The sequence below is a fragment of the Synechococcus sp. OH20 genome, from assembly GCF_047502685.1.
Classification (GTDB): domain Bacteria; phylum Cyanobacteriota; class Cyanobacteriia; order Thermostichales; family Thermostichaceae; genus Thermostichus.
This window is the reverse complement of the sequence record NZ_JANSIQ010000021.1, coordinates 71,907-128,601: the sequence shown is the minus strand read 5'-3', so window position 1 is coordinate 128,601 and position 56,695 is coordinate 71,907. Positions and strand designations below refer to the sequence as shown.

53 protein-coding genes and 2 tRNA genes are annotated in these 56,695 nt (G+C 60.9%); 32 read left to right on the top strand and 23 right to left on the bottom strand.

Annotated elements, in window-relative coordinates; translation table 11 throughout:
* Positions 1-81 precede the first annotated feature (81 nt).
* On the top strand, positions 82-1,536 hold the full coding sequence (locus NW826_RS05210; protein ID WP_414367649.1) for a BCD family MFS transporter: 1,455 nt from the start codon (positions 82-84) through the stop codon (positions 1,534-1,536).
* Here NW826_RS05210 and NW826_RS05205 read toward each other — a convergent pair.
* The 3 genes from NW826_RS05205 to NW826_RS05195 form a co-directional block, all read right to left on the bottom strand.
* Entirely contained in the window at positions 1,533-1,886 is a 354-nt protein-coding gene (locus NW826_RS05205) for a DUF6464 family protein (RefSeq protein ID WP_414335851.1), read from the bottom strand. The two genes, NW826_RS05210 and NW826_RS05205, sit on opposite strands and share 4 nt — an antisense overlap.
* Positions 1,887-2,149: 263 nt before the next feature.
* Entirely contained in the window at positions 2,150-3,664 is a 1,515-nt protein-coding gene (locus tag NW826_RS05200) for a YcjF family protein (protein WP_414341538.1), read from the bottom strand.
* 262 nt (positions 3,665-3,926) lie between these two features.
* Entirely contained in the window at positions 3,927-4,094 is a 168-nt protein-coding gene (locus NW826_RS05195) for a hypothetical protein (RefSeq protein ID WP_414333977.1), read from the bottom strand.
* 121 nt (positions 4,095-4,215) lie between these two features.
* Here NW826_RS05195 and NW826_RS05190 point away from each other — a divergent pair, with 121 nt between their 5' ends.
* The gene (locus NW826_RS05190; RefSeq protein ID WP_414509608.1) at positions 4,216-6,060 is read left to right on the top strand and encodes a phospholipase D-like domain-containing protein; all 1,845 of its coding nucleotides are present in this window, start codon (positions 4,216-4,218) and stop codon (positions 6,058-6,060) included.
* Here NW826_RS05190 and NW826_RS05185 read toward each other — a convergent pair.
* The gene (locus NW826_RS05185) at positions 5,957-6,943 is read right to left on the bottom strand and encodes an acetyl-CoA carboxylase carboxyltransferase subunit alpha (protein ID WP_414337353.1); all 987 of its coding nucleotides are present in this window, start codon (positions 6,941-6,943) and stop codon (positions 5,957-5,959) included. The two genes, NW826_RS05190 and NW826_RS05185, sit on opposite strands and share 104 nt — an antisense overlap.
* A 171-nt stretch (positions 6,944-7,114) precedes the next feature.
* Between NW826_RS05185 and NW826_RS05180 the strand changes: the two genes are divergently transcribed.
* Positions 7,115-7,648 carry a hypothetical protein gene (locus NW826_RS05180; RefSeq protein WP_414509607.1) on the top strand — a complete coding sequence of 178 codons (534 nt, stop codon included), beginning with the start codon at positions 7,115-7,117 and terminating at the stop codon, positions 7,646-7,648.
* Here the strand turns inward: NW826_RS05180 and NW826_RS05175 are convergent.
* From NW826_RS05175 to NW826_RS05135, 9 genes are all read right to left on the bottom strand, one after another.
* Positions 7,624-8,106 carry a hypothetical protein gene (locus tag NW826_RS05175; protein ID WP_414509606.1) on the bottom strand — a complete coding sequence of 161 codons (483 nt, stop codon included), beginning with the start codon at positions 8,104-8,106 and terminating at the stop codon, positions 7,624-7,626. The two genes, NW826_RS05180 and NW826_RS05175, sit on opposite strands and share 25 nt — an antisense overlap.
* A gap of 3 nt (positions 8,107-8,109) precedes the next feature.
* Positions 8,110-10,863, bottom strand: a complete 2,754-nt coding sequence (locus NW826_RS05170) for a response regulator (protein WP_414509605.1) — start codon at positions 10,861-10,863, stop codon at positions 8,110-8,112.
* A 1-nt stretch (position 10,864) separates the two neighbouring features.
* Complete coding sequence (locus NW826_RS05165) at positions 10,865-13,102, bottom strand: methyl-accepting chemotaxis protein (RefSeq protein WP_414509604.1); 2,238 nt, start codon at positions 13,100-13,102, stop codon at positions 10,865-10,867.
* 40 nt (positions 13,103-13,142) lie between these two features.
* Complete coding sequence (locus NW826_RS05160) at positions 13,143-13,676, bottom strand: chemotaxis protein CheW (protein ID WP_414333988.1); 534 nt, start codon at positions 13,674-13,676, stop codon at positions 13,143-13,145.
* Positions 13,677-13,782: 106 nt separating this feature from the next.
* Positions 13,783-14,148: a response regulator gene (locus NW826_RS05155; RefSeq protein ID WP_414333990.1), complete on the bottom strand. Its 366-nt coding sequence runs from the start codon at positions 14,146-14,148 to the stop codon at positions 13,783-13,785.
* Positions 14,149-14,195: 47 nt separating this feature from the next.
* Positions 14,196-15,266 (bottom strand): response regulator, encoded by a 1,071-nt coding sequence (locus tag NW826_RS05150; RefSeq protein WP_414333991.1) that lies wholly within the window; start codon positions 15,264-15,266, stop codon positions 14,196-14,198.
* Between the two features lie 544 nt (positions 15,267-15,810).
* Entirely contained in the window at positions 15,811-16,290 is a 480-nt protein-coding gene (locus NW826_RS05145; RefSeq protein WP_414509603.1) for an NUDIX domain-containing protein, read from the bottom strand.
* 5 nt (positions 16,291-16,295) lie between these two features.
* Entirely contained in the window at positions 16,296-17,537 is a 1,242-nt protein-coding gene (locus NW826_RS05140; RefSeq protein ID WP_414509602.1) for a hypothetical protein, read from the bottom strand.
* An 81-nt stretch (positions 17,538-17,618) separates the two neighbouring features.
* Entirely contained in the window at positions 17,619-17,777 is a 159-nt protein-coding gene (locus NW826_RS05135) for a hypothetical protein (RefSeq protein ID WP_414509601.1), read from the bottom strand.
* A gap of 164 nt (positions 17,778-17,941) precedes the next feature.
* On the opposite strand from NW826_RS05135, the gene NW826_RS05130 reads away from it, so the two are divergent.
* Positions 17,942-19,279: a protein kinase domain-containing protein gene (locus tag NW826_RS05130; RefSeq protein ID WP_414509600.1), complete on the top strand. Its 1,338-nt coding sequence runs from the start codon at positions 17,942-17,944 to the stop codon at positions 19,277-19,279.
* Here the strand turns inward: NW826_RS05130 and NW826_RS05125 are convergent.
* Positions 19,251-19,583: a hypothetical protein gene (locus tag NW826_RS05125; protein ID WP_414349148.1), complete on the bottom strand. Its 333-nt coding sequence runs from the start codon at positions 19,581-19,583 to the stop codon at positions 19,251-19,253. The two genes, NW826_RS05130 and NW826_RS05125, sit on opposite strands and share 29 nt — an antisense overlap.
* A 365-nt stretch (positions 19,584-19,948) precedes the next feature.
* On the opposite strand from NW826_RS05125, the gene NW826_RS05120 reads away from it, so the two are divergent.
* Entirely contained in the window at positions 19,949-20,401 is a 453-nt protein-coding gene (locus NW826_RS05120; RefSeq protein WP_414337358.1) for a phosphomannose isomerase type II C-terminal cupin domain, read from the top strand.
* Positions 20,402-20,425: 24 nt separating this feature from the next.
* On the opposite strand, the gene NW826_RS05115 is transcribed toward NW826_RS05120, so the two are convergent.
* Together NW826_RS05115 and NW826_RS05110 are read right to left on the bottom strand one after the other, a co-directional pair.
* Positions 20,426-22,807 (bottom strand): M48 family metalloprotease, encoded by a 2,382-nt coding sequence (locus tag NW826_RS05115; protein WP_414509599.1) that lies wholly within the window; start codon positions 22,805-22,807, stop codon positions 20,426-20,428.
* 183 nt (positions 22,808-22,990) lie between these two features.
* Complete coding sequence (locus NW826_RS05110) at positions 22,991-23,437, bottom strand: Fur family transcriptional regulator (RefSeq protein WP_414334007.1); 447 nt, start codon at positions 23,435-23,437, stop codon at positions 22,991-22,993.
* Positions 23,438-23,747: 310 nt separating this feature from the next.
* Between NW826_RS05110 and NW826_RS05105 the strand changes: the two genes are divergently transcribed.
* Both NW826_RS05105 and NW826_RS05100 read left to right on the top strand, forming a co-directional pair.
* Positions 23,748-24,128: a hypothetical protein gene (locus NW826_RS05105; RefSeq protein ID WP_414334008.1), complete on the top strand. Its 381-nt coding sequence runs from the start codon at positions 23,748-23,750 to the stop codon at positions 24,126-24,128.
* A 46-nt stretch (positions 24,129-24,174) separates the two neighbouring features.
* Complete coding sequence (locus tag NW826_RS05100; protein ID WP_414334009.1) at positions 24,175-25,470, top strand: D-alanyl-D-alanine carboxypeptidase; 1,296 nt, start codon at positions 24,175-24,177, stop codon at positions 25,468-25,470.
* Between the two features lie 25 nt (positions 25,471-25,495).
* Here the strand turns inward: NW826_RS05100 and NW826_RS05095 are convergent.
* Positions 25,496-25,568 (bottom strand) — tRNA-Ile (locus tag NW826_RS05095).
* A 74-nt stretch (positions 25,569-25,642) separates the two neighbouring features.
* On the opposite strand from NW826_RS05095, the gene NW826_RS05090 reads away from it, so the two are divergent.
* From NW826_RS05090 to NW826_RS05025, 14 genes are all read left to right on the top strand, one after another.
* Positions 25,643-26,278, top strand: coding sequence for a TMEM165/GDT1 family protein (locus NW826_RS05090; protein ID WP_414334011.1), 636 nt, complete (start codon positions 25,643-25,645; stop codon positions 26,276-26,278).
* Positions 26,262-26,591 (top strand): TMEM165/GDT1 family protein, encoded by a 330-nt coding sequence (locus NW826_RS05085; protein WP_414334012.1) that lies wholly within the window; start codon positions 26,262-26,264, stop codon positions 26,589-26,591. Before NW826_RS05090 ends, NW826_RS05085 begins: the two co-directional genes overlap by 17 nt.
* 100 nt (positions 26,592-26,691) lie before the next feature.
* Positions 26,692-26,841: a hypothetical protein gene (locus NW826_RS05080; protein WP_414334013.1), complete on the top strand. Its 150-nt coding sequence runs from the start codon at positions 26,692-26,694 to the stop codon at positions 26,839-26,841.
* Between the two features lie 98 nt (positions 26,842-26,939).
* A complete protein-coding gene (pyrH, locus tag NW826_RS05075; RefSeq protein WP_414334014.1) occupies positions 26,940-27,698 on the top strand; it encodes a UMP kinase in 759 nt (252 codons plus the stop codon).
* 271 nt (positions 27,699-27,969) lie between these two features.
* Entirely contained in the window at positions 27,970-29,130 is a 1,161-nt protein-coding gene (gene mltG, locus NW826_RS05070; RefSeq protein ID WP_414509598.1) for an endolytic transglycosylase MltG, read from the top strand.
* 6 nt (positions 29,131-29,136) lie between these two features.
* Positions 29,137-29,625 carry a YqeG family HAD IIIA-type phosphatase gene (locus tag NW826_RS05065; protein WP_414334017.1) on the top strand — a complete coding sequence of 163 codons (489 nt, stop codon included), beginning with the start codon at positions 29,137-29,139 and terminating at the stop codon, positions 29,623-29,625.
* A gap of 339 nt (positions 29,626-29,964) precedes the next feature.
* A complete protein-coding gene (locus NW826_RS05060; RefSeq protein ID WP_414509597.1) occupies positions 29,965-30,612 on the top strand; it encodes a thermonuclease family protein in 648 nt (215 codons plus the stop codon).
* A gap of 279 nt (positions 30,613-30,891) precedes the next feature.
* The gene (locus NW826_RS05055; protein ID WP_414509596.1) at positions 30,892-31,842 is read left to right on the top strand and encodes a LysR substrate-binding domain-containing protein; all 951 of its coding nucleotides are present in this window, start codon (positions 30,892-30,894) and stop codon (positions 31,840-31,842) included.
* A 70-nt stretch (positions 31,843-31,912) separates the two neighbouring features.
* Positions 31,913-32,947, top strand: coding sequence for an alpha/beta fold hydrolase (locus NW826_RS05050; RefSeq protein ID WP_414426969.1), 1,035 nt, complete (start codon positions 31,913-31,915; stop codon positions 32,945-32,947).
* A gap of 74 nt (positions 32,948-33,021) precedes the next feature.
* Entirely contained in the window at positions 33,022-34,023 is a 1,002-nt protein-coding gene (locus NW826_RS05045) for a zinc-dependent alcohol dehydrogenase family protein (RefSeq protein WP_414367663.1), read from the top strand.
* A 2-nt stretch (positions 34,024-34,025) separates the two neighbouring features.
* Positions 34,026-34,625, top strand: a complete 600-nt coding sequence (locus NW826_RS05040) for a hypothetical protein (protein WP_414348091.1) — start codon at positions 34,026-34,028, stop codon at positions 34,623-34,625.
* A gap of 53 nt (positions 34,626-34,678) precedes the next feature.
* Entirely contained in the window at positions 34,679-36,295 is a 1,617-nt protein-coding gene (locus NW826_RS05035; protein ID WP_414509595.1) for an AAA family ATPase, read from the top strand.
* Positions 36,296-36,655: 360 nt separating this feature from the next.
* Positions 36,656-37,309 carry a Crp/Fnr family transcriptional regulator gene (locus tag NW826_RS05030; protein WP_414509636.1) on the top strand — a complete coding sequence of 218 codons (654 nt, stop codon included), beginning with the start codon at positions 36,656-36,658 and terminating at the stop codon, positions 37,307-37,309.
* Positions 37,310-37,368: 59 nt separating this feature from the next.
* Positions 37,369-37,441, top strand: a tRNA-Phe gene (locus NW826_RS05025).
* A 197-nt stretch (positions 37,442-37,638) separates the two neighbouring features.
* On the opposite strand, the gene NW826_RS05020 is transcribed toward NW826_RS05025, so the two are convergent.
* On the bottom strand, positions 37,639-38,712 hold the full coding sequence (locus NW826_RS05020; RefSeq protein WP_414334645.1) for an RpoD/SigA family RNA polymerase sigma factor: 1,074 nt from the start codon (positions 38,710-38,712) through the stop codon (positions 37,639-37,641).
* Between the two features lie 346 nt (positions 38,713-39,058).
* On the opposite strand from NW826_RS05020, the gene NW826_RS05015 reads away from it, so the two are divergent.
* Both NW826_RS05015 and NW826_RS05010 read left to right on the top strand, forming a co-directional pair.
* Positions 39,059-39,316 (top strand): helix-turn-helix domain-containing protein, encoded by a 258-nt coding sequence (locus NW826_RS05015; protein WP_414334625.1) that lies wholly within the window; start codon positions 39,059-39,061, stop codon positions 39,314-39,316.
* Between the two features lie 177 nt (positions 39,317-39,493).
* Positions 39,494-39,862 (top strand): hypothetical protein, encoded by a 369-nt coding sequence (locus NW826_RS05010; protein ID WP_414509594.1) that lies wholly within the window; start codon positions 39,494-39,496, stop codon positions 39,860-39,862.
* A gap of 51 nt (positions 39,863-39,913) precedes the next feature.
* Here the strand turns inward: NW826_RS05010 and NW826_RS05005 are convergent, their stop codons facing one another.
* The 4 genes from NW826_RS05005 to NW826_RS04990 all read right to left on the bottom strand — a co-directional run bounded on the left by NW826_RS05005 (position 39,914) and on the right by NW826_RS04990 (position 44,497).
* A complete protein-coding gene (locus NW826_RS05005) occupies positions 39,914-40,585 on the bottom strand; it encodes a diacylglycerol/polyprenol kinase family protein (RefSeq protein WP_414334628.1) in 672 nt (223 codons plus the stop codon).
* A 9-nt stretch (positions 40,586-40,594) separates the two neighbouring features.
* Positions 40,595-41,086, bottom strand: coding sequence for a c-type cytochrome (locus NW826_RS05000; RefSeq protein WP_414334630.1), 492 nt, complete (start codon positions 41,084-41,086; stop codon positions 40,595-40,597).
* Positions 41,087-41,178: 92 nt separating this feature from the next.
* On the bottom strand, positions 41,179-42,972 hold the full coding sequence (locus NW826_RS04995; RefSeq protein WP_414509593.1) for a glycoside hydrolase family 3 N-terminal domain-containing protein: 1,794 nt from the start codon (positions 42,970-42,972) through the stop codon (positions 41,179-41,181).
* Between the two features lie 124 nt (positions 42,973-43,096).
* Positions 43,097-44,497 carry a RecQ family ATP-dependent DNA helicase gene (locus NW826_RS04990; RefSeq protein WP_414509592.1) on the bottom strand — a complete coding sequence of 467 codons (1,401 nt, stop codon included), beginning with the start codon at positions 44,495-44,497 and terminating at the stop codon, positions 43,097-43,099.
* A 300-nt stretch (positions 44,498-44,797) separates the two neighbouring features.
* Here NW826_RS04990 and hisB point away from each other — a divergent pair, with 300 nt between their 5' ends.
* From hisB to NW826_RS04955, 7 genes are all read left to right on the top strand, one after another.
* Entirely contained in the window at positions 44,798-45,442 is a 645-nt protein-coding gene (gene hisB, locus NW826_RS04985; RefSeq protein WP_414348100.1) for an imidazoleglycerol-phosphate dehydratase HisB, read from the top strand.
* Positions 45,443-45,802: 360 nt separating this feature from the next.
* Complete coding sequence (locus NW826_RS04980; protein ID WP_011432316.1) at positions 45,803-45,955, top strand: photosystem II protein Y; 153 nt, start codon at positions 45,803-45,805, stop codon at positions 45,953-45,955.
* Positions 45,956-45,983: 28 nt separating this feature from the next.
* Positions 45,984-47,060, top strand: coding sequence for an NAD(P)/FAD-dependent oxidoreductase (locus NW826_RS04975; RefSeq protein ID WP_414509591.1), 1,077 nt, complete (start codon positions 45,984-45,986; stop codon positions 47,058-47,060).
* Positions 47,061-47,172: 112 nt separating this feature from the next.
* Complete coding sequence (locus NW826_RS04970; protein WP_414334639.1) at positions 47,173-48,069, top strand: 6-carboxytetrahydropterin synthase; 897 nt, start codon at positions 47,173-47,175, stop codon at positions 48,067-48,069.
* On the top strand, positions 48,053-49,333 hold the full coding sequence (locus NW826_RS04965) for a DNA double-strand break repair nuclease NurA (RefSeq protein WP_414341534.1): 1,281 nt from the start codon (positions 48,053-48,055) through the stop codon (positions 49,331-49,333). The genes NW826_RS04970 and NW826_RS04965 overlap by 17 nt, the downstream gene beginning before the upstream one ends.
* 219 nt (positions 49,334-49,552) lie before the next feature.
* Positions 49,553-52,948, top strand: a complete 3,396-nt coding sequence (gene treS / locus NW826_RS04960) for a maltose alpha-D-glucosyltransferase (RefSeq protein WP_414509590.1) — start codon at positions 49,553-49,555, stop codon at positions 52,946-52,948.
* 10 nt (positions 52,949-52,958) lie between these two features.
* Entirely contained in the window at positions 52,959-53,708 is a 750-nt protein-coding gene (locus NW826_RS04955; RefSeq protein WP_414509589.1) for an SOS response-associated peptidase, read from the top strand.
* Here NW826_RS04955 and dprA read toward each other — a convergent pair.
* Positions 53,647-54,783: a DNA-processing protein DprA gene (gene dprA / locus NW826_RS04950; RefSeq protein ID WP_414509588.1), complete on the bottom strand. Its 1,137-nt coding sequence runs from the start codon at positions 54,781-54,783 to the stop codon at positions 53,647-53,649. The two genes, NW826_RS04955 and dprA, sit on opposite strands and share 62 nt — an antisense overlap.
* Before the next feature lie 66 nt (positions 54,784-54,849).
* On the opposite strand from dprA, the gene NW826_RS04945 reads away from it, so the two are divergent.
* Positions 54,850-55,101 (top strand): hypothetical protein, encoded by a 252-nt coding sequence (locus NW826_RS04945; protein WP_414348113.1) that lies wholly within the window; start codon positions 54,850-54,852, stop codon positions 55,099-55,101.
* Positions 55,094-56,560 carry a sodium:solute symporter family protein gene (locus tag NW826_RS04940; RefSeq protein WP_414509587.1) on the top strand — a complete coding sequence of 489 codons (1,467 nt, stop codon included), beginning with the start codon at positions 55,094-55,096 and terminating at the stop codon, positions 56,558-56,560. The genes NW826_RS04945 and NW826_RS04940 overlap by 8 nt, the downstream gene beginning before the upstream one ends.
* The last annotated feature ends 135 nt before the right edge of the window (positions 56,561-56,695 follow it).

Below are 56,695 nucleotides of genomic sequence, written 5' to 3'. Positions count from 1 at the left end.
GGGGCCTCTCCTTCTTTTCAGGATCCGGGGTTGGCTGGGCTACGATGAGAAGCTGTAGCGCCTTTGCCAACTTTGTCAATCATGGCTAGCATCCAACGGGATCCTGAGGTCAACTTGTCGGCTGCCTCGACTCTTGCCCAAGAGTCTCAGCCTTCGGCACCTCCCTTGCCTTTGCCCGTCATGTTTCGCCTAGGCTTATTTCAGATGGGCCTGGGGATGATGTCGCTGCTGACGCTGGGGGTGCTCAACCGGGTCATGATCGACCTGGATCTCTTGGCCATCCCGGCCACGGTGGTGGGGGGATCCCTGGCCATGCACCAGTTGGTTTCCCCGGCCCGCGTCTGGTTTGGGCAGCTTTCCGATGCCAAGCCTTTGTTTGGGACGCACCGCAGCGGCTATGTGCGCCTGGGCTCGGTGCTGTTTGCCCTGTGCATCTTCTTGGCGGTGCAGGTGGTGTGGGGTTTGGGGCAGAGCTTTGCCAGTAGCGGTTGGTCGCTGGCCACCTACGGTTGGATTGCTCTCGCCGCCTTGATGTTTGCTCTTTATGGGCTTTGCCTGAGCGCCTGCTCCACGCCCTTTGCGGCGCTGCTGGTGGATGTTTCCGATGAGCACAACCGCTCCCAGTTGGTGGGGATTGTCTGGTCGATGCTGATGGTGGGCATTGCCGGCGGGGCAATTGGCTCGGCAGTGCTGCTGCGCGGCCTGGATCCCGAGAACTTGCAGAGCACGATCAACCGCCTCTTCATTGTTATTCCTGCTGTGGTGATCCTGCTGGGGGTGATCGCCACCTGGGGGGTGGAAGAACGCTATTCCCGCTATGGATCCCGTTCCACCTTGGCCGGGCGGGAAGACCAGATCACCCTGGGCACGGCCCTCAAGGTGCTCACCGCCAGCCGCCAAACCCTGATCTTCTTTGGCTTTTTGGTTCTGATGACCATGGGCCTGTTTATCCAGCAGCCGGTTCTGGAGCCCTATGGCGGCGAGGTGTTCGGCATGACCGTATCCCAAAGCACCCAGCTCAACGCCTTCTGGAGCCTGGGCGTTCTGGCGGGAATTGTGGTGACCGGATTTCTGATCGTGCCCAGGCTGGGCAAGCAGCCAACGGCTCGGCTGGGCTGCCTGCTGGTGGCGATCTCCTTTGGGTTGACCATTTTGGCAGGGTTTACGGGTGAGCCAGCGATGTTGCAACTGTGCATGATCCTGTTTGGCCTGGCTTCCGGGATCACCACCAACGGCGCCATTAGCCTAATGTTGGACTTGACGGCAGCAGAAACCGCCGGCACCTTCATTGGAGCCTGGGGCCTGGCACAGGCCATGTCGCAGGCGCTCTCTACCCTCATTGGTGGCGCCTTGCTGGATCTGGGGCGGATTCTCTTTCCCTCTTCCCCCGTCCTCTCCTACGCCACTGTCTTCGGGGTGGAGGCGGCGGTGATGCTGCTGGCGGTGTATTTGCTGGGACGGGTGAGCGTAACCGAGTTCCGGGAGAAAACCAGCCGCGCCCTGACCGAGGTGCTGGCGCTGGAGCTGGAAGGCTAACGCCGCTGGGCCGGCTCGTAGTGGGGGCAGCCCTGGCAGGGCCCGCTGGGGTTGACGGCGCAGCGCAGCAGCGGCGAGTGGGCGTTGAACCGACAGGAGGGATCCCCTAGAAATTGGCCAACCTCAGGCGGGGAACTCACGGGGCGCACCAGAGCGCGGATGCCGCAGAGGTGATATTTGCCTTGCCGCAATTGGTAGGAGTGGCGCTTTTCCAAAACCAAATAGTGCTGCTCCGCCAGTTGAACGTAGGTGCCCGGATGGGGGCTGCTCTCCCAGGGGCATTCCTCCACCACCTCTCCCGAATCTGCATCGATCCACTGAATGGGCAAGGTCGGGTTGATGGAAGACATAGGGCGCCAAGGAAGTCAGTTTGGGGCAGCAGACTTGAGAATGCTGGACTGGGTCTGACCCATGATAAAACCTGTGCCGCTTTTCCCAGCAACACCGACTACAGTTAGTACAGACTTTACAGTCGTTTCAAACAAGATTGAGACGCTTTGCCCCCTCACCCCCAGCCCCTCTCCCAGAGGGACACCCTCACCCCCAGCCCCTCTCCCTTTGGGAGAGGGGAGCTAGAGACGTAACAAACTGTTTCATTGCTGTTTGATAATGACTAGATGTTGGAGCGGGCTTGGCGAGCCAGTTGGGTGAGAAAAGCCAGCGGATGACGGTTGTGGAGTTGCTGCTTGAGCCGCTCTTGCAGAATCTCCTCCTGCCAGGGATCCCCCGATTGCAGCCACTCCAGGTAGCTGAGCCCCGCTACCCGCGTCAGGTAGGCCCCGCTGGCCGCCTGCAGGGGGATCCCCATGAGCATCCAGGGGCTGGCTTTGAGGGCAGAGCCCAGGGCCTGGGTGGCCAGCTCCAGTCCTCCTAGCTGCACGATCATTTGGGCCAGGCTGTGGGCCATTTGCTGGGCCTGCTGCAGGGTGATGCGGCGATCGAACACCTGATGCAGCTCGCCGATCATGCGCGCCTGGATGGCCACCCCCGCCAGCACATCCAAAGCCGGAAGAGGGGTCACGGCCAAGGCAGCAGCTGTCGCCCACTGCATCCGTTCCACGATCCGGCGACCCTGTTGGTGGCGCTCTTCCCGCAAAGCCTGCTGGACGGCCTCGCCCAGGGTTTGGGTCTGCAACAGGGCGTTGGCCAGGCGCAGATGGGATCCCTTTTGCTGCAGCAGGCGGGCCATCTGCTGGATGAGGGCGGCAGTATCGGGGGGCTGTGGCTCCCAGGTTTCTTGCCGGGATCCGTCTGGAAAGCAGTAGCGGACTTTCAAGGGCTCTGGGTCGGCAGCAATGGCCACCACCTGCTCAGGGGGGATGACGCCGGCGGTGCGCTGGCGCAGGTGGGCCAAGATGATCTCCACCTCTTCCGGCAGCATTTGATCCGTCTTGTTGAGGGCCAGGATGGTGGATTTCCCCAGCCGGGCCAGCTCCAGCAGCTCGGCATATTCCGAGGCCAGCAGATCCCCGGCCACCACCAAGATCAGCAGATCGGCCTTCTGGGCCAGGGCGCGCGCTTCTGCCTCGCCGGCGCCGCCGATGGTCAGCAGGCCAGGGGTATCGGTGAGGGAGATGGGGCCGCTCCAGCCCTCCAGTTGATAGGTGTGAATGGATCCCTGCTGGGTAGTGCCCAGGGTGGGAGCGGTTTCCCCCACAGGCTGCCCCATCAAGGCGTTGATCAGAGAAGTTTTGCCGGCAGAGGCAGTGCCGAACACCACCAGGTGCAATTCCTCCTGGGCCAGCCGCCGGTCGATTTCCTGCATCTTGGCTTGCAAGGCGCGACGGCTGATGTCGTTTTGCAGCTTCTGGATGAGGCGATCGACATCCTGCAGATCCGCCTGCACCTGATCCCGGGTCAACTTAACCCGCCGTTTGCCTGGGGTTGGATCCCTCTGCTGTTGGCGAGCCTGTTGCCACCAGTGCTGCACCGCCAGCCCTGCCGCCACCGTTCCTCCCAGGATGCCGGCCACCAGCAGATCTGCCAGCGGCACCGAATAGGGAGCAACAAAGCTGTAGATGCCACTAACCCATTGCAGGTATTGGCTGAGAGCCGCCAAGCCCAGCCCCGTCAATAACCACAGCCACGTGGAGCGCGACAGCACCATGCCAACCCACAGCTTGCCCAAATGCCCGATCCGGAACGGAGCCTGATCTCTAGAGAAGCTCTGAAGATCTATCCAGAGGTCTACAAAGGTGAGAGAAGCGATCGCAAATTCAGGACGGCTGAACCCTCTCCGCTGGCAACCCCGGCGCAAGCTGGAGCCGCAGCCTCTTCTTTAGCATAGGGCTTAGTGTAGCTGAGCATACAATTTTTTCGGGTGAGCCGGCGCAGGGACGGCTGACCCCAGCTAGGGAATCAACGAGAGAGGCAGGCACTGGAGAGCGTCCTCAGCCCAAGCGGCCAGGGATCCCCGCCAAAACCGCCGGCGGCTCCAGCGGCGCCGGCAGAAACTCACCCCCCCGGTAGTCCAGTAGCTGCACCAGGAGCAAGTAGCCCACCCCCAGGGCAATGGCCAAAGCTCCCGTAACAATAGCCACCCACTTAGGCCGTTCCACGCTGCGCCTCCCCCGTCAACTGCCTATCCCTACCCATGATGCCCGAAACGACCACTTGCGGCCCAGCCAAGGATGTCTGGAAGTTTTTGTATCCTGAGGGGGTGTGAGGTCTGGAGAGATGATGAACGGGATCCCATCTTGGCGGCGGCAACTGCGGCGTTGGCTGCCCTGGGCTGCCCTGCTGCTGCTCCTGGTGGCAATTGGCTACTGGGTAGGCCCCCGACCTTATCCCCAAGAGCCAGAGCTGCCCACCCTGGCCCCTCTGCCGCAGCACCCCCGCATCCGGGTGGCCTTCAACCAAAGCCGCGAGAGCACCTATCGAGATCCCTATCGCCAGGTCTATCGCTACGGCTACAACCTAGAGGAGTTGATTATCTCTCAGATTCGCTCTGCCCGGCAGTCGGTGGATGTGGCGGTGCAGGAGCTGAACCTGCCTCTCATTGCCCAAGCCCTGGCCGAGCGGCGGCAGGCCGGGATCCCGGTGCGGGTGATTACCGAAAACACCTATGTGCGGGCCTGGCACCAGCTCACCCCTGCCGAAGTGGGGGCGCTGGACGAGCGCAGCCGTCAAAAGTTCGAAGAGTACCGCCACCTGGTGGATGTGAACCGGGACGGACAGTTCTCCCCTGAGGAGATCGCCAGCCGGGATGTCTATGCCCTGCTCGATGGGGGGCAAGTGCCCTGGCTGGATGACACCGCCAACGGCTCCAAGGGCAGCGGCCTGATGCACCACAAGTTTGTGATTATCGACGGGCAGCGGGTGCTGACCGGGTCGGCCAATTTTACCCTCTCCGATATTCACGGGGATTTCGATGCCCCCGGCAGTGTGGGCAACGCCAATCACCTACTGCTGCTCGATAGCCCCGAGCTGGCCCGCATCTACACCGAGGAATTCAACCTCATGTGGGGGGATGGGCCAGGGGGATCGCCCGACAGCCGCTTTGGCGTGCAAAAGCTCAGGCGCCCCCTGGAGACGGTTTACCTTGACGATGCCATCGTGGGGGTGCATTTTTCCCCTGCCAGCCGCTCCCTGCCCTATGAGGCCACCTCCAACGGCCTCATCGCGGCCACCCTGGCCCAAGCGCGGCAGCAGGTGGATCTGGCTCTGTTTGTCTTTACCGACTCAGGCATTGCCAACCAGCTCAGGCAACTGCGCCAGGAGCGTAACGTAGAAATTCGCGGCCTGTTTGACCCTGGCTTTGCCTTTCGTGACTACAGCCGCACCCTAGAGATGTGGGGGCTGCTGCTCCCCGACGAAAACTGCCGGGTGGACGCGGCCCGCCTGCCCTGGACAGTGCCCGCCTCCTCTGTGGGCGTGCCCAACCTCGCTCCGGGAGACAAACTGCACCACAAGTTCGCCATCGTTGACCCCGGCACCCCCCAGGCCACGGTGATCACCGGATCCCACAATTGGTCGGTGGCGGCCAACCACCTCAACGACGAAAACCTCTTGATCATCCGCAACCAGCGGGTAGCGGATCACTTTGTGCGCGAGTTCGAGCGGCTCCTTGCCGAGGCCCGCTTTGGCCCCAGCCGCCGCCTGCAGCAACAGGCGGAAGAGAGAGCCCGCCTCTGCCCCAGCCCTGTCCCCGTTGCCCTCTCCCCATCGGAAGCAGAGCCGGAGCTGCTGGAAGTCGAGGCGATCTTCGTTCCTGACAGGGGATCCCCTTCCCAGCCGGCTACCCCGCAATCTTCTCGCGTGAACTTAAACACCGCCACCGCAGCGGAGCTGGAGCAGTTGCCCGGCATTGGCCCAGGCCTGGCGCAGCGCATCATCGAGGCCCGCCCCTTCTCCTCCTTGGAAGATCTGCAGCGGGTCAAGGGCATCGGCCCGGCCCGGATTGAGCAACTGCGGGATCGGGTCACCTGGTCTCCTGAGCCAGCTCCAGAAAAGCTCCCATACGACGAAACTTTTGGTAGCGCTCCTCCCGCAACTCCCGCCCGCTCAGGGCAGAAAGTTCCTTGAGATGTCGTAGGAGCGCCTCCTTTAGGGTCTGGGCAGCTTCCAGAGGAGCGCGGTGGGCGCCGCCAACCGGCTCTGGCAAGATCTCGTCGATCACCTCCAGTTGCAGCAGATCCTGGGCGGTAATGCGCAGGGCGGCGGCGGCTTGGGGCGCTTTCTTGGCATCTTTCCAAAGGATGGCCGCACAGCCTTCCGGCGAGATCACCGAATAAACGGCGTGCTCAAACATCAAGATGCGATCCCCAACGCCAATGGCCAAAGCCCCTCCGGATCCCCCTTCGCCGATGACAGTGCAGATGATGGGGATCTCCAGCCGAAACAGGGTCTGCAGGTTGGTGGCGATGGCCTCCCCTTGGCCCTCAGCCTCTGCCTTGACTCCCGGATAGGCCCCCGGCGTATCGATAAAGGTCAAGAGCGGCAGGCCAAAGCGGTGGGCGTGTTCCATCAGCCGCAGCGCCTTGCGGTAGCCGGCGGGGTTGGGCATGCCGAAGTTGCGGTGGATGTTGTCTTTGGTGTCGCGGCCTTTTTGGTGGCCCAGGATCATCACCGGCTGATCCCCCAGCTTGGCCAGGCCGCCGACGATGGCCGGATCGTCTTGGCCGTGGCGATCCCCGTGCAGCTCAAACCAGTCGTCGCAGATGGTCTGCACATAGTCCAAGGTGGTGGGGCGGCGGGGATGGCGGGCCACCTGCAGCCGCTCGACAGGCGTAAGCTGGCTGAAAATCTCGCGGCGCAGCTCTTCGGCTTTGGCCTCCAGCTGGCGAATCTGCTCGGAGGCGTCGATGTCGTTTTCTTCGGCCAAGGCCCGAATTTCCTGGATGCGCTGTTCGAGGGCGGCAACAGGCTGCTCAAACTCCAGCAGCAGTCGGTCGGTAGCTTTGGTCATGAGCAGTTGAAGTAACCTTGAGTTAAAGTGTGAGTCTGATGCGGGTCACAGCTTTTGAGGTGGTAGGCTGCTGAAGGCCAGGAGCCACTCGCATGGCGGCGCGTAGCGCTATCTTCTCACATCCGGATTTTCTAAGCTAGAGAAGGCCCTCTTCTGGCTCCGCTCAAACCTGTGTTTTCCTCCTCCCACTCCTCTGCACCTCTTCCCCCCTGGCTGCGCTGGGTGGTGGTGGGATCTGTCGTCCTGGCCATCGCAGGGGGCGCCTTTTGGCACTACGCCCAGCCGGAGCGGCAAATCCAAGTCCACACCCAGAGGTTGCTGCAAGCTGTAGAACGGCGAGATTGGGCCCAAGTAGAAAACTTAGTGGCCGACACTTATCGCGATGGCTGGGGCTTGGACAAAGAGCAGGCACTGGCCTACAGCCGCGAGGTCTTCGGCCAGTTTTTGCGCCTGCGCATCCGGCCTCAAGAGCTACAGGTGCAGCTCGGCCCTGGGGAGCAAGGCCAAGCCACCCTCTGGTTTATTATTGAGGGATCCGGCGGCCCTCTGGCCAACCTGACGCGGGATCAGGTAAACGCGCTGGAACAGCCCTTCCGCCTGGACTGGCAGCGGCGGGATCCCTACCGTTGGGAGCTAGCCCGCGTCGAGAACCCGGCACTGGAGCTACCCCCTATCCCCGCTCAGGGACGGGCAGACCAAAGATGAGGGTCAAACACCAACAGGGGGAGCCGACCCTCGGCGGGCGGGATCCATCCCACAATGCCTCGTTGGCGGCCTTGGGCGGCGTAGCGGCTGGGGAGAGGTTGTACCTGAGAAGCAGCTAGGCGGCGCAGGATTGGCTGACTGGGAAGGGGCATGGCCATCGTTTTCGAGTTATCGACCTGATTGGGTGGGCCGTCCTCACAACTGCCCGCTTGCAGCAACAGAACTCCCTGGGGCAGAAACGGGATCCCGCGGCCCAGCAATAGACGGCTGGTATCCAAAAGCTCAAGGCCGTCCTCCTGAACAGATTGAAAGTCTTGCCAGGCCAAAACCCGTCGCGCCCGTTCAATGGGTAGACCAAAACAGTAGGAGCTCAGTTGAAAGGTAATCAAGGTTTGCTGGTTTCTCAGGTGCTCCTGGCGGGCCAGACGGCGCAAGCGCAGAGGAGAGAGGAGGGCCATGGTCTACCTCGCTACCGACAATATCGGCGGGGCCGGCTGCAGCAGATCCCGTAACTGTTGGATCAGCTCCTGTTCCTGAAAGGGCTTGGAGAAATAGGCGCTGGCTCCCAGCCGTTGGGCCAATTGGCGATGTTTCTCGCCGCTGCGGGAAGTCAGGATGACCACAGGGAGCTGGCTATACAGGGAGTGGCCACGAATCCGGGCCAACAAGCCAAAGCCATCCAGCCGCGGCATTTCGATATCACTGATCACCGCTTGGATGGGAACTCCTTTCTCAAGCCGTTCCCAAGCCTCTTGTCCGTCGCGGGCTTGTTCAACCCGAAACCCCGCCCTTTCCAGGGTTATGGCCAAGAAGCGGCGCACGTTAACTGAATCTTCCACCACCAGCAGATGGGGCTGGGCGGCAAACCTGGACTGGGGAAGGGGATCCCTTGCTGGCCAGCAGGGCCGATCCCGCTGGGCCAGCAGCCAGCTTAGGAGGGCAGGCGGATCCACGAAAAGGGCCATTCGCCCATCCGCCAAAACGGTGCAGCCAGAGAACCCCGGCGGCAGAGGCAGACCTCCCTCCACCGGACGCAGGGTGACCTCTTGCTCCCGCCAGAACCGATCCAGCAACAGACCGTAGGGCTGGTTGCCTTCCGCCACCAACAGCACCACAGGTCGGTCGAGGAGGGGGGTCCCATCCATTTCCTGGACAGGCTGCCAGCGGGCAAAGCGAAACCAACGCCCTACGGGGATCAAAGGAACCTGCTCTCCCTCCCAAAGGAAGGCATCGGCAGGAAGCTCAGGAGCCAGCAGCACCTCTTCCACTGCGTTGGCCGGAAAGGCCAACATCAACCCCCGGCACTCTGTTAGCAGCACGCGGCTGACGCTCAGGGAAAGAGGCAGAGTCAGGGTAAACAGCGTACCCTCCCCCGCCCTAGATTCCACCTGAACCTGCCCCCCAATTTGTTCCAAGTTGGTGCGCACCACATCCAAACCCACCCCCCGCCCCGAGAGCTCGCTGACTTGCTCGGCGGTGCTGAAGCCCGGCTGGAAAATGAGCTCAAGCAGCTCCTCCTTGGAAGCCTGATCCAAGTCGGCGGCAGAAAAGCCCATTTGCAAGGCCCGGGCACGCACCTTGTCCAGAGAAATCCCTCTTCCATCGTCGCGTACCGTAATGAAGGTGCGGTTGCCCCGTTGGCTGGCGGCAATTTCAATCAGCCCTTTGGCCGGCTTGCCCCGAGCCAAGCGGGTGTCCGGATCTTCAATGCCGTGGTCGAAGGCGTTGCGCACCAAGTGCAACAAGGGATCCGCCAAAGCTTCCAAAATCGAACGCTCGATTAGGGTGGATCCCCCCAGAACCCGCAGCTCCACAGGCTTGCCATGGGCTAAGCTCAGCTCCCGCAGTGCCCTGGGAAAGCGATCCGTCAAATCCGACAGCGGCTGCATGCGCACCTGGTCGAGACGCATTTGCATTTGCCGGGAGAGGCGGCTGAGCTGGCGGGCGCTGCCCTCGGTCTCCTGCAGCGTGGTGTCGATATCGGCGGTAACCTCGTCAATTTGCACGATGGTCTCCATCATCTCTTGGGCCAAAAGGTGCAGCTCCCCATAGCGATCCATCTCCAAGAGGTCAAAGGTATCGACCAGGGTCAGGCCGGGATCCCTTGCTTGTGATAGCAGAGAGGCGGGCACAGTGGCGGCGACGCGGTCGTAGCTGCTGCGCAGGCGGCTGTTGGTTTCTTCTAGGGTGCGAACCCGCTGTTTGAACAAGTTGGCCAGCTCCCGCAGCCGCTGCAGGCGGCTGTTGAGGCGGTTGCGCTCACTCGTGAGCTCTCCCAACAGCTCCCCCAACTGTTCTAGAGGGCGAGCCGGCACCCGTAGCATCTCAGCGGGGCTTTTGGCCCTGGCTGGAATTGCATCCGGCAGCTCGGCAGTGGCCCCTGGGGGGGGAGGGGCTTCTGCTGCGGAGGAGACCGGAGGCTCTGCCGCATCCCAGGAGCTGGGGAGAAGATTCGTCTGGCCCACCAGCACTAGGGCCTGCGAGTGTCGCCAAGCCTGTAAAACCGCCTGAGCAACGGGCAACACCTGCTCTTTCTCAGTTGGCGGCAGCGCTTCCAGAGCCTGGGCTGCCGAGCTGCACAAGCTGACAAAGGCAGGCAGATCCAACATTTCCCCCAGCGCCCCCAGCTCTTGGGCAGCGATGAGAAACTCCTCCCGCAGACAGGGCTGGTCGGGCGCGGCCAAAACTCCCTCCAGCCGCTGCAGGCAGGCTTCCACCTCCGTTTCAAACAGCAGTACCCGGATATCGCCCCCGGCTTCTGCAGCCAACACCTGCGCGGTATCTTCCGGCCGCAACTCCCCCACCTGCTCCCGCAGCCGCTGGAAGATGGGCTCCACTTTCTCCCTCAGCCAGTCTTCTTGCAACGGCTGCCTCTGCTGGTGGCGCTGGACAATTTGGCGCATGCAATCCAACGCCGCCAACAGGGTACGCTCTACTGCGGGCTTGGCTTTTTGGGGATCCACCTGCAAGATGTTGAAGCCGTCCTCCAGGCGGTGGGCCAGGTCGCTGAGCGCCGAAAACCCCATCATCGCCGCCCCACCCTTGATGGAATGGGCAGCCCGCAGCAGGCGATCCAAACGGGGGCGATCCAACTGCCGGGATCCCAGCCCCACTACCTCTGTCTCCAGGGTGTTGAGGTAAGTCTGGGCCTCCTCCAAAAACTGCAGCCTCACCAGCCATTCGCGCGGGTCGAGGCCATCGGGATTTGGCTCCATACTAGACTGCCTCCCCCACCTTGAAGGTGGACACCGAAGCCTGTAGCTGACGGGCAACCGCCACCGTAGCTTGGAGAGAGTTGGCCACCTGTTGCGAAGCTGACGCCGTTTGGGCGGCAATGTTGGCGATCTGCTGCATCAACTGCCGCACCGTTTGGGAGGTGTCGACCTGGGCCTCGGTGGAGCGGGCGATGGCCTGGAACAGTTGGTTCACCTGCCGCGAGACTTCCACAATTTGCCCTAGGCTCTGCTTGGCTGTTTCCACCAGGCGGGTGCCTTCCACCACCTGGCCGGTGCTGGTTTCCATCGCCTGCACCACTTCGCTGGTCTCCCGTTGGATCCCTTCCACGATGCGCTCGATCTCGCGGGTGGCCTCCGCCGACTGGGCGGCCAGAGCCCCCACCTCTTCGGCAACCACCGCAAAACCCCGCCCTTCTTCCCCGGCGCGGGCCGCCTCAATGCTGGCGTTTACGGCCAACAGGTTGGTTTTCAGGGCAATCTGGTTAATCAAGGACACCACCTTGGAGATCTGCTGGGAAGATTCCCCCAGCCGTTTCACTTTCTTGGCCGTTTCGGCCACCGTCTCCCGCAGTTGCAGGATGTTCTGTACCGTGCGATCCATGGTCAAGCTGCTGTCGGTAGCCGTAGTGGCAGCAGACTCAGCTACTGTGGCAGCCTGCTGGGCCTTATCGGCCACCTCCTGGATCGAGAGCGTCATCTGTTCCACAGAGCGCAAGGTCTCTTCAATTTGGATGGCCTGCCGGAGAGCCGCCTCGGCCAGCTCGCGAATGGCTGCCTCGTCCCGGCCAATCGATTGGTTGACTTGCCCGGCAGCCTGCTGCACTTGAATCACGATGTCGCGCAAGCTCTCGATGATGACGTTGAAAAAGTCTGCCATGATGCCAACCTGTCCGGCGGTTAGCTGCGCCCGCACGGTGAGGTCTCCCCGCGAGGCCTCTGTAACCTCGCCAATAAGCTGCAGCAGCTCTCTTTGCAGCGCTTCCGACCGCTCTCGTTCTTGGGCGGCCACGGCCTTTTGCTCCAGCGCCCCCAGGTTACCCAAAGCTTGACTCAGGCGGTTGGCCAGCTCGGCCAGGTTTTTCTGGTCTTCGTCAGACCAGCTCTGGCTTTGGGCGCGGCCTACGGCCAAAAAACCGTAAAGCTCATCGCCACGTACCACCGGCGCCACCATCTCGGCTTTTAATTGGATTGTGCCCAACATCTGCAGGTGGTCGGCGCCCAGGTCTACCCCAGGCACCGGGCCAAAAGCGTAAACTTGCCCACTGTGGAGAGCCTGCTGGAGCGGAGCCGGGATCCGGCGGAGGAAGGTGCCCAAGGTGTCAGGCAGGCTGCTGTCGCAGGATTCAGCAATAACCTGCGCCTCTTCGGGAGCGGTCAGGCGATAGAAGGCCACTCGTTGGGCACCAAAGCGCTGACGCATCTCGCCCAACAGCTCGCTCAGGGGATCGATCAGCTCTTGCTCTTGGCGAATCCGGGCAATATCGGCAAACCGTTGGGCCAGCCGGGTATCGGAGACTTGTCGCTCGTAGATGGCGTTGCGTTCCCGCACAAAGTTGCGCACCAGGATCAAGATGATCCCCCAGCTAACCAGCAGGATCGGGAAGCTGGTAGCCGAAAGGATCAAAGCCCCCAACAGATCCCGCTCGTAGAGCCGGACGCTGCTCTGAATGTTGCCGCGAATGGCCTCCAGGGTTTGGTTGATCCCTTCGGCGTAGATGCGCTTTTGCTCTTCGTACTCGGGGCTGTGCAGCAGGTCAAAGGCGCGTTCTTGCTCGCCGGCTCGAATCAAGTCAAAAGCCTGCACCTCCCACTCCACCAGTTTGATGTTGGCTTCTGTCGTTTTGGCTGCGTAGGCCTCGTAAGAAGCGGGATCCAATCGCTGAATCTCCGCCAGCACCTTATCCAACTGAGGTACATAGCGGTTGTAGCGCTCTTCCCAGGACAGATCCCCGCTGGCAGCAGCCATGCGGGCAGACATGGTCAAGACTTCATCCAAATAGATCACCTGATCGCTCAGGTTTTGCAGGGTGAACTGCCGCGAGATGGAAGGCTCGAAATCGAAGTAGGTGCGGGCTACGCTGCCGGCAGAAACGGCAAACAACAGGGAGCTGATGCCCAGCGGGAGACTGATCGCCAGAGCCAGACGGGATCCGGCGACTTTACCCTGGGGTCGAGAAGAGGGGGCCAACTTGAGGAAGAGGGGACGGAAGGAGACCATAGGGTTTTACCTATAGCTAGGAGAAAACGGTTGAGAGGGATCAAGGATTGGCTTGGGAATAGGCCGAGTTGAGCCTTTGGAGAATGGCAAGGGGGCTGAGTACCCAGAGAGTCTCTTCCTTTTCCTTTTCCCAGACCAAACCACTGCAACAGTCGCAGAGACTATCCAGCCGGAACCTATCTTGGACGGGTTGAGCTTCTGCTAGAGGCTGGATCTGCTGGCTGACCACTCGAGCCACCCCCCTCACTTGTTGCACAGCCAGGCCCAGCCCCCCACATTCTGGGCGCATCACCACCAGATGGTATTCGGGCTGCCCAACGTCCAAAGGCTCCAGGCCAAGAAACTGTCCCAGATCCACGCCCCAGAGGATGCGGTTGCGATAGTTGAACAAGCCCAGCACCCATGCGGGCTGGTTGGGGAGAAGAGTAAAGTGCTGTGGGGCAACAATTAGCACTTCCTGGGCAACTGTCATGGGCAAAAGGGCCCGACAGTCCACCCCCAACTGGAGATGTAAGTACAATTCTCCGGTGCGGACGGCAGTAGAGCTTTGGGAAGAAAAAGAGGTCGCCAGCATCTTTGCTCTCGCTCTGCAACGTCTAAGGCCCAACCAGACTGCACCCCAGAACCACGACCGCAACTTGGACTCAGCAAGGGAGATTCGCTGCAAAAAATCCCGAGACTCAACTCAGCACCACCGACTTCACGGCCCGCACAATGTCCTCGCGGCTAAAAGGCTTGGTCAGATAAAGGTCGATCCCTTGCTTCATGCCCCAGAGTTTGTCCAGCTCTTGATTTTTAGAAGTGCAGGCCACAACGGGCAACTTTTGGGTCTCCGGGTTTTTCTTGATTTGGCGGCACAACTCCAGCCCGCTCATGCCTTCCATGACCAAGTCCGTCAGCACCACATCGGGTTTGTCGCTGCGGATCTGCTGCAATGCCTCTTGGGCGCTGGCCACTGCCACCACTTGATAGCCTTCTGCCCGCAGGTAATCGCTGATGAGCTGGCGCTCCGAGGCCACATCTTCCACCACCAAAACTTTCACCATGATCGACAACTCCTTTGTTTTTCAACCACCGTAAGCTTAAGGTGCCCCTAGGTAAGATAGCGAAACACCATCTGCAGCAATTCTTCCTGCCGAAAGGGCTTGGTCAGGTAATCGGTAGCACCGGCCAAGCGCGCCTTAACCCGATCGATCAGGCCTTTGTGGCCCGTAACCATCACCACCGGCACATCTTTGAGTACAGAGGACTTGCGGATAAGGCTGCACAATTGGTAACCGTCCACGTTGGGCATGCCCACGTCCAGCAGGATGAGATCCGGCTTGAGAGTGGTCAGCTTCATCAAGGCTTTCAAAGAGTCGCTGATGGTGTGGATGACCAAGTGGTGCCCTTCCAGCAACCGCTGCAGCTCGCTGAGCATGGCTTCACTGTCGTCAATACAAGCCACAACCCAGGTTTTCGAGACTGGGGGGGATGGGCCCAGATCCGCAAGCCCGTTGGCCAGTTGGAGAGGCACGGTGGGGGTTTCTGAGGGCTGCAATTCTGTCTCAAGCCTGGCCGCGTAGGTTTTGGGCAGCCGATCAAAGGGGGGCTGGGGATCCCGTAGGACAAGGATGCCGGCTTGGATCAAAGGATGTAGGCGGCGAGCGATCCGCAGGTCGTCTTGATCGAGAAGAGCGCTCAACTGGCGGAAGCTAAACCCCTTCAGCAACCGGCCCAGACGTTCCTGTTGCTCGGCGGGAAGGCGTTCTGCCTGAGCCCGGCTGGCAAAGTAGGGCCGTTGGTAGGGGGAGGTGATCTCAGGCCCCAAAGATTGCCAAGCCTGTAGCCGCTTTTGGGTCAGATCGAGCAGGGATCCCACCTCCCACTGACCCAGGGTGGGCACCGTGTCCAACGGGATGATCTCCTGCCGAAAGCTGGTTGGAACCAGCAACAGATTTTGCAGCACCTCCTCGCTGATCCAGGTGTTCAGCCGACGCGCAGCTTCCCAAGGCAGCAGTTGTTCCGTCACCATCCAACTCAGCCCCAGAAGGTCTGCGGGCAGAGGTCCCGTCTCCTGAGCCAGCAGCGCTTCCACCTGCCTATGGATACGCAGGCAATTTTGGCGGGTCAGAGAAAAAACTTGATGGCTGAGCCGACGCAGGTGGCGGTCCAGTCGCTCCAAAGGCTCGAAGCTGTGGTGTGCAAATCCCAGACGACCTTGGTGGAACACCAATGACCAAGTGTCCAGCTCCTCGCTTCTGTCCAGAGCACTGCAATACCGAACAACCCCTGTGAAACCAGCCTCCACCTTCAGCAAATGGTCAGAGACTTGCGTACAGACGTTGGGGCAATTCATCGGCGGAGAGGACATGCTTGGGCAATTTTCTGCGCTGAGATTGACAATATCGGTGAAACTCTATGCTCCACTCACAAGTCGGCGCGAGAATGTTTTCAAGAATACGATTCAAGTTCAAGCACAGCTCCGACCCAGACAACCCCTTTTGAACCGAGCCTAACAGAACGGGCCAAGGCTGCACGAAACTTAGAGTAGGTTTTACAGAGTAGGTTATCGATGACTGGGGATCACCAGTCGATCGTCACAAATGAGAATTAACCTTCAGATCGTCTGGCGGTTTTCTTCCGCGGAAACTGTCCACGGAAAGCCTGCAAGACGCAAGACAATATAGAAGTAATCCGAATAAATCTCTTCCGTAAACATACGGAACTTAGATGCTCTCCAATTTCCAAAGCGGCTCCAGATAGGCTTGGCAGCGGCGCAGCAGTTGCCGACTTTCTTCAAAGCTGATCTGCTCCAAGGCTTCGGGGTAGGAGCACCAGCGGTAGGTGGTCACCTCCTCCGGCTGTACCTGCAGCTGAGGGGGAGGAAACTGGGGCGGCAGCAGGGCCACGTAGTAGGTAACGGTCTTGGCCACCGCGTTCCCCTCTGGATCTGTAAAGGTGTAGGCCTCCTGCAGCGTCAGGGGGTCGGGCTGGCCGGGCAGGGTCAGAAGCTGGTAGTCGGTCAGGCCGGTTTCCTCGCGCAACTCCCGCTGGGCTGCGGCCAGGTCGCTTTCGCCCTCATCTTTGTGCCCTTTGGGGAAGGCCCAATGCCCTTTCTGGTGCTGGATGAGCAGGTAGAGGTGGGATCCCTGGGCGGGCGGGAGGGGCAGCACCGGGATCACGCCGTAGGCAGCATCGGTCAGCATGGGAGCTAGTCTCCAAAGAGTTTGATGGCAGGTGGCTTGGGATCAAAAACCCCGTTGGGATCCACCCGCGGGCGCTCCACCCCTTGCAGGGGCGAGAGAGGGCGACCGGTGTCGAATTGAAAGAGATAGATCGGCAACTGGCTGTCGCCTAATGGCAAGAAGGCCAAGGTATCGATCTGGGTGAGGGCATTGCGGCTGGCCGGTCGGGTGAGGTTAAAGGCGGCGATGCGGTCTTCCAAGGGGGTCTCTGCGGCGGTGCGTCTGCCCAGGCCAATGCTAAATTGCTGGTTCCCCCGCTCGTCCACTCCTAAGGGCCGCACCTCTCCCAGCTCCAGTTGGGGACTGCTCTCCGGCAGACCGGCCACCACCGGCGGTGCATCCAGCGGCGGCTGTGAGGGCAAAAAGCGCAACTGCACCCCCTCTGGCAGAAGGCGATAGTCCTGGTAGTCGTGCCGGATGGCAAGGGATCCCCTGAACACGCGGCGGGTCAGGCCCTCCAGCGTCCAAAACCCATAGCCCACATTGATGCGGCTGCTCTCCGGCAGCCAGTAACGGGCGCCTCCCTGGGGAGCAGGCACTGCCGTAAACCCCATGAGGACATAAGCCTGCCCCCACACCCCTGACAAAAACAAGAGCACCTGCCGCGGCAGCCCTGACTCCGGCTCCAGCCACAGCTCCCGCAACTGGCCCTCCTGCAGGGGCTCCAGGCGCAAGTGCTGGACAGGGGATCCCGCCAGATCTGCTCGTTCTGAGGAGACGACGCGGTAGCGGCTGGGATCAGCCTCTAGCTCAAAACTCACCGAGGGCAGGAGCGCTTCGGGCCGGCTCACGTACACCGAATACAGCTTGAGCAGGTCCGATTGGTTCACCACCTCCAGTTGCCGCGAATCCAACAGGCGAATGCGGTCCCCTTCAGCTACCCACGCCTGCCAACTGCCGTCGCGGCGGCGGAGCACATCCAAGGTGGCTGTGAAGGTTTGGGATCCCTCCACCCGCACCTGCTGGCGGTACTGCAAGTTGGGCAGCGGCGGCAATTGCTTTAGAGCAGTGTTGAAGCGCTGCAGCCAAGCTTGGGGATCCAGCTCGGAGCTTGGGGGAGCAGCGGGATCCGACTGGGCCAAAGCCGGATCCCAAGACGGCGGGGCAACCAGCCCTGTTAGCAGGAAGACAATCCCGCCGAGGTAGCCGCAGCCTCGAAGGGATCCCGGCCGTCGCCATCTCCTGAGTTCGGACTGTCCAGGGGACATTGGCTTACCTCAGCTCACCCTACTAAACGGGGACGCCGCCCAGACCCCAGAGAAAACCCTCCAAAGGGATCCCTGGTACCTCTATTCGATGGAAATGGACTGGGGGCCTTGGGTGGGGGCGGGCGAATTCTCCACCCTCAAGCCCTGCGACTCCAGCCAACTGCGCAGGGGATCTTGCCTGACATCCAAACGCAGCAGGCCGCTCAGGAAGCCACCACAAAAAGGAACAGGATTGCTCAAAAAGGTCTTCCAGACCTCATTTATCTCCATAGCCACAACACCAACCACCCCCCAATCCTAGCAAGGACGGCAGTTGGGGATCCCCTACGGCCTGGCAATCGCAGCATTCCCGTATCCCCGCCGTTATTGGATATACTCAGCTCAGAGCTGCGCGGGCGCTTGTGATGACCTCTGCAAAACAGCTTGGCAAAATTCTGCTGGTGGACAGGGATCCCGCGGTTAGCCAGCAGTTGAAACGCAGCCTTGAGCAAGCTGGATACAGCGTCTTTGCAGCGCAAAACAACATCAAGGCTTTGGAAGCCATCATTCATCAATCGCCAGATCTGGTGCTGATGGAGTTGGTGCTGCCGGGGCTGAATGGGCTGGAGCTGTTGCAGAGGATCCGCTCGGCTCGTTCCCGCTTGGAGTTGCCGGTGCTGATCCTCTCCAGCTACAACGATGCAGCGGCCATGGTGGCCGCCTTTGACCTAGGGGCAGATGACTACCTCACCAAACCTTTCCTTCCTGAGGTGGTGCTGGCCCGCATTCGCTCTCAAATTGCTCTGGGCGCAGCCCGGCGAGCTGGCACTGCCAAGCAACCCAACCAGGTTGGCAAGGGGCGCTACCAAATGGAACGCTTGATCGGCATCGGCGGCTTCAGCCAAACCTACCTGGCCCGCGATACCCATCGTCCTGGCAACCCGCTCTGCGTGGTCAAGCGCCTGCGACACATGGACGATAAAGAAGACAAAGACCGAACAGAAGAGCACGAGAAGATAGCGGAAATTGCCAGGGCAGCCTTTGAGCGGGAAGCGCAAATCCTCGAGAAGCTGGGCCATCATCCCTACATTCCCAAGCTATTGGCCCACTTTGAAGAAGACGGGCAGTTCTACACGGTGCAAGATTTTGTCCGGGGATCCTCGCTGCGGCAGCATGCCAACCGGGGGGTGATCTGGTCGCCGGCCCAGACCGCCCACTTCCTTTGTGAACTCCTCAAGATCCTCGTCTTTGTCCACCAGCATGGCGTCATCCACGGCGATATCAAACCCTCGAATATCATCCAAACCCGACGAGACAAACGCACCCATTTCACCCTGATTGATTTCGGTGCCATCCAGCACATTGATGGCCCGCCTGGCCAAGATCCCTTCTCTGGCGTCTTCATCGGCACCGGCGATTATGCTCCTCCTGAACAGTTGTCTGGCTGCCCCCGCTTCAACAGCGATATTTTCGCCCTTGGTCGGGTGGCCGTAGAAATGTCTATGGGGACGTTGCCGCGGATCGGCGAACCCCTGGCCGAAGCCATTCCCTTCGGCTTCGGGGATCCGCGCCTGCTGGCCATTTTGGAGCGCATGGTTACCCCCGATGCAGATGCCCGTTACCCCACCGCCCAAGCCCTCTTGGATGAGATCCGGCCCCTATACAGGCAACTGCTGGCCGAATGCGCCCGACCCTCGCGGCAGCCGGTGCTTGTAGAACCGGAAGAGATGGAAATCACGGCTGCCGGGCGAGATCGTGGCTAAATGCCTCGGCTTCAAAGTGGCCGCTCATGCCCACAACTTGCCATTCGGCGCTGCGATTTCCCTGCTGGAAGCGCAACCGCCGCGCCCGCAGCGGCACCACCTGGATGACCTCGGCTGGAAACGCCTGGTACTCTCCCAGGTACTGCCGGGGATCCGGCGGCAGGTCGGCACTGCTTTCGATTTGAATCCAAAACACCCGCCCCGCCTGGTTGCCGTAGGCCCGGATCTGCTCTTGGCCTTGGTAGTGCTCCACGCCCCGTAGCCGCTGCCGCCCTACCTGCATAGACTTAGCCCACTCCGGCAAGGGATCCCCCAAACTCACAGCCCACGCCGGCCCGCCCAATCCCAGCCAACACAACAGCAGCAGCCCGCAAACCCAAGGCCATCGGTGTGACCTTCGGTTCCCGCTTTTCAAGGCTCGACCGAACATAGCAAGTTTTCCTCCGCAATTCAAAAAATCGCATCCCTCTCCCGGCTTTGGGGGCGGGGGAAGGAGTTGGGGGTGGACGACAAATTGTCAATTTGGGGCTTCTGGGTTTCCAATCTACTCTTTTAGACGCGGCCCAGTGGCAGCGCCCACAGCCGCCTGCTCTCCGGCAGGCGGGAGTTTACACCCTATCCCCAAGCTACGTGAGATAAGCTGAAGGTAAGCCCTAAGGAGAGCATCCCATGCTGGAAACCCCCAATGCCAACCCGGCCTCCCTGGAAAAGCCCTCGCCTTTCCTTTCTGCCGAAACCCTCAACAGGCTGATCGAGAGCAATACTGAAACTCGTCCCTGGGGCAGTTTCACGGTGCTGGAAGAGGGCCCCGGCTACAAAATCAAGCGGATTGTGGTGCTGCCCAAGCATCGCCTCAGCTTACAGATGCACTACCACCGCAGCGAACACTGGATCGTCGTTGCCGGCACCGCCAAAGTTACCTGCGGCGATGAAGAGCGGCTGATCACCACCAACCAGTCCACCTACGTGCCCCCCTGCACCAAGCACCGCCTGGAAAATCCCGGCGTCATCCCCCTGGTGATCATCGAGGTGCAAAACGGCCAGTACCTGGGCGAAGACGACATCGTCCGCTTCAGCGACGACTACGCCCGCGCCAACGGTGGGCAACCGGCAAAAGCCTGAGCTTGGCATCCTTGGCCAGATAGCCTAGAACGGGAAAAAGACCATCAGCAGCAAGGCGGCAATCAAGCCCAGCGCCACCTGCACCGCCTGCCCAAAAGGAGGATGGCTGGTCACCACTTCGCCATAGCTGCTCTGGAAGCGGGACAGATCTAGGTAGGGAACTACCCCCCGCCGGAACCATCCCACCACCGCTCCTTCTTGGCCGATCAGCCTGCCTGCCCGGCTCTCCCCAAACAGGAAGTTGCCCAGCGGCCCAAACCGAGAAACATAGCGCAAGAAAATCATCCCCGTCTCATCCTGGAACTTGAGATCGGCGCCAAAGCGATAGCCTGGATCCCCTCGCCCAATCACCCGCCCCTGCAACTGCATCGGCAAGCCGCGCAAGGGGCTGGCGTAGGGGTTGCTCATCGCCTTCAACACCGTCAACGCCGGCGGGTTTTCCAAGCTGGGGTACATCACCGTCATCTTCAGCAGTAGGCCCAAGCTGGCTCCCGCCACGGCCAGGCCGGCAAACATGCCGTAAGACCCTGCCCGTAGAGCCGGGATCCCGAGCACCATCCCCAAGATCGCCCCCAGCCACTCGGCGTTTAACAAAACCACGTCCAGAAGAAAATTGCCGTAGAGCTGCTGGCGGTTGAGCTGCTTGCCCTGGGCCACCACGCTGGCCATGTCGAACTCCACCGGCAGATCCAGTTGTTCGGCATAGGTGCCCAGCGCCCGCACCCGCTTGCCGGTGAGGGGATGGGTGGAGTTCAGCTCCATCCACCAGGCCCAAGGGTTAAACAGATCCCACAAAAACACCCTGCCCACCTGGCTGGGATCCGCAGCCACCCGGTAAGCTGTCCCCGCCATCACCGCCGCCTTGGCATCGTAGATCCCCAAGGCCCGCGTCCCTTCCAGCAGGCGAGCACTGCGCTGTCGGGCTTCCTCATCCTGTTCCCGCTCCCCTTCTTGCACAATGCCAAAGGCTATTTTCACCAGCGCCCGCGAGAGGGCGTTGGGGTTGCCGGTGGTTTCGGCGGCAAAGTGATCGGCAAAGTACTCCCGCACCCGCGACAGATACAGCACCAAGTAGGAGCCAGCCACGTAGAAAAAGTAGGCGACCAGCGCCAAGGAACCTATGTTTTTGCCCCCTCTGCGATCCCGGCGCGTGTCGCGCAGGTAGACGTAGAGGAGGTAGAGGATCTGCACCAACGTGGAAGCCAGGGTCATGACCGCGAAATCCCAGTGGATCACATGCCCCAGCTCGTGGGCATAAACTGTAGCCACCTCCTCATCTTCCAAGTAGGTGAACAGGCCCTCGCTGACGACGATGCGGGCCGTATCCGGCAGGCTGCCATAGGTAAAGGCAGTGGGGTTTTGGTCGCGGATCAGACCCAGCTTCGGCTGCTTCAGCTTGTACTGGCGGCAGACCCGTTCGATCACCTCCGCGCTTTCGGGGCTGCGACGCCCGATTTCTGCCAGGCTCACCCACTGGGTGCCGTAGAGGCTGTGCTGGATCCAGTCCATCAGCCAGGGGGACAAAAAGAAAATCAGGGCGTTGAAGGCCAGGGTGAGCAAAACAGCAAAAAGGAGAGAGCCAAAAGAGAACCCCCCTTCCAAGGTGCCGAAAACGGACAGGGCCAGCACAAACACCATGCCAAACAATAAGCTCAGGGTTACGCCGGCGGACATTGTCAGGTTGCCGGCAAAGCTGGCCAGAATCAGCGAAACCCCCACCTGGGGGGCGCGGTAGCTGCGCCTTGTTTGTCCGGTTTTAAGACCTGAGGTGGCGGGATCCAATTCGGCCAAGGTGCGGCTGGGATTGAAGCAATAGCGGCTCAGCCAAACGCTCAACAGGCGCAGCTCATGGGGATTGAGGCTTTTCAGAGGTTCCAGCCACAGGGATGCTTCCACCGACAACGTCACCGTCGAGACGGCGCCGGGGTTGCGGAACAAGGTGGGCAGCAAGGGCAGAACTTCCTCTTTTTGCCCAGCCGTGAGGCCGTGAAAACCCAGGATCGCCTGGCGCACCACGCTCGAAGGTTGAGGCAGGTCGGCAGTGAGCAACTGGCGGTCTTGGACAAAGCAGTAGCGGCTGAGATCTGGACTGTCGGCGGGATCCCCCCTGCCCGTCGCCGCTTCCGGAGCCAGCCTCACCTGAGTTTTCCAGTTGGCCTGCTGTTGGCCGATGGGGCGGCTGTAGAGGGCCAAGCGCTTGACTTGAGGATAGCGGCTGGGAATTGCCTTCTGGAACCAGGCCGTCAGCCTCTCATGGTTGAGAGCAACGTGAGCAGGGTGGTTGATCATGACCACCAAGGCGTAGTCCTCGGCATTGTCTTGGAGGGGCTGGGCCTTCACCTGGATCCTCAGACGCAGGTTTGCCAAAGCTTGCTCTAGCCACTGCGCCACTTCCTGCTCGTTCATAGCCATCTCCCGGATTGGGTAGGGTAAGCTCAGCTATTGCTGCAACTGCCAATGGCTTGCGACTTTACAGCGGCTATTCTGGCATGTTCCCTGCCAAGGGGATCCCCATCTCCCTACAAACTCAGTACAGCCCCGCTGCCGGGAGAGCGCCCAGAGCCAGCCTGAGCTTCGGGAATTGTTTGGCTACAAAATCGAGCGCTGCCCCTCCGGGCTGATGCCGATGATGGTGAGCTGGCAATCCAGCACCTTAAAGCCGTACTTTTCGGCCACTTTCTGGGTGATGTTGAGGATGGCGCTGTTTTTGAACTCGATCACCTTGTTGGTCTTGACGCACACCAAATGGTGGTGGTGGTGGGGGGCCGGCTGGTTGATCTCGTAATGCTTGTGGCCTTCGGTCAGTTCCAGCTCGCGCAAAATGCCCATGCGAGCCATCAGCTTGACGGTACGATAAATGGTAGAAAGGCTGATGTTGTGGCCTTCTTCCCGCAGCTTTTTGTGCAGATCCTCCGCGCTCAGGTGAGTCCCCTCAGGCAAGTTTTGAAAGGTCTGGAGGATGATTTCCCGCTGCCGAGTGGCTCGCCAGCCTTTGGCATTCAGCTCTGCTTTGAAAGCTTCTTCCGTGTAGACCATGATGCCGCCCCTCCGCTGTTGGGCAACGTCGCCGTAACAGTCAATAAGTTCTGTAATTGATAATAACTGCATTTGCAGCGATGCTAACGACCTTGGTTGTCAACACCAGGAAACCTGCCGGCAGAGGGCGAGAAAGTGGGTGCGGGAAACCGGATGCCCTATTCATTCGGGATGAGCTAGCCTACAGAGCATGGCTAGGGGATGGATTTTTCTGGTGTGCGGGTGAGTCTGGGCTAACATACTCGGGAAAAGGCCCGCGGCATCCCGGCAGCGTTGGTCAGCGTAGTCAATACGGGAAGGGAAAACAAAGATGCGGTTTGAGCAGCCCAAAACCTATTCCATTTCTCTAACCGGCTGGGGCTTCTGGCTGGGATCCCTGGCCTTGGCAGTTTTGCTGACCCGTGTCGGGTTGGGGTGGCTGGTCGCCGGGTTGGTGGCTCTGTTGGTGTTCTTGCTCTCTCTGCCGGTGTTGGTGCTGCTGGCCTTTCGCTGGTGGGCGCGCCGCTGGATCGCCACGGATCGCTGCCCGGTGTGTGGGTCAGAATCGCAGGCCATCGAGGGCAGCCGCTTCTTTTGCCCCAGTTGTGGCGAGCCGCTGTTTGTTGCCGATGGACATTTTTATCGACAAACGCCCCCCGGCACCATCGATGTGGAGCCGCTAGAAGAAAGCGGCTGGGAGTTGCCGAGCTGAGGGATCCGCTCCTGCGGTGGGTCGGCGTTTTTAGAGGGCATTTTGGGTGAAAGGTGCTCTGCAATACTATTGCGAACGACAGCGGCGGGTCTGGCGGCTGGTTGCGATCTGGGTGGGGATGCTCTCGGCGGCGCTCCTGCTGTTGAGCTCAGCTCATTTTTGCCAGGCGACGGCGCAGGGATCCCTGCAACCCCAGGTGGAGACCTACTTGGCCCAGCTGAGCGGTCGCGGCTTTGCTTCCGCCGCCCAGGGGGTTTGGCTGCAGATGGGCGACCAGGTTTTGGGGCAACATCAAGGATCCAAGGCTCTGCCGGCGGCCTCTCTGACCAAGGTGGCCACTACCCTGGCCGCTTTGCAGCAGTTTGGCCCGCACCATCGCTTTGTGACCACCTACTTGACAACAGGTTCCCTGGGAGCGGATGGGGTTTTGCAGGGCGATCTCTGGGTGCTGGGAGGGGAGGATCCCTTTTTTGTTTGGGAGGAAGCCTTCGCGGTGGGGAACGCCCTCAACGCCCAGGGGATCCGCCAGGTGCAGGGGGATCTGGTGGTGGTGGGCCGCTTTTACATGAACTTTTTCCAGGATGTGGCCCGCTCGGGCGCGCTGTTGCGGCAGGGGCTGGATGCCCGCCTCTGGCCGCCGGAAGCCCAGGCGCAATTCCAGACCTTGCCCCCCGGCACGCCCAGGCCGCAGGTGGAGATTTTGGGATCGGTGCGGGTTGCCCAGCAGATCCCCTCGGAGGCCCAGGTCTTGCTCAGGCATGAATCGCCCCCCCTCATTCACCTGCTCAAGCTGATGAACCTCTACAGCAACAATGCCATGGCCGAGATGGTGGCCAATGCAGTGGGGGGAGCAGCTCAGGTGGCACAAATGGCCCAGGCCATCACCGCGATCCCGGCAGAAGAGCTGTACCTGATCAACGGCTCGGGGTTGGGGGTAGAAAACCGCATCTCTCCACGGGCCAACGTGGCCCTGTGGCAGGCGATCCAATCGCTTCTCGAGGAGCAGGGGCTTTCTCTGGCCGATGCTTTTGCCGTCGTCGGCCAGGACGTGGGGGTGCTGGAGCGGCGGCTGCTGCCGGCGATCTTGATCGCCAAGTCGGGCACCCTGAGCGGCGTCAGCACCTTGGCGGGGGTATTGCCCACCCAGCAGGGGGATATCTGGTTTGCCCTGATGAACGGCGGATCTGACCTGGCCGGCTTGCGCGCCCAGCAGGGGCAATTCCTCAGCCAGCTCCAAGCGCAATGGGGATCCCCTGCCGCCTTACCCAAACGCTGGACGCCCCGCTCTCTGGATACGGGATCCCGCACGGAGCCTTTGCTACGTCCTCTTTGGCCACTCTAACCCTTTTGCAGGGAAGCTTTGCCGATGGGGCGTACAGGGATCGAACCTGTGTAAGGCAAATTATGAGTTTGCTGCCTAAACCGCTCGGCCAACGCCCCTCATTCTTCTACTCTAGCGCTCTTGTCTTTATCCAAAACGGGGTGAAAAAGAGCTACTCGACGGGATAAGCTGCATGTCGGTGATTGTGAGGGCAGAGGCGATGGCAAGGGACTCCGTCCCGCTGGCGCGAACGGCGCGTTCTTGGCAGGGTCAACTGACGTTGGGCTTGGGTCTGATTGCCGTGTCCCTAGCCCTCTGTTTTGGCTTTTTGACCTTTGGTCAGCACTACCTCAACGGCGAGCGAGCCGCCGCGGATTTCCGGCCTGCCGGGGAGAGCTTGGCCCCCTCTGTTGCCCTCGATACTGAGCTTCCGACGGCACCGCCCCTCACTGACCTCCCCTCTGCCGAGGGATCCCCGCTGCAACTCTGGCTTGTTACTTTTTTAACTGTGTTTGTGGCGGAAATGGGCGACAAGACGCAGTTGGCAACCTTGCTCATGAGTGCCCAATCCCAATCTCCTTGGGCGATCTTTTTCGGTTCCGCCAGCGCTTTGGTAGCTGCCAGCTTGCTCAGCGTGGTGCTGGGGGAAGGTCTGGGGCAAGTCATCCCTCCAGGCTGGCTACAATGGTTGGCGGGTGCAGGGTTCCTGGTGATCGGGGGCTATGTGCTGTGGCAGGAATGGCGCGGCGACGATCCCCCAGAGCGCCAGCCCCTTCTAGAAGGCAGAACAGAGCAGAGAGCAACAGAGGAACGTGTTGATCCAAGATAACGACAGCCAGACCCCACCGTTTTTGCTGCGGCAAATGGCTGGACGGGCGGCCCTGGTGAGCTTCGGCTCGATTCTGCTGGCGGAAATGGGCGACAAAACTCAATTGGCCACTCTGCTCCTCAGCGCCCGCTCGCAAAACTCCGGGGTGATCTTTTTGGGCGCTGCTGCCGCTTTGATCAGCACCAGCCTCATCGGAGTGTGGGCAGGAGCTTGGGTGGCGCGAATGATCCCACCCCGCTGGATCAAGACCCTGGCAGGAGTGGGGTTTGTTTTGATGGGCCTGGCCCTGTTGGGGGAATCCCTAGCCGGCTGAGCAGAAGGCTCCAGAAAAGTGCCGGCCAAGCATGTTAGGATAAAAACCACCTTCTTTGGGCACTCCACTTCATACCGGATAACCGGTCAGGAAGACCAGCATGGCCAAAAAACGCAACCTGAAGCGGGAAAAAGCCGAGCGCAACCGCGAATATGCCAAGCAGTTTCAGAAAAGTCGTGCTCGCAATGGCCGCCGCTTCCGTTCTGCTCCCCGCGACAATGAGGCCAGCGCTGGCGAAGAACAGCCGTGAGGGGGGTTTTGTCGAGAGAGTCTGTGGATCCATCCTGTGAACAGAGCTAGCCCAACAAACCTGCTATCGTAGGCAGGGGTGGGCTGGAGCGGATGAAGATGAAATACCGACGAATTCTCCTAAAGCTGAGTGGTGAAGCCCTGATGGGGGAACGTCCCTATGGGATCGATCCCGAAATCTTGCAGGCCATTGCCAGCGAAGTGGCCGCGGTGGTGCGGGCCGGTGTGCAGGTGGCGATCGTGGTGGGCGGGGGCAACATCTGGCGCGGGCGCAAAGAGGCGGCTGCCCAAGGGATGGATCAGGCTTCTGCCGACTACGTGGGGATGCTGGCCACCGTCATCAACGCCCTGACCTTACAAGATGCCATCGAGCGAGCCGGGATCCCGACGCGGGTACAGACGGCCATCGCCATGCAAGAGGTGGCAGAGCCTTACATTCGTCGTCGCGCCATTCGTCACCTGGAAAAGGGGCGGGTGGTGATTTTTGGCGCTGGATCTGGAAATCCCTTCTTTACCACCGACACGACGGCGGCCTTGCGGGCGGCGGAGATCGATGCCGAGGTGATCTTCAAGGCCACCAAGGTGGATGGGGTTTACGATGCGGATCCCAAGACCCACCCCCAGGCCCGCCGCTACGATGTCCTCAGCTATCAGGATGTGCTCACCCACGATTTGCGGGTCATGGACAGCACTGCCATCGCCCTCTGCAAGGAAAATCAATTGCCCATTGTGGTCTTCGACCTGACCACCCCCGGCAACATCTATCGCGTGGTGCAGGGAGAGCCCATCGGCACTTGGATCGGGCAACGAACTGTCGAAAACAACGGGATCCCTGCCAGGTTGGCCCAGGAGACTTGATCCCAGCTGGGCGCAGTCCAGGCTACCCAAAAAACTGGGCCTAAGGCCCCGTCCTACCGCTACGCCGTTCCCCTTTGGTGGGCCGTAGGCCCTTGGAGGTGCTGTTGTAGAACCACCAGTAATCCTGACGCGAGGAGAATCCTTTGCCTCTAGGCGAGGGAGTATGTCAAACTGAGGTCGGCCCTGAGTGCCCAGCGATGCCCTGGCATGAGTTGGAGTTGAGGAGTAACCTGGCCCAAAGGTGTGCTCAGGCCATTGGGAGGAGAAGGCGATGACAGAGCAGATCCGGCATTCGGCCCCAGGGGATCCCGTCTCGCCCAAACCCTCTGCTGTCCAAAGCGCTCCCCGCCGCTTCCGTGGGCGCTGGGGTCGGCGCTTGCTGCAGGGCTTGGCTCTCCTGCTGGCTTTGGCCGTCGGCTTCGGCTACTGGCGGTGGCAGACTTGGATCCAGCCTGTAGGAGGTTCAGAGCCGATCCAGGTGAGGATCCAGCCGGGCAGCAGCAGCCGTCGGATCGGGCAACAACTGCGCCAAGCAGGGGTGATCCGCTCGGCTCTGGCCTGGGAGCTGTGGAGCCGCACCTTCGGGCGCGACTGGGTCTTCCAGGCGGGCACCTACGCTCTGGATCCCAACCAAGACATGCTGACCGTAGCGCAACAACTGCGGCAGGGAAGGATCTTGCAGAGACGGCTGACCATCCCGGAGGGTTGGCGCATCGAGCAGATGGCGGCAGCTTTGGCCGAGCGCAACTGGATGCCAGCTGAAGTTTTCATTGCCACAGCCCGCGTGATCCCTCCCCTTGATTGGCTGCCCCCCAGCTTGAGCTCTTTGGAAGGCTACCTGTTCCCGGATACCTATCTTTTTCCCGTCGAACAGGTGGAGGGATCCCTGCCGAACCGGCAAAAGGCCCAGGCGGTGATCGATGCCATGCTCCAGCGATTTGTTGCGGTGGCTCTGCCCCTGTTCCGGCAGCATGCCACTTCCCTGTCTCTGCATGAGTGGGTCACCCTGGCCAGTATTGTGGAGCGGGAAGCTGTGGTGCCGGAAGAGCGCGCTTTGATCGCGGGTGTCTTCTTGAACCGGCTCAAGCAGGGAATGCCCCTGGGAGCCGATCCGACGGTGGAATATGCCTTGAGTATCCGGCAAACTCCGGATCGCCGCCTCACCCTTGCCGAGGTGCGTACTCCCTCTCCCTACAACACCTACCTCAACCCCGGCTTGCCCCCTGGCCCCATCGCCAGCCCAGGCTTGGCCAGCCTCAAAGCCGTTTTGGAGCCTGAAAAGACCGATTACCTCTACTTTGTAGCCCGCTACGATGGCACCCATGTTTTCAGCAAAACTTTAGCCGAGCACGAGGCAGCCCAATTGCAGATTCTTCAAGAGCGCCAGCAAGCTGCCCAGGGATCTCGGCCCAGTTCTCAAACAAGTCCTTAGCCGAGAATGGTACGTAAGCCTTGGTTCAAGCTCCTGCAACCGGATGTGGTGGTGCCCGGCACTGTCTTGAAGTTGCGGGCCGAAGACTTGTGGGCCTGGCAGGTAAAAGGCGTCATCTTCGATGTGGACGATACGCTGGTGCCAATCCGACAGGCTGAGGTGGCTCCTGCTGTGGCCGCTTGGCTGGAGCAGTTGCGTCCGCACTTTCAAATTTGGCTGGTGAGCAACAACATCAATCGCAACCGCATCCAACAAATTGGAGAAAGCCTGGATCTACCTTACATTCACCGCGCTGGGAAGCCTTCACGGCGGGCCTTGCGGCGGGCCGTAGCTCAGATGGGCTTGCCGGTGGAGGCAGTGGCCATGGTGGGAGATCGCCTATTGACCGATATTTTGGCGGGCAATCGGCTGGGCTTGGTGACCGTGCTGGTCAACTCCCTCCTATCCGCAGAAGTCGAGAAGAACCCTACTACCCTCTTGGATCCCCGCTTTTGAGAGATTCTTTGGACAGCCCAGGCGCTCCGCGCCGCTAGCGCGACCTCTCCCTCAGGGACACCCTCACCCCCGGCCCCTCTCCCTCAGGGACAGCCCTCACCCCCGGCCCCTCTCCCTCAGGGAGAGGGGAGCTGGGAAATAACGAGCTGTTTCCTTGTTATTTGCAATGACTCTATAGATTGTCACGGGGTAGCGCATCCGCCAGTTGAAATCGAGAGATAGCCCGCAGAACCGACCCATCTGCCCAAGTTTTTTGTAGAGTGACGGCAGGCCGGATCCCGCATTGAGGCCCAGTGGGCGGCGGTGCGAGGGCGGCGTGAGATCTAGCCAAAGTTCAACATGCGAACCATCCCTATTGTCAAGTCTGTCCTGCAACGGCTAAAGTCCGTGCTGAAAAAATCTCTGCGTTCTACTCCGAGTTCTCCTCGCCCCAGATCCCTGCTTGTAGCCAATGGACGGAGCCTTATCAAACTGGGCAGCGTTCTGGCTTTGCCCTTGCTGTGCTCGGCATGGCCCGCTTGGGCCCTGACACGGGTGGCGCGTCCGGAGCTGCGCGATCTAAAGCGTGCAGCCATAGTTCGGGTGGTCGACAACAACACCCTGGTTGTCCAGCTTGAAGGGGATTTGGATTTGCGGCTGGTGCAACTGATCGGGATCGATCCCCTGCCGGCGGAGATCAATCCTACGTGGACGGAGCTGCGCGGACAAACCCCTTTGGCGGTTTACAATGCCGGCCAATATTTGCAGACGGCTTTGCTGGGACGGGAGGTGTTTCTGGAGTTGGATCCTGCCCTGGCTCCCGCTCCCACGTTACCTGCCTACGTTTGGCAGGCCAATACCCTCATCAACCAGGAAATGCTGTTTTTGGGCCATGGCCTGTTGTCTGGGCGAACCGATGGCCTCAAGTATGGCCCTATCCTCAGAGAAGCAGCCACTGCGGCAAGGCAACAGGGGCGCGGCTATTGGACGTCCTATGGCCCTCGCTGACCTGCTCCCCACGGCCAGTCGCGTTGGCGGGATGAAGTCCTGGCGTAGCTCTTAACTGGGAACTTTAGGTCGCTTTTCGCTAAAACAGCCTGTAAGTTCCAGGCCTCCCTCTCTATCCTTGGCTGGTCAACCCCCGCAGCCGAGCTGCCGGGGAGGGGCTGAGCTGTTCTCTTTAGATTTCTCGCTTGTTTATGATGATCTCATGTGGGTTTGCAATCCTGGGCTGCCCAGCTCCTCAGGGAACTGAAAGAGATCCCGCCGGGCAGTTTGGAGTTCCTTATGCCGGATGAGTTGCCGTTTACCCTAGATCAACTTCTCATTGTGCGGGCAATTGCCCAGCAGGGTAGTTTTCGCCGTGCTGCCGATAGCCTGTTTGTCTCCCAACCCGCTGTCAGCTTGCAGGTGCAGAACCTAGAGCGGCAGTTGGGGGTGGTGTTGTTCGACCGCAGTGGGCGCAAGGTGGAGTTGACGGATGCCGGGAAAGTATTGCTGCAGTACAGCGAGCGCATCCTCAAGCTGTGCCATGAAACCCTCGAGGCTCTGGCAGATTTGCAAGCAATGGAGCGAGGGCACCTGGTTTTGGGGGCCAGCCAAACGGTGGGCACCTATGTCATGCCTTCTTTGATTGCGCAATATCACCGCCGCTATCCCCAGATTTCGGTGCAGCTCTTGGTGCAATCCACGCGGCGAATCGCCCAGAAGTTGGTGGATGGTCAATTGGACGTGGCCATTGTCGGTGGGGAGATCCCGTTTGACTTACAGCGGCACTTGAAGGTGATGGCTCTGGCGGAAGATGAATACGTGCTGGTCGGCGCCCCCGGCTGTGCCGTTGACTCTCCTGCTCTAGCGGATCTGTTGACTTTGCCTTTTATCACTCTGGATCCCCAGTCTTCCACGCGGCAGACCATCGACCGGGTGTTGAATCGCCACGGCATCAACCCGGCTCAACTGAATGTGCGGCTGGAGCTCAGCTCGATTGAAGCCATCAAAAATGCCGTCCAGGCGGGTTTGGGGGTGGCTTTTTTGTCGACGGTGGCGGTGGGAGCCGATGTGGAGCAAGGTCGGTTCCAAAAGCTGGCGGTGGAAGGGCTGCAGATACGGCGTACCCTCTGGCTGGCTTTTAACCCGGAGCGCTATCAATCGCAGGCGGCCACCCGCTTTCTCCAAGGGCTACTGACCCGCCAGGACTGGCTGAAAATCCCCCCTCCCCATTTGCAGTTGCTCGGTTGAGTCGCAGCTTTTCCTGACCCCGTGGGAGTTTTTGGGATCAGTTAGGATCTCTACAAGATCCTCAGAAGAAGTGCTGCCTGGGATCCATCAAGGGCTCTGTCCCCTCACCCGTTCGCGGCGGGGTGACCTTGGCGTAGCACGGGAAAAGGCTGTATCTGCTGACGATGGGCCGATGATCGAGCAAGAGCTGTTGGAACGGCTGCCTTTGGCGCAGCGCCTGGCGGAGTTACGAGCGCGCGTTCAAGCGATCCCGCTGCAGAGGGTGAAATTGGAAGGATTGAACATCCCGGGGGCAGAGTCCTGCTGGGCCGCCTATCGAGAGTGGGGAGACGGGATCCCCCTGCTGTTTTTGCACGGTTTTATGGCCACCCACGCCAATTGGTGGCCGCTGATGCAGGGGTTGGGAGGCGAGTACCGCTGCATCGCCCTCGATTTGCTGGGGTTCGGGCAGTCCAGCCAGCCGGCCTTGCGCTACGACATCGGTGCAGAAGTGGAGTTTGTGCGCGGATTTGTCCAGGCGCTGGGCCTATCGGCTCCGGTTCTGGTGGGCCATTCTTTTGGCGGCTGGGTGGCAGCGGCCTATGCCGTGCGGTATCCACTGCGGGGGTTGGTCTTGTTGGCCCCTGCCGGGATCCGCGACGACAGCTTTGTCAAACGCTACCGCCATTTGCGGCCCTTGCTCTGGGAAAGCGTTTGGGTCGATTGGCTGTTGCGGGCGATCACCCCCCTGGCCCGATGGTGGCATTGGGAAGACAAACTGGCTCAACTCTTGTGGTTGCGCGGATCCCTGCGCCAACAACCGGTGGCCCGGCAATTTCTCCGACAACGTCTGCGCCCGCAAGCTGCCGTCGATACGGTTGAGCGTTACCTCAAACACATTCAGGCCCCCACCCTGGTGGTTGCCGCCGAACAGGACGACACCATCCCCCTCTGGCACTGCCAAACCTACGCCGCAGGGATCCCCGGAGCGCAGCTCAAGATCCTGCCCGGCGCCAGCCATGCTATCCCTGCCTTGCATGGGGAACAAGTGCTGCCCCTCATCGGGGAATTTCTCGATGCAGCTTTTTCCAAATGTTACCCGAATGCTATGGGAGTTCCCCGGTGATGGTCGATAATGCCAAGTCTTATCTTGCATCCATTGGACGGGCCAATCCAACCAGAACCGAACAACTTGAGCGCATGAAAGCTGTGGTCATGAGTGTGCCCGGTGGACCAGAGGTTCTGCAACTCCGAGAAGTCCCTGAACCTCAGATTCGCGGTGAGCGGGAGCTGCGCATCCGCCTCAAGGCAGCCGGCGTCAACCCCATCGACACCAAGCTGCGGCGGCGAGGCACCTTCTACCCCGAAGAGATGCCAGCCATCTTGGGGTGTGACGGTGCCGGCGTTGTGGAAGCCGTGGGATCCGGCGTCAGGCACTTTACGGTGGGGGATGAGGTTTACTTCTGCCACGGCGGTCTGGGCAGGCAGGCGGGCAACTATGCCGAGCTGATCGTGGTGGACGAGCGCTTTGTGGCTCCCAAGCCCAGAACACTGAGCTTTGCCGAAGCTGCGGCTGCTCCGCTGGTGCTGATCACCGCCTGGGAAGCCCTTTACGACCGGGGACGGCTGCAGGCCAGCCAACGTGTGCTTATCCACGGGGGAGCGGGTGGAGTTGGCCATGTGGCCATCCAACTGGCCCGCCTACGGGGATCCAAAGTGGCCACCACCGTGAGCACCCCAGAAAAGGCGGTGTTTGTCCGTTCTTTGGGGGCCGACTTGCCCATCTTCTACCGGCAGACCGACTTTGTGCGGGCCGTTTGGGACTGGACAGGGGGGGAAGGGGTGGATCTGGCCCTGGATACTTTGGGCGGCGCGATCTTGGAGCAGACCTTCCCCGCGGTGCGCGTGTACGGGGATATCGTCACCCTGCTGGCGCCGGCCCCGGAGACCGATTGGCGGGTGGCCCGCGACCGCAACTTGCGGGTGGGGTTCGAGCTGATGCTCACCCCGATGCTGAAAAACCTCACCAACGCCCAGCAAAACCAGGCGGAAATTCTCAGGCAGTGTGCCCGCCTCATCGACCAGGGCCAACTGCGGATCCAGCTCAGCCATACCTTTCCTCTGGCCGAAGCGGCTGCCGCCCACCGGCTGCTGGAGCAGGGATCCGTTCTGGGCAAAATTGCCTTAACCATCCCCGAGTAGGCATGCTGGAAAAGTTGGTCGAGGATCTGCCCATGGTCGCTCCTCTCACCCCCCACCTGTTGGAGAACGAGAGCTTCTACGAAAATGCCCTCTGCTGGCTGGGACGGCCCCAGACGGCCTATCGGCTGTTGAGTGAAGCGGTTTTCCCTGCCATCTCCTCTTGGGTGCGGGGAGAGGTGGATAGCCACTCTTTTAACCACTGGCAACTGGAGGATGTGCGCACCTTTCTGTATCCGGTGGTGGCCCTGGGAGACCAGGAAAGCCTCGTTCTCTGCAGTGAAGCCCTGCTCCTCTGTGGCATCGGCAACTATTACAACCCCTGTGACTTGGCCATTGTGGTGTTTGTGCAGCAGCCCCAGGAGCTGTTCAGCCAATTGATGCAGCGCATTCGCCGGGCCGAAGCCACCATCAGCCGCGGGCCAGAGGTGCGCATGCTCTCGGAACAGGTGAACCTGGCCAAGCGCGGACAAGACTACATCAACACCAAGTATCTGGTCTGGCCCTACGCCCTTTCCGGTGCAGCTCAAGATACCCTAATTAAGCAAGGGATCAGCCTGATCCGCCTCTCCCCTCAGGAGGCTGCCTTGCCCTTCAGGGAATAGGTGGCGGAAGATCGGGATCCCTAACCCCAACCTTTCCATCTCTATCGTTTTTCATGGCCGATGCCCACCTGCCCCCTTTGATCCAAGCGATGCTGGATCCCGCCTTCTACCCTCATCCGGCGCAGGATCCCATTCAGCTTATTCAAACCCACATTTCCTATATTCTGCTGACGGGGGACTATGCCTATAAGGTGAAAAAGCCTCTGGATTTCGGCTTTTTGAATTTCACCACCCTAGAGCAGCGGCGCCACTTTTGCCAAGAGGAGCTGCGCATGAACCAACGCGGCGCTCCCGGCCTTTATCTGCAGGTGTTGCCTATTTTTCAAACCAATGGCCGCTTTCAGTTCAGCGGCAGCGGCGAGCTTGTAGAATACGCCCTGCAAATGCGGCAATTTCCCCAAGAGCAACTGTTCAGCAACCTCTTTGAGCGAGGAGAGCTGACGCCGGCCTTGATGGAAGAGCTGGGGCGGGTGGTGGCGATGTTTCATGCCCAGGCCGAGACCAACGATTACATTCGCAGCTTTGGCCGGCCAGAACGGGTGCGCGAGGCCTTTGACGAGAATTACGCCCAAACCCAGCGCTACATCGGCGGCCCCCAAACAGCTCGGCAATATCGAGAAACCCGAGCCTACACCGATCGCTTTTTTGCCGAGCGGCAGGAGCTTTTCCAACAAAGAATAGAACAAGACCGCATTCGCGAATGCCACGGAGATTTGCACCTGCGCAACATCTGTTTTTGGGAAGGGAAGATCCTACTTTTTGATTGCATCGAGTTCAACGAAGCCTTTCGCTTTGTGGATGTCATGTACGACGTATCCTATGCAGTGATGGATCTGGATGCCCGCCATCGTCCGGATCTGGGCAACGTCTATTTGAACACTTACTTGGAAGAAACCGGAGATTGGGAAGGGCTGAAAATCCTGCCCATCTACCTCAATCGCCAAGCTTATGTGCGGGCCAAGGTTACCTCTTTTTTGCTGGAGGATCCCACGGCAACAGAGGAAACCAAGGCAACGGCCTTCCGCAGTGCTGCTCGGTACTATCGCCTGGCCTGGGAATACACTCTCCCCAAGCAGGGGCAGTTGTTCTTAATGTCGGGATTGTCGGGATCCGGCAAAAGTACGGTGGCCCGTCACCTAGCCCGTCAGCGGGGAGCCATTCACATTCGCTCTGATGCCGTGCGCAAGCATTTGGCCGGGATCCCCTTATGGCAACGGGGGGGGCCGGCGGTCTATACCCCGGAGATGACCGATAAAACCTACCGCCGCCTGGTGCAGTTGGGCGTGGAGCTGGCCCAGGAGGGCTACACCGTGATTCTGGATGCCAAGTTCGACCGGCAGGCGCTGCGGGGAATGGCCATTGCGCAGGCCCAACAACGGGGGATCCCGCTGCACATTCTCCACTGTTACGCCCCTGAGCCTGTTTTGCGAGAGCGACTGCAACGCCGCAGCCAAGCTCCTCAAACCGGCTGCATCGATGGAGTTGAGCAGCGCCCTGCCGACATTGCCGATGCCACCGCCGAGATGCTTACCGAGCAACAAGCCCACTGGGAGGAGTTTTCCGAGTTGGAACGGCCTTTTTTAAGGGTTCTGGATACCAGCCAAGATTGGTCCTCTCAACTTCAGCAGCTTTGGGTCTCGACTCAAACTGCACCCAGTCAGGAAAATTGACATGAGCAAGGTGGATTTCACCGTTTGCGGGTTGAGGTTATTTCCAACCCGAAAGACACTTCCCGAACCCGCCGCGCCCCGTCCCCTCTCCCAGAGGGAGAAGGGAGTTGGGGATCGACACAACCATCCGCTGCATCGCTATTTGCAATGGCTGTAGAGGAGGGCAGCAGCTCTTGTTGAGCAGGGAACAGGGGTGCGCTTACCCGAACATTTCGCCTTACACAAAGCCAGCAGGAGGTTGGGAAGTGTGTCAACGTGTCTTTAAAGGCCCCCACCCTTTTCTCACCCAACTCGACCAGAATTGACCGCTTGCAGGAGGATCCAGCGGTGAGCGATGTAACTTCAGATGACCTGCGCCTGATGCTCCTGTTCGAGGGCTTCCCTCCTGAGAAGCTAGAGGTTCTGGCCGGGCAAATGTCGTTGCGCTCCCACCCGGCCAATCAGGCCATCTTGCTACAAAATGACTGGGGCAACGCCGTTTACTTTATCCTGGAAGGGTGGGTCAGGATTCGCACCCATGATCTCGAAGGCCGGGAGATCACCCTCACCATTCTCGGTCCAGGAGAAGTCTTCGGGGAGATGGCCGCCTTGGACGAAGCGCCCCGTTCCACCGACGTCATAGCTCTAACAGCCACCAAAGTCAGTTGTCTGTCGGCCCAGCACTTTCGGGCTTTTTTGGCCTCGGATGCCCAGGCCGGCATCCGCCTTGCTCAACTCATGTCGCGTCGTTTGCGGCAGATCAACCGTCGTCTGCAGTTACGCGAGGCCAGTAGTACGGCCCGTGTTGCCGATATCTTGCTGTTCTTGGCCGAATCTCGTGGCCGGGTCAGCCGGGGTGGCGTAGAGATTCCCAACCTGCCCCATCGGGAGCTGAGCAGCTTGAGTGGCTTGGCTCGGGAAACGGTCACCCGTGTCCTGTCTAAGCTGGAGCAGGAGGAGCTGATCCGCCGGGATCGCACCCGAGAGGTTCTCTGCATTCCCCAGATGGAGGCTTTGGAGAAACTGATTGGCTGAATGGGGGGTATTACCAGTTGCCGAAAGCCTTCGCAGGGTTGTAAGATAATAAGCCCAGAGCCGGGATAGCTCAGTTGGTAGAGCAGAGGACTGAAAATCCTCGTGTCACCAGTTCAAGTCTGGTTCCTGGCATCTGACGCTACCCTCACCCCCAGCCCCTCTCCCAGAGGGAGAGGGGAGTTAGGTATAGAGCTCCGCGCGCTGGCGCGTTCGCGACAACGCTGCGTAGCAACAACGACGTAACGAGCCGCTTCATCGCTGGGCTGCGGCGTTCAACCCAAGAGCAAAAAGAAAGCTGGTCGGGAAACCCGTCTGCGAAGCCGTGACAGCTAGCGAATGTACTGGGCCAGAGCTCGTGAAGGATATCCCACCCGCAATTTGCGCAGGGCATCCCGCTCGATCTGACGAATCCGTTCCCGCGTCAGGTTAAAGTGCTCCCCCACCTCCCGCAGGGTTCTCGCCTGTTGCCCGTCTAACCCGTAGCGCAACTCCAGCACTTGCCTCTCAATCGGCTTCAGGGTTTGCATGGCAGAACGCACATCCTGCTGCATCGATTGCACAAGGATCCCTTGGAAAGGCTGCTCTTGCCGCTCATCCTGCAGCAAATCGCCAAGGCAGCTTTCTCCTTCCTGGCCAACCGGCACATCCAGTGACAGGGGCAAAGCAGCAGCCTGCTGGATCATGCGCAGTTTCTTGACTTTAATGCCCAGTGCCTCTGCCAGCTCCGCCTCGGTGGGCCGCCGCCCCTGTAGCTTCATCAGCTCGCGGTTGGTGCGTTTGAGCAGGCGTACTTTATCGACCATGTGCACCGGCAGGCGAATCGTCCGCGCTTGGTTGGCAATGCAGCGGGTGATCCCCTGGCGAATCCACCAATGGGCGTAGGTACTGAAGCGAAAACCCCGTTCCGCATTGAATTTTTCGGTGGCCCGAATCAACCCGATATTGCCCTCTTGGATCAGATCCAAAAAGGGCACCCCCCGATTGAGGTATTTCTTGGCCACGCTGACCACTAGACGCAGATTAGCGTTGATCAGCTTGCGCTGGGCCTGTTCCCCTTGTCGGATGCGGGACCGTAAGGTGGATACGGAAATCTGCAGGGCCTCAGCCAGATCCTCGTCGCTGGGATCCCTGCCCCGTTGTTGCCGCCACTCCTGCCGGGCTTGATCGATGAGGAGCTTTTGCTGGATCTTGCGCGACAGCTCGATTTCTTCGGCGTGGTCGATGCGGGGCACGCGACCGATTGTATTTAAGTAGTGATCGACGGCATCTTCATTCAACCGCGAGCCGCCAGCAACCGGCTCTGGGTCGACTTCTTGAAGGGCAGACTCAGGGTCAAACCAGAGCTCGTCGAGCTCCTGAGGCAAAGAGGCAGAGTCTTCAGGATGAGGACGAGAAAAAACCACGGCCAAGTGAGGAGAGAACGTCACCTCCCAGTCTAGAAAGGTTTTTTCTTCCGGTGCGAGCGAAAATCGATCATGCCACCCTTTTTTGTCCCGAGATTTTTCCGGTTCAATGCTCGAACAACAGGGATCCCGTCCGCCAAGCCTCTGTGGGTAAGGGATTGCCCGCCAAAAGGCAGTAAGCGATTTTCGATCTAGGCCTTGAGGTAAGATTGTTCGTGGGCTGGCCAGCTCCACGGCTGGGATCCCAAAGAAAAGGGAACCTTGCCAGCTCAGGCTACCATGGGGCGATTGGCGAGCTGCGAACCTCTTCAGTCTGGATAAAGAATATTTACAACTTGCTGCTCCTATGGAGTTGAACGACCGGCACCATCCATCGGCCAACTTGATTGGGGAGCGGGTGCGCTGGGTACGGGAGAAGCTGCAACTTACCCAAGATCAACTGGCGGGCCGCTTGGCCAAGTACGGTGTGCAGTTGGACTACGTCAAGATCGGCCAGGTGGAAAAGGGAAAACGGCGCGTCATCGACAAGGAACTGGTGGCTTTTGCCAAGGCGTTGGGAGTGTCGGTCACTTGGCTGCTAAGCGGAGATGAATCCCATCTGTAGCAGTCGGGGGGAAGCTACATCCGATTTCCCTCAACCATCCCAGGGGAGCAAGACAGTAAAGATACAGGGCCCCAACGGGATCCAGATCACCGACGCCTTCACTTCTTCATCTAAACTTGATATTGTTAACTTGCCGTTAAGACCGCCCCATTTCACCTGCTTGTGTGAGGTTGACGGATGCTCTCCTTCTTTTTCAACTCTTCTGATCCGGCCAACAACCGGCAAAGCGGAGCCCATCGTGTGCCTGCCTCGGGCAAGACCAGTGGCAGGCAGCGGATCCCTAACTACAACCGCAGGTCTGCTCCCCATGAGGTGCTTAAGCAGGAAAAGCAGGTGAAGCGGGAGCAAGAGTTTACGGAGATGGAGCAAAACATCAGCCGCATCCACTACTTCTACCGAAAAGCAGACATGCCCCTGGAGATGCGGCAAATTCTGACCTACCGTAAGTTGATGGAGCTGGACTACTTTACCCCACAGGCGGCCAAAGAGTTGCTCAGGCAGTGGCGGCAGCAGGAAGAGCAGGAGCAAGAACGCCGTCAGGCTTGAAAGAGGACGACCGCTTGCGAGCCCGACTGCAGGATTTAGTTTATGTAAAGTTTATAAATAGTTGAGGCTCTGCAGCAGGGCAAAACAGAGGCCGGCACTGGCCAAAGGCACGGTCAGGTTATCCAACCCCCACCAAGAGAACACCTCCAAGCCCATGGTTATTCCCCCCACCAAGAGGCTGATGGCGAGCAAAGGGGGAGAGAAGCCGAAGTACCCCAGAAGCAGCGCCGCGATCACCAAGGTACTCACCGCCCACATGGTCAGGGATCCCTCCCAGCTTTTTTGAAGGGATCCCAGTTGATAGGGGTGTTTGCCCCAGGTTTTGCCCACCAAGCCGGCCAAGGCATCCGCCCACGTCATCACCAAGATGCCGATCACCGCGAAGACTTGTCGCTGTGGCCGCCAAAACCAAAACAGCAGCAGGCCAATGCTGAGGGCATAGAAACAGGTGCCAAAGCTGCGCCGACCGACCCCATTCAAGCTGGGCAAAAGGGTCACTCGGTAGGAGAGCAGCGCCAGGCCGGCAAACACCAGCGAGAACCCTACCCCCAGCCAGCGGGGCACTTGCAAGGCCCAAGCCAGCAAAATGATATTGCCCACGCCGATGTGAATTGCCTTGCGCACCCATTCTCCGTCCACCTGCTGGGAGCGCAGCCATTCCGCAAAAGCAAAGACGGAGGCCAGCCAGAGAGCATAGCAAGCAAGCTGCTGGGTCAGGCCCATGAAACGGCCTCAGAGCGTTTTCAAGTAGCTGAGCAGATCCGCCATCTCCTGGGGATCGGGCTGGAACTGGGGCATGGGAGGCGTTTTGCCACCGGTTACTTGCTGAATGATAAACCGATCCGAACGGCGGCTGCTCACCCCCCGCAGGCTGGGCCCCACCCGACCATCCGCTTCTTCTCCATGGCAAGCCGCACAGTTGAGGGCAAACAAGGAAGCACCACGGCCAACCTGCCCCTCTAGGCTGAGGACAGCTTGAGTGTAGGGATCCAGCCGAGCCCCGGCACTCAACCAAACCCAGGTGACTACCGCCAGGCCGAGGAGGACAACGCCCCAACGAGCTTTTTGGGCCCAGACACCTGTGAAGAACTGCTGCAAGGACTTGAGGAAAGGTTGTAAACGCTTTTGGGAGGAGGGCAGTCGCTTCTGCTCAAACTCAGCCCAGCAGCCGGGCGACGCCTGGCTGCTGCCGGATGGCGGGATGTCTGAGAGGGAGGGATGCACAGACAACGCTGAGAGAGACCGTTTCAATCTTTTACATTTCAACCAACACGATAACTCAGGAGCCCTTCCCTGCCAATAATCTGTAATGGTATTTACTTTTTCTTAATGATTTGCCGGTCTGTCTGAGATTGCGCTCCCTCTGGGATGGCGCGGTTGGGAAAGAGCCGCTCCATCGCCTCTGCTTGGGCCCAGGGATCCCGGTTCAGGCTGTGGATGAGATTGGCCCCTGGAAAGTGCGCCTGCAGGCGGCGGTAGAAGGATAAATTACCATAAACGACGACGGCTGCCACCCGCTCCCGATGCTGTTGCAGCCAATCCAGCACATAGTTGGGCAGGGGATCGCGAAGGAAAGCTTGGAAAACCAGCCCTGGAGCGCTGTTCAAAGCAGCTTCCAGCCAAGGCAGGGGGGTGAGGGCATCGCTGACCACAGGGAGAATGCCCAACGCCGCCGGCACCTGAACAGCGGGAGACTGCAACTGCAGGTCGGCAGTGTCCAGGGGGGGATCCAGCCAGATCCAGTTCAACCATCTGGGCTCTGGGGGCGGTCTGAGGGGCCGGCCACCTTCCACCCCACCGCGGGCCATGGCGGCTTGACAGGGAGCAATATCCTGCTCGGCCAAGAGGGATCCCAGCTGGGCGGCTTTGTGCAGAGCAGAGGGCAGGTTGGCGCGCGCGTTGAACAGCTTTCCCAAAGCCGAGTCCTTGCGGATGGGATCCCCCAGCAAGAGGGGTTTCAGGTGCTCGGCGGGGGAGCCGCGGCTGAGGGCCGGGTCGGTGGGATCCTTGGCCCCCATCCAGCCGCCAACAGCGCTGAAATCCGTTTCCGCCAAGGCCGGCCACACCTGTTTGAGGAGAGTTGAGGCCGCAGGCAGGACTCGCTGCTTGGCGCGCAGCACCCGCGTCACCGATTGGGCCAGTTGGACGGCGCTGAGGGATCCCTGCTGCACCGCTTCCAAAACGGCTGCCAGCGAGGCCATTGGATCGGGGGGGGCCAAAATCAGGTCGGCACCGGCCTGGAAAGCCCGCACGGCCAATCGGTTGGGAGAGAGCTCCGTCCCAGCGGCCAGCTCCGCCAGAAAGCCGTCATCGAGTCTATCCACCACGATCAGCCCGCCGAACCCCCATTCCCGCCGCAGCAGCTGGGTGAGCCGCCCCGGCAGCAGGGTGATGGGCCAGCGCTCATCCCACTCCGGCAGCACCACATGAGAAACCAAGATCGCCCCCACCTGCTCCAGCAGGAACGGCAGCCAAGGCCCCTCTTGGAGCTGGGCTGGGGTCAGGCTCAAACGGGGGCACCAGGGGATGTCCGGTGCCTTTGAAACCTGCTCTGCTGCAGCCGACCTTACTTCCCCTTTGCCGGGGAAAGAGCTGGCCGTGGTCAGGATCCCCTCTGGGACGGCTTGCTCACATCCGCGCACAAAGGCTCGCGCCAGTTGCAAAGCAGACAGGGGATCTTCCCCCAGCAGCTCTGCGACCGGGTTAAGCAGCCAATTGATGCCGAGGGCCGCTGCTTCCCGCGCCGTGATCCAACCCCACTGTTCCGCCCAGCGCTCGGCTTCGGATCCCAGGCGGCTCAGGCCCAGGGGGTGGGGAAAAGAAGTCGCCCCCTGCAGGGCCAGCCCACGACCGGCCTCCGCCGCCACCAAAAGGGGCAGGGCAGCCCAGGTTTGCAACTCTTCCACCAGCAACAGGGCTTCTGCCACATGGCCCTCGGTCAGCCAGATGCCCCCAATCCCTACCTCTTGGATCAGCCGCCTGAGAACTTCTCGAGGGGGCGACTGGGATCCCAAACGGGCCGAGACCGGCACCACCAGCAGTTGCGCCACTTGTCGAGCTAGGGACAAGGGCTGGTCAAGCTCGTCGGCCAGAGATCCGGAGACACTCATGGGCATAACCGGAAGTCGTCAGCAATGCTGGGGGATCCCAATCCTTTCAAATACAAAAATGCAGGACAAGCGCAGATGATTCTAGCCACTCTGCCGGCTTGTGGCTTCCCTGCTGTCAAAACAATCAGCGCCTTTGGCGACAGCGGTCGCAGGTGCCGCAGGGCTGTCCCTCAGGGTAGCCAAAATAGGGCAAGATCGCCTGCCACCGACAGCCGCGAGCGTGGATCAGGGCCTCCATCTCTTGCCAGGGATCCTGCCGCGGCAGCGGCTGCCAACGGCGGTGCACCACCTGAAAGTGAAAGGGATCCGGCCAGTGCAGGCAGCCCATCTCCTGCAACAGGCCGAGGGCCACCCGCGTCTCTCCTGGGGGCAGGTTGGCGTAGGATCCCTGCGGGGGCAAAGTTTGCAGCAGGCGGCGTGCTTGGGCCAGTAGGCGCTCCTGCTGAGAATAGAAATAGGCTTGGCGCTGGCGATCGCTGGGATCCAGCAGGCCCGTCGGCTCCGAGACCAACATCAGGGCCTGACAAGGGCCGCCGTCCCGCCCGCCCCGCCCCACCTCTTGTAAATAATCCATCAAATGGGGCGGGGGATGGAAATGCAGCACCCAACGCACATCCGGCTTGTTGATGCCCATGCCGAAGGCGTTGGTGCAGACCAAAAAGCGCAGCTCCCCCTGCAGCCAGCCCCGCTCCAAGCGCCGGCGGGATCCCGCCTCCAGGCCGCCGTGGTAAGTGGCGGTTTTTTGGTTGTGGCGGCCCAGCCACGCGGCCAGCTCCTCCCCATCCCGCCGTGTGCGCACGTACACCAGGCCCGGGCCGGGGTTTTCGGCCAGAAAACGCAACAGCCGCCGACGGCGATCCGCCGGGCTCCAGGCGATGGCCACATTGAGGGAGATATTGGCCCGCAGCGGATCGGCGCGGATGCACTCCGGATCCTGCAGCCCCAGGATGTGGCCCAGGCGAGTGCAGGTTTGGGGATCGGCGGTGGCGGTAAAAGCGGCGATGGGAAACGAGGGCTTGGCCAAAGCCGGGCGCAGCAATCCCAAACGGCGGTAGTCGGGCCGGAAGGATCCCCCCCAATGCACCAACGTATGGGCCTCATCCACGATCAGGCTGCTGATTTGCACCTGGGGCTGCTGCAGCCGTTGCCAAACGGGGGGGCTGAAGAGGGTTTCCGGCCCCAGGTAGAGCAGACGCAGTCGGTTTTCCTCAAGGGCCTTCAACACGCGCTTCCGCAGGGCCGGATCCAGCTCGCTGTGCAGACAGGCCGCCGGCAGACGGCGCTTCCAGAGATCCTGGACTTGGTCTTCCATCAGGGCGATCAGGGGCGAGACCACCAGCGTCAGCCCTGTTTGCAAGAGGGATGTGAGTTGGAAGCAAAGAGACTTGCCAAACCCCGTCGGCAATACCACCAGCGCGTCGCGCTTCTCCAGCAAGGCGCGGATCACCCGATCCTGGGGCGGGCGCAGCGCCTCGTAGCCCCAGTACTGCTTGAGGGCGGATTGAACCTGCTGCCAATCCTGCAAACGGCAACCCCTTTTGCCGCGATTTCCTTCAGCAATCTACAGCGATTGTAAAGGGGGTTGTCCAACAACAGGCTATTTCCAATTCCACGGAACCCCCTTTCTGCCTCTAGTTCCCCTCTCCCAGAGGGAGAGGGGGTAGGGGTGAGGGAACCCGTATCGGGATGGCTGGGATCCAGGTCGCTGGCCGGGAAGGAATGCTCTTTGCTGCCCTTGGCAAGGTATCGGTCGCGTAGCACAACAGGGCGGTGGTCTTGTGCGATTCTAGAGCTGGGACTTCCCGCCTAGCTCGATGCTGGAACTATGACTGCCAATGTGCTCCGCACCGCTGATGCCAACGACTCCCCACCCTTGCTCCAGCCCAGAATGGCCTCTGTTCACCGTCGCACGGGGGAAACGGATGTGCAAATCCATCTCAACCTGGACGGCAGAGGGCAGCACGAGATCGACACCGGGATCCCCTTTTTGGATCACATGCTGGCCCAGCTCAGCACCCACGGGTTGATCGATCTCCAGATCAAGGCGGTGGGGGATCTGCACATCGACGACCACCACACCAACGAAGACGTGGGCATCACGTTGGGACAGGCGCTGGCGCTGGCGCTGCAGGATCGGCGGGGCATTTATCGTTTTGGTCATTTTTGGGCGCCTTTGGATGAGGCGCTGGTGCAGGTGGTGCTGGACTTTTCCGGGCGACCCCACCTCAGCTACGGCCTGGAGCTGACCGCCGAGCGCATTGGCCGCTACGAAACCCAGTTGGTGCGAGAGTTTTATCAGGCGGTGGTCAACCATGCCCAGATGACCCTGCACATTCGCCAGGCAGCCGGCCTCAATGCCCACCACATCGTCGAGGCCAGTTTCAAGGCCTTTGCCCGCGCCCTGCGCATGGCCGTAGAACGGGATCCGCGCCGACAGGAAGGGATCCCCAGTTCTAAGGGGGTGCTGTAGCGGCGCCTGCGCGGGCTGTTGACCTTGAGCCTGGGACTTGTGGTGCTGCCCCATCCGACGATGGGGTTCTGTCGAGAATGCTGAGCCGCACTCGCCCGCCGGCTGCTTTGGGCAAAATCTCCAGCCACTGGTGAAGATCCAAAAGAGCTGAGCCGGCGCCAATTCACAGACCTGGATGAGGCAAAGTCTGTCCGGCAGGGATCCCCATTTGGGTTTATTCTGGACTTAGCCATCCTTCCAGGGTTGCGTCCCAGCTCAGGCGGGATCCAAAAGTCGAAAAAGGGTTTCCCGGCAGTTGCCAGCTCTGGAGGTTCTGATTCCCAGCCACTGATAGGCCCATGTTAGGGGGGGATGAAAACCATGGACATTGATCTCCGTCCGCTGATCGTTCTGTCGCCCATTGTTTTGGTGGTTGCCTGGGCTGCCTACAACATCATCAAGGCTGCCATCAAAGGAGAGGCCAAGCTCTTCGGCGAGAAGGGCAACAACCCCTTCGGCAAAGGCGGGAGCTGAACGTGCGGATCCGGCCGGCAGGCTCAGTATGCTAGGCGAGGCGACAAACCCAAAATCCGCCGATGTGATTGTCATCGGGGCCGGAGTGGCCGGTTTGGTCTGCGCAAGGCGACTGCTGCGGGCGGGGCTGCGGGTTCTGGTGCTGGAAAAATCGGCGGGCTTGGGCGGGCGCCTGGCCACCCGTCGGGTTGAGCATCTCGGACAAACGGTGCCGGTGGATCACGGGGCTCAATACCTGACTGCCGATTCCGATGGCTTTCATCGCTGGGTGAAGGAGCTGCTGGGCCTGGGGCTGCTGACGGAATGGACGCGCTCGCTGCATGTGCTGGATCGAAAAGGGCTGCGCCCGGAGCATCCCAACGAGGAGAAACCGCGCTACATCTGCCCCCAGGGCATGACGATGTTGGCCAAACACCTGGCTGCCCCGCTGTCGGTACACACCCAAACTCGTGTGGTCGGCCTCAAAAGTTTGGCCACAACCTGGCAAGTGCAGGCGGAGAATGGTCAATGCTACGAGGCTGCCGCATTGGTGGCGGCCATTCCGGCCCCGCAGTTGCTGCCTTTGCTGCGAGAGAAGATCCCTCCTGCCGATAGCCTGCTGTCTCTGCTGGGATCCGCCGAGTATCAGCCCTGCCTTGCGGTTTTGGCCGGCTACTCCAAGGACACGCCGCCGCCGCCCTGGAAAGGGATCAAGTGCTTGGAGGATCCGATGTTGGCCTGGCTGGGGTTGGACAGCAGCAAGCGCCCGCAGCCGCTCTCGCCGGTGGTGGTCTTGCATGGGGGGGCGGAGTGGTCATCTCTGTACCTGGAGGCCGGCCCACCTGAGCTAGAAAAGGCAGGTCGAGAATTGTTGGCCCACGCCGCCAAGCATCTGGATCCCTGGCTGGCTTCGCCCCAATGGATGCAGGTGCACCGTTGGCGCTACGCTTTGCCACTGGAAACCATGGGATTGGCCAGCTTGGGCACCCGGATTCCGGCGGCTGAGGGATTGCCTTTGGTTTGTGCCGGCGATTCGTGCGCCGGGGGGCGCGTAGAAGGGGCTTGGCTCTCAGGGCAAGATGCCGCCAAAACGTTGCTCGAAATGCTGGGCGGCTCTGAGCGGTGAGGGGACGCTGACCCAGTTGGCCTGGAGCAATGCCTGCAGATCCAGGCCGAGAATTTCCATCCTCTGGGGTAGAGAGTTATGCTGACAGGGTGGATCCCTTGGCAGATAATCCATGCCCAGAACCTGTACGATCTACCGCCGTGCCCAATTTGCCGCCAGCCATCGCTACTGGTTGCCCGAACTCTCAGAAGCCGAGAACGTAGCCCGCTTTGGCCCCCAAGCCCGTTTTCCCGGCCACGGCCACAACTACGTGCTGGAGGTGGGCCTGACGGGGGAGGTAGATGAGTACGGCATGGTGCTCAACCTCTCAGAGGTCAAGCGGGTGATCCGAGAGCGGGTGATTCAAGAGCTCAACTTCGCCTACCTCAATCAAGCCTGGCCGGAGTTTGCCCAAACCCTGCCCACCACCGAGTTTATCGCTTACGTAATTTGGCAACGCCTGGCCGATGCGCTGCCGCTGACCAGCGTCCGCCTGTACGAGGATCCCGAACTTTGGGCCGAATACCGAGGAGAAGCCATGCAAGCCTACTTGACCGTTGCCACCCATTTCAGCGCCGCTCACCGTTTGGCCCTGGATCATTTGAGCCTGGAAGAGAACACCGCCATCTACGGCCTCTGCGCCCGTCCCCATGGCCATGGCCACAACTACGGCCTGGAGATCACCGTCAAGGGATCCATCGACCCGCGCACGGGGATGCTCGTGGATCTGGCGGCTCTGCAGCGGATCATTGACGAGCAGGTGGTCAAACCGCTGGATCACACCTTTTTGAACAAAGACATCCCCTACTTTGCCCAGGTGGTGCCCACCGCCGAAAACATCGCCCTCTACATTCAACGGCTGCTGACTTTGCCCCTGCGCGAGCTGGGGGTGCAACTGCATCGGGTTCGCCTGCAAGAGAGCCCCAACAACAGCAGCGAGGTCTACGGGGAGTTTCCGCTGGAAGAGCTGTTCAACTCTTCAGAAGGGCTCCCCCAGAGTTTCGGCAGCCGTGTTGCCGCGCGACGCTGATGTAACCATGTTGGATCTGGTTAAGCTGAGTGGGCAGATCCCCGCCTTTGCTCGGCACTTGCAGCAGGAGTCGCGGGCCGGTCAGGAGCGCCTGCGCCAAGCCCTGCAGGTCTTCGGGCGCCTGCAGCAGGAGCCGCAGGTTTGGCAGTCGCGTTGGACGGAGTGGGGATCCCATCTGGCCTTTACCTGCGCCAGCCCCGCCGAGCCCCCGGAAACCTGGGGATCCCTGCCCAAGGTGGAGCCGCTGCAGGGACGACACACGGTGGTGGCCACCGATGGATCCCAGATCCTGCCCAGCCACCACGAGATCGCCTATTGCTCGCTGATCAATGTTGGGCGGGTGGTTCTGCACTACGGCACCCAGGAGTGGCCGCTGTTGGATAGTCAGCCTCTGCTGCTGTATGGGCAGCGCTCGGACTCCTCTCTCTTGGAGCAAATGGCAGAAGGGTTGCAAAGTGCTGCCATTGCCGTGCGGAACCCCGGCAGCGGGACAGGGGTCTCGTTGGGGCCGGAAGTGGTGTTGGCCTTGCGGCGGGCTCAGGCAGAGCTAGAGGAGCTGGCGCAGTTGGCCCTGTCAGTGCCCCGTCGCCGCGCCACGCTGGCGCTCCTGGATGGATCCCTGATCCCCTGGGGACTGGAGCCGCTGCCCAGATCAACCCAGCGTCCCTGGCTGGATCCCATCCTGGCGACTCTGGAGCAGTTGCGGGCCGCCCGCATCCCCCTGGTGGGCTACATCAGCGCTTCCCGCAGCAGCGAAACCCTTAACTACTTACGCCTGGGGCTGTGCCCCTACCTGGGCTGCGACTGCCATCGCTACTGTGCCGGCGAGAAAACCCCCCCCTGTCACCCCTTTGCTCCCCTGCCGGATCGCGTCTTCTGGGGATCCCTGCTGCAGCCGGGAGAGCGCAGCCCCCTCTGGCGCAGTGGCGCCAGTGTCTTGGATGCCTTCGGGGAACACCACATCCACTGCTGTTACTTGAATGTCGGCGGGAAGGGGGGCCCCGAGATCGCCCGCCTGGAGTTTCCCGCCTGGGTGGCCCAGGATGCCCAGCTGCTGCAGCGGGCCCTGGCGGGAGTACTGAGCCAGGTGCAAAAGGGCTTTGGCTACCCCATTGCCCTGGCGGAAGCCCATCATTTGGCAGTGGTGCGGAGCGGGGATCGGCAGCGCTTCTTTGCCCTGATCGAGCAGGAGCTGATCCGCGCCGGCCTGCGCCATGTGGCTGTCTCCCGCAAGGAAGCCCAGAAGCGAACTGGTATCGCCTAATTGGTGCCAGTGCCGCAAAACCCTTCCTCCCTCCTACCTCCCCTCTCCCAGAGGGAGAGGGGCTGGGGGTGAGGGGTTAAAATCGCCCTGTCAGGCCCAAAACCGCACCGCCTGCCGGGATCCCTGGCACCCCAGAGAAGGCTGCAGCCTATTGAGGGGATCCCCACTCAACGGTTAGGGTTGCCAAGGTGTCCAAATCCTGTTTCTATTGCCGATATGATGAGCCAAGCCCCTCTGCGCAGCATCGTCTCTCCCTTAACCCACAACCCCCTCTGGTACAAAGACGCGATCATCTACGAGCTACCGGTGCGGGCTTTTGCCGATAGCGATGGCGATGGAGTGGGCGACTTCCAGGGCCTGACGGAAAAGCTGGACTACCTGCAGGATCTGGGCATCACGGCCCTCTGGCTGCTGCCCTTTTTCCCCTCCCCTCTGCGGGATGATGGGTACGATGTTTCTGACTTTACCAACGTCAACCCCACCCTAGGCACCCTAGAGGACTTCAAAATCTTTCTAGATGCCGCTCACCAACGCGGGATCCGCGTCATCATCGAGCTGATCCTCAACCACACCTCCGATCAGCATCCCTGGTTTCAGCGGGCTCGGCGCGCCGCCCCCGGCACCCCCGAGCGGGACTTCTACGTTTGGAGCGACACCCCGGAAAAGTACAAAGAGGCCCGCATCATCTTTCAAGACTTTGAAACTTCCAACTGGGCCTGGGATCCGGTGGCCAAAGCCTACTACTGGCATCGCTTCTACTCCCACCAGCCGGATCTCAACTACGACAATCCTGCCGTGCAGAAGGCCATCTTCGAGGTGGTGGACTTTTGGCTGAGCATGGGGGTGGACGGCCTGCGGTTGGACGCGGTGCCCTATCTGTACGAGCGGGAGGGCACCAACTGTGAGAACCTGCCGGAAACCCACCTCTTCCTCAAGGCCCTGCGCAAACACATCGACCAAAGGTATCCGCATCGCATGCTGCTGGCAGAGGCCAACCAGTGGCCGGAAGATGCTGTGGCCTACTTCGGCGACGGGGACGAGTGCCACATGGACTTCCACTTCCCCCTGATGCCGCGGCTGTTCATGGCCATCCAGATGGAGGATCGCTTCCCCATCATCGACATCCTGCAGCAGACTCCCCCCATTCCCGAAACCTGCCAGTGGGCCATTTTCTTGCGCAACCACGACGAGCTCACCCTGGAGATGGTCACCGACGAAGAGCGGGACTACATGTACCAGGTGTACGCCAAGGATCCCAACGCGCGGGTCAACCTGGGCATCCGCCGCCGCTTGGCGCCCCTGCTGGGCAACAGCCGCCGCCGCATCGAGCTGATGAACAGCCTGCTGTTTTCTCTGCCCGGCACGCCGGTGATCTACTACGGCGACGAGATCGGCATGGGGGACAACATCTACCTGGGGGATCGCAACAGCGTGCGCACGCCGATGCAGTGGAGCGCCGACCGCAACGCCGGCTTCTCTCGGGCTAACCCGCAGAAGCTCTACCTGCCCATCGTCATCGACGCCGAGTACCACTACGAAACCGTCAACGTGGAAGCGCAGCGGAACAACCCCTATTCCCTGTGGTGGACGATGAAACGGATGATCGCGGTTCGCAAGCGCTTCCAAGCTTTTGGCCGCGGCTCTTTTGAGCTGCTGCACCCGGAAAACCGCAAGGTGCTGGCCTTCATGCGGGCCTACGGCGACGAGCGCATCCTGGTGGTGGCCAATCTCTCCCGCTATGTCCAGTGCGTGGAGCTGGACTTGGCTCACTGGGAGGGGCTGATCCCGGTGGAGATCTTCGGGCGCACGCCGTTTCCTCCCATCGGCCAACTGCCCTATTTCCTGACCCTGGGCCCCCACTCCTTCTACTGGTTTTCCCTCGAGCCACGGCGACCAACGGAGCGGATCCACCCCAGTCACAGCAAGCCAGAAGAGTTGGATCGCCTGCCCACCCTGATCGCCCCCACGTGGGAAAGCCTCTTTCAAGGGGAAAGCCAAGAGCGGCTGGAGGCGGTCTTAGGCGACTACCTCTACCGCTGCCGTTGGTTCGGCTCCAAAGCCCGCCAGATCCAGTCGGCCCAGGTTTTGGATGCCATTCCCTGTAACCGGGAAGGGGATCCCCCCTTTCGGGGCCAGATTTTGCTCTTGCAAGTTGAGTTTACCGAGGGGGAAGCAGAACTCTACTCTTTACCCGTGGGCTACGCCACTCAAGAGGCGGCCCTGCACCTGCGCGTAGAGGCGCCCCAGGCAGTCATCCTCCCTGTGCAGGTGGCCGGGGATCCGCCGGGCGTGCTTTTCGACGCGCTGGCCGATAAAACCTTTTTGTCGTTGCTGCTGCAGATCATCGCCCAGCAGGGCCGCCTGCGCCACTCCTCAGGGGAGCTGTGGGCCACCACCTTTGCTCCCTTTGAGTACGACCTCGGCCTTGAACCCCGCATCCTCAAGGCGGAGCAGAGCAACACCTCGGTGGTCTACGGCAACCAGTACATCCTCAAGTTCTACCGCAAGGTGGCCGAGGGGGTGAATCCAGAGCTAGAGATCGGCCGCTACCTGCTGGAGCACCATCCCCAGGTGCGGGTGCCGCGGCTGTTGGGATCCCTGGAATATCGCCGCCGCCGTGGGGTGCGGGGCTTTGATCCCAGCGATCAGCCCATCACGTTGGCCATTTTGCAGGAGTACATCCCCAACGAGGGGGATGCCTGGCACTACACGCTGGACAGCCTGGGGCAGTTTTTCGAGACGGTGCTGGTTCACTACCTAGAGGTGGATCCCGTGCCCGTTCCGCAGGGATCCTTCTTGGAGCTGTCTCAACTCCCCTTGCCGGAGCTGGCCTACGCCACCATTGGCAGCTACCTGGAGTCGGTGCGGATCTTGGCCAAGCGCACCGCCGAGCTGCACCTTGCTCTGGCTGCCGACACCGAAAACAAAGACTTTGCCCCCGAGCCCTTCTCCAGTCTCTACCAACGCTCCATCTATCAATCCATGCGCAATTTGGTGGGGCAGGTGTTTCCGCTGCTGAACAAGCAGATCCCCAAGCTGCCGGAGGTGGAGGCCAAGTTGGCCCGGGCTGTTCGCGACCAAGAAGGGGAGATCATGAGCCGCTTCCGCCTCATCCTGGAGCGGAAGATCACGGCTTTGCGCACTCGCTGCCATGGGGATTACCACTTGGGCCAGGTGCTGTTTACCGGCAAGGACTTTGTCATCATCGACTTTGAAGGGGAGCCGGCCCGCTCCCTGGGAGAACGCCGCCTCAAACGCTGCCCCCTGCGGGATGTGGCAGGGATGCTGCGCTCTTTCCACTACGCCGTTCACACCGGCTTGCGCCAGCAACTGGAAAGCGGCCTGGTCTGCGGGGACAAGTGCCCCGACATGATGCGCTGGGCCCAGTTTTGGCACCGCTGGGTTTGTGCTGCTTTCTTGGCCGAGTATCTCCAGGTGGCTTCCCAAGGGGCTTTTCTGCCCCGCAGCCCGCAGGAGCTGGAAGTGCTGCTAGAGGCCTATCTGCTGGAGAAGGCCATCTACGAGCTGGGCTACGAGCTCAACCACCGTCCCGAGCAGGTGGAGATCCCGCTGCGGGGGATCCTGCAGTTGCTGGGCATTTCCACCCAGGTTTGAGGGATCCCGGATGTGCGGACGGTTTAGCCTGGCGGTTGCTCCCGAACGGCTGCAGCAGCATTTTCAACTCGAGAGGGGGGCAGTGGCGGCGCTCCAGCCCCGCTACAACATCGCCCCTTCTCAGCCAGTGCTGGCGGTGGTGGCGGGATCCCTTCAGCGCCAGGCCACTCAGTTCCGCTGGGGCTTGATCCCCAGTTGGAGCCGCACTCCCAAGGCCGGGTGGATCAATGCCCGCGCCGAGACCGTGGCCGAGAAACCCTCTTTCCGCCAGGCCTTTTGCCGCCGCCGCTGCCTGATCCCGGCAGATGGCTTCTACGAGTGGGCCGACCAGGGCACGGCCAAGCGACAGCCCTACTGGTTTTACCTGCTGGATCGACCGGTGTTTGCCTTTGCCGGCATTTGGGAGCGCTGGCGCAGCCCACAAGGGGTGGAGAGAGAAACTTGCGCCATCCTCAACACGCCAGCCAATCGGCTAATGGGGCTTTTCCACGAGCGGATGCCGGCCATTTTGCTAGAAGACGATTACGACCTCTGGCTGGATCCGCAGGTGCGGGATCCGGCGCGGCTCCTGCCCTTGCTTCGCCCCTACCCGGCAGAGGCCATGGCCGCCTATCCCGTCAGCACCCATGTCAACAACCCTCGCTACGAGGATCCCACATGCCGGGCTCCCATCGGGGAAGCGGTGCAGGGATCCAACCTCAGCGAGCCCGCTGGTAGCGCATCCCCGGCAGTTGCACCAGCCAGCCCTCCAGTTCCATAAGCAGCAGGGTGCTGGAGAGGGTGGCAATGTCCATCTGGGTGGCCTGAGCCAGGGCATCGAGGCTGAGGATGTCGTTGCCCAGGACCTGCCAGAGAAGCTGCTGCTGCGGATCCCTGGGGCCGGCGGACAAGGGTTGGTCTGGGAGAGGGGATCCCTGAACTAAGCCCAGCTCTTGGAGCAGCTCCTCGATCCCCAGGATCATCGCTGCACCACTGCGGATGAGGTGCAGACAGCCGCGGGCCGCTGCCGTGTCGATATTCCCCGGCAGGGCATACACCTCCCGCCCGTATTGGTTGGCCAGGTGAGCGGTAATCAGCGCCCCTGAGCGCTCTGGGGCCTCCATCACCAGGGTGGCGCGACAGAGGCCGGCGATAATGCGGTTGCGCTGGGGAAAGTGCTCCTTGGCCGGCGGCGTGCCGGGGGGATATTCGCTGAGGACGGCCCCTTGTTCCAGGATGCGCCGGTAGAGAGCGCGATGGTGGGCGGGGTAAACCTGATCCACCCCAGTTCCCACCACGGCCACCGTCTTGCCGCCTGCCTCCAGGCAGGCTTGGTGGGCAATGCCGTCGATCCCGGTGGCCAGTCCCGACACCACCATGCAGCCAGCTTCCGCCAGGGCGGCGCTGACTTTCTGGGTCCACTGCTGACCGTAGGGGGTGGGGGCGCGGGTGCCGACAATAGCGATGGCCGGCTGCTGCCAGTCGGGGCATTCTCCTAAGACGTAGAGAAGGGGCGGTGGATCCGGCAGCTCCCACAACAAGGGCGGATAGCCGGGATCCGCAGGGGTTAGGAAGGGGATCCCCGGCTTTTGGGTTTGCTCCAGGATCTCCCCAGGGTCGAGGCCAGGACGGGAAGAGGCAATCGTTTCTGCCAGGGTGGGGCCAATGCCCTCTGCCTGCAGCAGGGCCGGGACGTCCGCCTGCCAGGCCTGTTCCAAGGATCCAAAGAACTCCGCCAGCCGCTTGAGGCGATGGGGGCCGATCCCTCTAATCCGCGCCCAAGCCAGCCAGTAGGGCCGCTCTCGTTCGCCCCCAGCTTCCCTTTTGCCGGCAGGATCGGAAATAGAGAAAGACAAGTTCAGCTCCCCCCAACAGTGGCTGTACCTTAAGTAATGGTCAGCAAAAAAGCAGGAGATAAGTAAATGTTAGGGTTGGATCCTGCTGGTGGTTCTCAGGCGGCAAGGCCATTGCGGTTTGGACAAGGGCGCCAGGCTTGGGTGTGGGGGATCTATCCGCTGCTGTGGCTGTTGACCTGGGTGGGATCCCGCTCGGCCCAGCCGCAGCTATTGGGGATCCCGGCTTGGTACTGGGGAGCAGGGTTGGCGGTGCTGCTGTTGGTGCCCCTGAACTTCTACTTTGTGCGAACTTGCTGGCCCAGGGCTGGAGATGAGTGACACGGTTTTGAGTTTGGGTGTGGTGGGGGTGTACTTGCTGCTGCTGGCGGCCATTGGTTGGTGGAGCTACCGCCGCAGCGGCCAGGATCCGGTCAGCTATTTCCTGGCAGGGCGGGGGCTGGGATCCCTGGCCTTGACCTTGACCACGCTGGCGACGCTGCTCAGCGCCTTTACCTTCCTCGGGGTGCCGGCGGATGCCTACACCCACGGCCTGGGGATTTTTTTGGCCGTGGGGGTCACCACGGCGCTGATCTCAGGGCTGTTTTTTGGGGTGGGCTACCGGGTGTGGCTGGCGGCCCGCCACTTTGGGTTCATCACCCCCTCGGAGTTTTTTGGCCACCGCTTCAACAGCCCTCTCCTGGCCCTGCTCTATTGCCTAAGCGCCCTGACGTTTACCGCCCCCTACATCAGCATCCAGATCATCGGCGGGGCGCGCACCCTGGCTGCCGTTTTGGGGGAAGGGATCCCCTATTGGCCCCTGGCGGTGGGGGTGGCGCTGGTCATCCTGGGCTATGTCCTCTTCGGCGGCTCCCAGGCGGTGGTCTGGACGGACGTGGTGCAGGGGATCATCTTGGTTGTGGGGATGGGAGTGGCCTTTGTGGCCGTGGCCTTGAGTTGGGGCCAAGAGGCCAGTAGCCAGTTGGATCCCTGGCTGAGCTTGCCCGGCCCCCAGGGGCGCTGGAGCTGGCAGACCCTGCTTGGCAACCAACTGCTGTTTTTGATGGCCACGCCCCTTTTTCCCCAATTTTTTCAGCGCTTCTACATGGCCAAAAGTGCCCGTCCCTTTCAGACCCTGATGGTGGTCTGGCCGCTGCTGATTCTACTGGTGTTCTTCCCAGCAGCCCTCATTGGCGTCTGGGGTCGGCTGGCTTTTCCTGACCTGCAGCAGCCGGATCAGATCATGCCGCTGATGTTGCAGACCCTGCCCAGCGGCGTGGCGGCAGTGGTGATTACAGCGGCGCTGGCGGCTTTGATGTCTACGGCGGACTCGCAACTGCTAACTGCCAGCTCCCTGGTTACCCGGGATCTGGTGGTTACCTTGCTCAAGCGCCAGCTTTCTCCGCACCAGGAGGAGCTGTTGGGCCGCTGGGTGGTGTTGGGGATTGGGTTGGTCTCCTTTGCCATTGCCGTCAGGCCACCGGGGCTCATCGCCCAGATTGCCACCTGGAGCTTTCAGGGCAACGCCATGCTCTTTCCCCTCTTGATTGCCGGCCTGTACTGGAAGCGGGCTACCCGCGCCGGGGCCGTAGCCGGAGCTTTGGTTTCCAGCGGTCTCACCTTGGGCTGGCTGGCGGGCCTGTTGCCCCAAGCCTGGACGGGGGGCTGGCTGCCGGTGATCCCGGCGGTGGTTGTCGGCACGGCGGTGCTGGTGGGGGTGAGCTTGCTCACTCAGCCCGACCCGGAGAGGCTGGCCGCCTACTATGAGAGCGGCCCTTGGGGGGAGGAGATCTCGAAATGACTGGATTGAGACAGATTCCTCACCCCCGGCCCCTCTCCCTGAGGGACGACCCTCACCCCCGGCCCCTCTCCCTGAGGGATGACCCTCACCCCCGGCCCCTCTCCCTGAGGGATGACCCTCACCCCCGGCCCCTCT

What these genes read in the sequence shown, in the direction of transcription:
- NW826_RS05160 (WP_414333988.1), bottom strand. Translation starts at nt 13,676, where the DNA reads ATGCTGGCGACCTCTTTTTCTTCCCAAAGCTCTACTGCCGTCCGCACC.
- NW826_RS05030 (WP_414509636.1), top strand. Translation starts at nt 36,656, where the DNA reads ATGCTCCTGTTCGAGGGCTTCCCTCCTGAGAAGCTAGAGGTTCTGGCC.
- NW826_RS05185 (WP_414337353.1), bottom strand. Translation starts at nt 6,943, where the DNA reads ATGACCAAAGCTACCGACCGACTGCTGCTGGAGTTTGAGCAGCCTGTT.
- NW826_RS05155 (WP_414333990.1), bottom strand. Translation starts at nt 14,148, where the DNA reads ATGGTGAAAGTTTTGGTGGTGGAAGATGTGGCCTCGGAGCGCCAGCTC.
- NW826_RS05140 (WP_414509602.1), bottom strand. Translation starts at nt 17,537, where the DNA reads ATGTCCCCTGGACAGTCCGAACTCAGGAGATGGCGACGGCCGGGATCC.
- pyrH (WP_414334014.1), top strand. Translation starts at nt 26,940, where the DNA reads ATGAAATACCGACGAATTCTCCTAAAGCTGAGTGGTGAAGCCCTGATG.
- NW826_RS05055 (WP_414509596.1), top strand. Translation starts at nt 30,892, where the DNA reads ATGCCGGATGAGTTGCCGTTTACCCTAGATCAACTTCTCATTGTGCGG.
- NW826_RS04945 (WP_414348113.1), top strand. Translation starts at nt 54,850, where the DNA reads ATGTTAGGGTTGGATCCTGCTGGTGGTTCTCAGGCGGCAAGGCCATTG.
- NW826_RS05190 (WP_414509608.1), top strand. Translation starts at nt 4,216, where the DNA reads ATGAACGGGATCCCATCTTGGCGGCGGCAACTGCGGCGTTGGCTGCCC.
- NW826_RS04995 (WP_414509593.1), bottom strand. Translation starts at nt 42,972, where the DNA reads ATGAGTGTCTCCGGATCTCTGGCCGACGAGCTTGACCAGCCCTTGTCC.
- NW826_RS05065 (WP_414334017.1), top strand. Translation starts at nt 29,137, where the DNA reads ATGGTACGTAAGCCTTGGTTCAAGCTCCTGCAACCGGATGTGGTGGTG.
- NW826_RS05010 (WP_414509594.1), top strand. Translation starts at nt 39,494, where the DNA reads ATGCTCTCCTTCTTTTTCAACTCTTCTGATCCGGCCAACAACCGGCAA.
- NW826_RS05130 (WP_414509600.1), top strand. Translation starts at nt 17,942, where the DNA reads ATGACCTCTGCAAAACAGCTTGGCAAAATTCTGCTGGTGGACAGGGAT.
- treS (WP_414509590.1), top strand. Translation starts at nt 49,553, where the DNA reads ATGAGCCAAGCCCCTCTGCGCAGCATCGTCTCTCCCTTAACCCACAAC.
- NW826_RS05105 (WP_414334008.1), top strand. Translation starts at nt 23,748, where the DNA reads ATGCGGTTTGAGCAGCCCAAAACCTATTCCATTTCTCTAACCGGCTGG.
- NW826_RS04970 (WP_414334639.1), top strand. Translation starts at nt 47,173, where the DNA reads ATGCCCAGAACCTGTACGATCTACCGCCGTGCCCAATTTGCCGCCAGC.
- NW826_RS04975 (WP_414509591.1), top strand. Translation starts at nt 45,984, where the DNA reads ATGCTAGGCGAGGCGACAAACCCAAAATCCGCCGATGTGATTGTCATC.
- NW826_RS05120 (WP_414337358.1), top strand. Translation starts at nt 19,949, where the DNA reads ATGCTGGAAACCCCCAATGCCAACCCGGCCTCCCTGGAAAAGCCCTCG.
- NW826_RS05005 (WP_414334628.1), bottom strand. Translation starts at nt 40,585, where the DNA reads ATGGGCCTGACCCAGCAGCTTGCTTGCTATGCTCTCTGGCTGGCCTCC.
- NW826_RS05035 (WP_414509595.1), top strand. Translation starts at nt 34,679, where the DNA reads ATGGCCGATGCCCACCTGCCCCCTTTGATCCAAGCGATGCTGGATCCC.
- NW826_RS05145 (WP_414509603.1), bottom strand. Translation starts at nt 16,290, where the DNA reads ATGCTGACCGATGCTGCCTACGGCGTGATCCCGGTGCTGCCCCTCCCG.
- NW826_RS05090 (WP_414334011.1), top strand. Translation starts at nt 25,643, where the DNA reads ATGTCGGTGATTGTGAGGGCAGAGGCGATGGCAAGGGACTCCGTCCCG.
- hisB (WP_414348100.1), top strand. Translation starts at nt 44,798, where the DNA reads ATGACTGCCAATGTGCTCCGCACCGCTGATGCCAACGACTCCCCACCC.
- NW826_RS05210 (WP_414367649.1), top strand. Translation starts at nt 82, where the DNA reads ATGGCTAGCATCCAACGGGATCCTGAGGTCAACTTGTCGGCTGCCTCG.
- NW826_RS05040 (WP_414348091.1), top strand. Translation starts at nt 34,026, where the DNA reads ATGCTGGAAAAGTTGGTCGAGGATCTGCCCATGGTCGCTCCTCTCACC.
- NW826_RS05080 (WP_414334013.1), top strand. Translation starts at nt 26,692, where the DNA reads ATGGCCAAAAAACGCAACCTGAAGCGGGAAAAAGCCGAGCGCAACCGC.
- NW826_RS05060 (WP_414509597.1), top strand. Translation starts at nt 29,965, where the DNA reads ATGCGAACCATCCCTATTGTCAAGTCTGTCCTGCAACGGCTAAAGTCC.
- NW826_RS05170 (WP_414509605.1), bottom strand. Translation starts at nt 10,863, where the DNA reads ATGGAGCCAAATCCCGATGGCCTCGACCCGCGCGAATGGCTGGTGAGG.
- NW826_RS04980 (WP_011432316.1), top strand. Translation starts at nt 45,803, where the DNA reads ATGGACATTGATCTCCGTCCGCTGATCGTTCTGTCGCCCATTGTTTTG.
- NW826_RS04955 (WP_414509589.1), top strand. Translation starts at nt 52,959, where the DNA reads ATGTGCGGACGGTTTAGCCTGGCGGTTGCTCCCGAACGGCTGCAGCAG.
- NW826_RS05110 (WP_414334007.1), bottom strand. Translation starts at nt 23,437, where the DNA reads ATGGTCTACACGGAAGAAGCTTTCAAAGCAGAGCTGAATGCCAAAGGC.
- NW826_RS05045 (WP_414367663.1), top strand. Translation starts at nt 33,022, where the DNA reads ATGAAAGCTGTGGTCATGAGTGTGCCCGGTGGACCAGAGGTTCTGCAA.
- NW826_RS05175 (WP_414509606.1), bottom strand. Translation starts at nt 8,106, where the DNA reads ATGGCCCTCCTCTCTCCTCTGCGCTTGCGCCGTCTGGCCCGCCAGGAG.
- NW826_RS05205 (WP_414335851.1), bottom strand. Translation starts at nt 1,886, where the DNA reads ATGTCTTCCATCAACCCGACCTTGCCCATTCAGTGGATCGATGCAGAT.
- NW826_RS05015 (WP_414334625.1), top strand. Translation starts at nt 39,059, where the DNA reads ATGGAGTTGAACGACCGGCACCATCCATCGGCCAACTTGATTGGGGAG.
- NW826_RS05165 (WP_414509604.1), bottom strand. Translation starts at nt 13,102, where the DNA reads ATGGTCTCCTTCCGTCCCCTCTTCCTCAAGTTGGCCCCCTCTTCTCGA.
- mltG (WP_414509598.1), top strand. Translation starts at nt 27,970, where the DNA reads ATGACAGAGCAGATCCGGCATTCGGCCCCAGGGGATCCCGTCTCGCCC.
- NW826_RS04940 (WP_414509587.1), top strand. Translation starts at nt 55,094, where the DNA reads ATGAGTGACACGGTTTTGAGTTTGGGTGTGGTGGGGGTGTACTTGCTG.
- NW826_RS05115 (WP_414509599.1), bottom strand. Translation starts at nt 22,807, where the DNA reads ATGAACGAGCAGGAAGTGGCGCAGTGGCTAGAGCAAGCTTTGGCAAAC.